Genomic DNA, 55,536 nt, shown 5'->3' on the forward strand with positions numbered 1-55,536 from the left:
TTCATTCAAGAAGTCAAACTTAATAAAAAGTTATGTAAGTCACCCTTCTGAAAGAGCCATTATCAGAGCTTGGAGGTCGTCCGGAAGAGGTGCAGAGAAATGCAGTTCTTCCTTTGTTCGTGGGTGGATGAAACCCAACGTGGCGGCATGTAGAGCTTGCCGGGGGAAGTCGAGGGCTTGGTGGCGCACATCTACGGGTAGTTTGCGGGCGGCAGCTGGTACACGGCGCAGATAGACAGGGTCGCCCAGCAAGGGATGCCCATTATGGGAGAGATGAACCCGGATCTGATGGGTCCGCCCGGTTGCTAACCGACATTCCACAAGGGACACACCAGCATGGAAGGTCTCTTTTGTCGTGAAGCGTGTCAGGGCGTGTTTGCCGCCTTGGGTGACTACAGCCATGCGTTTACGGTCCCGTTTGTCGCGACCGATGGCCCCTTCAAATTCGCCTGAGGGGGGAAGAAGCCCCCATGCTAGAGCGAGGTAAGCCCGTTCCATTGTGCGGTTGGCGAAGGCCTCGGATAGGGCCTCATGGGCGAGGGGGGTTTTGGCTACAACCATCACGCCGGATGTATCCTTGTCCAGTCGGTGGACAATGCCGGGGCGTTTCTCGCCGCCAATGCCTTCAAAATCCGGCCCGCAATGGCCGAGAAGGGCGTTGACGAGAGTGCCCGTTTCATTGCCGGGAGCGGGATGCACGACCAATCCGGCTGGTTTATCCAGCACAATAAGGTCTCTGTCCTCAAAGAGGATGTCCAGAGGGATGCTTTCTGCTTGTGGGCGGGCGGGTTCTGGCGGGGGAAGGCGTAGTTCTAGCTGCATCCCCTCACGCAGGGTGAAGGCAGGGTCTCGCCGGGGCGTGCCGTTGCAGGTAAGGTGCCCTGTTTCGATCAGAGCTTTAACACGGGAGCGGGACAGGGTACCGATGGCATCGGCTAGCATACGGTCAGCCCGCTGCCCCGCTTGCTCGTGCGTGATGGTGAAAGAGAAGAGTGCGGGTGCATCCGCTGGGAGAGAATCGGAAATGAATGAGTCGGACATGTCCCCTAATCTAGTCGAGCCGGGGCAAAACAGCGAGTCGAACCCGCCTCGTACCCCTAAAGCTCTGGTGGCGGCTGTCATCATCATGGGGGTGATGATTATTCTGGGGACGGTCTTGCTGGTGGGGATCATCATTCATCGCATGATGAATCACTCAGCGTCACCTTCGGCTCCGTCTGCAGTGCAGACAATGGCGGGGCCATCGTCATTGGCAGGACCAGCTTTGCTGAAATTGCCTCGTCATGTGGGTGAACAGGTTATGGCTGTTACGGCCCGTCCTGATGGTGCGTTAGCTGTTACGTTGCGAGATGGGCAGGGAAATGCCCGTATTCTACTGTGGCAGCCAGAGCAGGCCCGCCTTGTGGCAGAATTGACAGTAGCAAACCCTGCTGAACAGTGATGGCACGAGACCATGAGGACAGGCTGGCGATGGCTCAGCCGTTCTCTGGTAGAGAGGTAGGACATTCCCGTAGGATGGAGGTCATTAGGCCGGGGAAGCGTTCTTCCAACACATCAAGACGGAGTGTGTTGTGGTGCTGGACCCCTTCCACACGGGTGTGCAGGATGCCGGCCTCTCGCAGGACCTGAAAATGATGCGACATGCTGGATTTTGGCCTGCCACGCAGAAGGGTCGTGCAGTTAGCCTCGCCCAGACTGTGCAGATGGCAGATGATGCCTAGACGGACAGGGTCTGCTACGGCCCGTAGCAGGGGGAGGAGAGTGATGTCTTCCGGGGCGGGGTGGTGATACAGCGCAGCCATGAGAGCGTGTATCGGGAGTCGGAGGGCTGTTTGTCAAGGTTTTATAGTTTTATTCATATGGAACAAATTTCATTGTTCCATGTTGATGGAACGAAAAGGAAGTGTTAGCGTTTGAAAAGAACGGGAGGGACACCGTGTGTCTCCGTCTCTGTTATCTGTCTGGTTATGTTTTTCAGGAGAAAACACCATGCCAACACTTTTCGACTCCATTTCCTTCGGGTCCATCAAGGCGGCTAATCGTGTCGTCATGGCACCGCTTACACGGGCACGGGCAGGCAAAGATGCCGTACCGACATCCATCATGGCAGAGTATTATGCTCAACGAGCAAGTGCTGGCCTGATTATCTCCGAGGCGGTGGGTATTTCCCGTCAGGGTCTTGGCTGGGCCTATGCCACGGGTATCTGGAATGAGGAGCAGGTGAAGGGCTGGAAGGCCGTTACCGATGCCGTGCATGAAAAGGGCGGCAAGATTGTCTGCCAGCTCTGGCACATGGGGCGGATGGTTCATTCCTCCGTTACAGGCGAGCAGCCAGTGGCACCGTCTCCCTCAACGGCACCGGGGCATATTCATACTTATGAGGGCAAGGCCCCTTATGAGGAAGCCCGTGCGCTGCGTCTGGATGAGATTCCGGGGATTGTGGAAAGCTATGCCCATGCGGCCCGCAATGCGATGAAGGCCGGTTTTGATGGTGTGCAGATTCATTCTGCCAATGGCTATCTGCTGGATGAGTTCCTGCGGGACAGCACTAATCACCGGACGGACGCTTACGGCGGGTCTGTTGAGAATCGTCTGCGCCTGCTGCGTGAGGTGACGGAAGCTGTCATCAAGGAAGTTGGGGCCGAACATGTCGGCGTCCGTCTTTCTCCGAATGGGGAAGTGCAGGGCACGATTGATAGCAACCCAGAAGCTGTCTTCATCCCGGCGGCAAAGATGCTGAATGATCTGGGCGTGGCGTGGTTGGAACTCCGTGAGTCCAACCCGTCCAGCACCTTCACATTTGCTGGGGCTACGGAACAGCCGAAATTGTCACCGGAAATCCGTAAGGTCTTTACCCGTCCGTTGGTGCTGAATCAGGAATATACACGGGATGAGGCCCTGAAGGCCGTGGCGGAGGGTAAAGCTGATGCTATCAGCTTTGGTCGTGCCTACATTGCGAACCCGGACCTCGTGCGCCGTCTGAAGGATGATTTGCCGCTTCAGGATGATGACATGGCGACATGGTACGGCCCGATTGGAGCCAAGGGCTATACGGATTATCCGTTCGCCAAGTGATGGGCTGATAATATCGCCTGAAAGCGGGGTGGCGACTGGTATTTCCGGTCCCACCCCGTTTTTGTAGGAGGGTATTAGTCTAGCGGGCGGGTCAGCTCGTACAGGGCTACGGCGGAAGCGTTGGAGACGTTCAGGCTCTCCATCGGGCCGGACATGTAGATTGAGGCGATCTCATCGCAGGTTTCCCGTGTCAGGCGGCGCAGACCGGCTCCCTCGGCTCCCAGAACCAGAGCGATACGGCGGTCGCCGAGCTGGTTACGGTCTAGCCTGGTGCCGCCTGCATCCAGCCCTACAACCCAGAATCCGGCCTTTTGTAGTCCTTGCAAAGCACGGGAGATGTTGGTTTCCCGGATGATGGGCACGACATCTAGCCCGCCAGAGGCGGCTTTGGCCATGGTACCGGTTTCATCGGGCGTATGGCGGTCCTGCACTAGGAGGGCAGCGGCCCCGAAAGCAGCGGCCGAGCGCAAGATGGCCCCAATGTTGCGGGGGTCCGTAACCTGATCCAGCACCAGAATGGGGCCGGGGCGGTCGATGACATCCACAATGGCGGGATTTTCCAGCGGTTCGACATTTAGGCAGACGCCCTGATGCACGGCGTCCTTCCCACAGAGGGCATCCAGCTCTTCCCGGCTGACGATGCGGGGCTGATGCGCTGTGTCGGGCAGGGAGTCTGCGGCTTCCTTCGTAGCAAGAAGGCTATAGATGATTCGTGCTGGGTTTAGGAGGGCAGCCTCCACGGCATGCTGGCCGTAGATCCAGTAGCCTTTACCAGTAGCGGGGGCTCCGTGTTTGGTCGTGCTGCGGCGGGAGCGGTTGCGGGAGAGATTTTGCGCCTCGGGCAGTGCCACACGGCGGGAGGATGATTTTCTAGCCATAATCCTTTGTATAATCTTTCTTGATCGCATTGACATAGTAAGAAATGCGTATTATCACACGCACATCCTGAGTTCGGAGGGGTGCCCGAGTGGCTAAAGGGGGCGGACTGTAAATCCGCTGGCGTACGCCTACGTTGGTTCGAATCCAACCCCCTCCACCAGGATGTTTTTCCCTGAAAAGTTGGTTGTATTGGTGGGGACACTCCGTGTCGTTGAGCGCTCTGTTGCTTCTTAAATTGTATGGCCTTTCTTTCCGTTTCTAAATAGAACTTGTATTTGCAATAGAATATTTTATTTCTAATTGCGTGCTACGGAGCATATTATACATGTTATGGCCTTTTGAGTTGCATAGAGCTTATCATCGTCGAAACGATATACATGCTCGTTTTGGAGGGCAGCAACAGGGAGGCATTTCAACTCCAGCGAATGTTCCGGGTATTTTTATTTTTACTGGCCAGGGTGGTAGTGACGTCGGATACCAAGATGATTTTTTACCCGATGGAACATTTCATTATACGGGTCAGGGACAGGTCGGCGATATGCTCATGTCGCGTGGCAATTTAGCTATTCGTGATCATGTGCAGAATGGGAAAGATATTCTTCTATTCCACCAGACAAAAAAAGGTGGGTTGGTTCGTTTTGAGGGGATATTTGTATGTGGTGGGTGGGAGTTTAAGGATCAGATAGATATAACGGGGCAAAAGCGAAAAGCGATTGTTTTTGTCTTAGTACCACAAAAAGACTTCCTAGTAGAGATGGAAGATCAAGCGGTAGAGGTCGTTTCTAAGATTTCTTTAACTGATTTGAGAGAACGTGCCTTACAAGCAGCTAGCACGCCGCAGGTGAGTAGTGCACGGGCAGCCTTAGAGGATGTTCGGGTACGAAGTAAGGTTGTCAGAGAGTATGTTTTAGCGCGTTCGGGCGGACGTTGTGAAAGCTGTGAAAAGGAAGCTCCATTCTTTACGGCACTGGGGCAGCCATATCTCGAAGCACATCATATTCATAAGTTAAGTGATGGTGGTCCCGATCATCCTGCATCTGTGGCAGCTCTTTGTCCTAATTGCCATAGGCGGGCCCATTGGGGGGCTGATAGTACAGAGCTGAATAATTTTTTATTAGATAAGATTAGTAAGTTTGAGGTATAAAATTAAATAATTACGATTTATGTGATAAATTAAGTGTTTTTTATTATAAAAATATTTAAAAAGTATTGTTTATCTATCAAATGGTCCATTTTATACTGAGAGTAAGCATGTTAGTATTTTTTTATGATAACGATCAGTTCTGACGATCATGTCTGGAGCTGGTCAGAAGGGGCATATGGTTATGGCGCCATCAGATAATCAGTCTTCTCACTATCGGAAACCAGAAGACATGATCCGCCTAGAAGGTGCGCAGGAGCATAACCTGAAGGATGTTTCGCTGGAGGTACCACGGGGTTGTCTGGTGGTGTTTACCGGTGTTTCCGGCTCGGGCAAGTCATCTCTGGCATTTGGGACGCTCTATGCCGAGGCGCAGCGGCGGTATCTGGAGACGGTCGCTCCTTACGCACGGAGGTTGTTCCACCAGCTGCCCCCACCGAAGATACGTAGCATCGAAGGGCTACCGCCCGTTATTGCCCTTCAACAGCAGGCAGGCACGAGCAGTCGTTCGTCCGTGGGCAGTGTGACGACTCTCTCCAATATGTTGCGGATGCTTTATTCCCGGGCGGGGACGTATCCAGCTGGTGCGCCCATGCTGGAGAGTGACGACTTTTCCGCCAATACGCCGCAGGGAGCCTGTCCACGCTGTCAGGGTACGGGGTGGCTCTATGATGTCGTGGAAGAAAAGATGGTGCCCGACCCGACACTGACTTTGCGGGAAAAAGCTGTGGCCGCATGGCCCGGTGCGTGGCAGGGGCAGAACCTGCGGGACATTCTCATGATGCGTGGGGTCGATCTGGATACACCTTGGCAGGACCTGCCCAAGGAAACACGGGATTGGATTCTATACACGGATGACACCCCGACAGAACCGATCTACCGGGGCCTGAACTATGTTGAGAGTCAGGCGGCCATCAAGAGGGGAGAACCGGCGACCTATCAGGGTACCTTCGCCAGCGCACGCCGCCACGTGATGCAGAGTTTTCACGGCTCCAAGAGTGCGAAGATGCGTGCCCGTGCGGCGGCCTTCATGCAGGCGACGCGCTGCCCGGTCTGTCACGGTGCCCGTTTAAAGCCTGAGGCTCTGGCCGTGACGTTCGCAGGGCAGGATATTGCCGCTTTGTTCCATCTGCCTCTGGAACAGCTTCATGCCGTGCTGAAAGACCAGCTGGCAAGGGAGCGGCGGGGCGATGCTCAGGGGCGTGTGATTGAGGAGATCGGTACATCTTTACTCCGGCGGCTGGAGATTTTGCTGGAGCTAGGGCTGGGTTATCTGCAGACGGACCGGACTGTAGATAGTCTTTCTCCCGGCGAATATCAGCGTTTACGGTTGGGGACGCAGGTTCATTCTGCCCTGTTTGGCGTGGCCTATGTGCTGGATGAACCCGCTGCCGGACTGCATCCAGCGGATATTGAGGCCTTGCTGAATGTGCTGGCCCGTCTGCCCCGGGCTGGAAACTCCCTGTTGGTCGTAGAGCATGATCCTGTCGTTATGCGGCGAGCGGATTGGTTGGTGGATATCGGCCCCGGGGCGGGCAGTCATGGTGGGCAGGTTCTTTACAGTGGGCCACCGGATGGCCTCCGGCAGGTGGAAGCCTCCCGTACACGGCCTTATCTCTTTGCCCCGCCGCCTTTGGAGCGTGAGTCTGGTCGGCAGGTGGAGCGGTGGCTTCAGCTTGAGGGCATCACATGGCGGAACATGAAGGACCTGTCTCTGAAGCTGCCGCTTGGTGTTCTGGTGAGCGTGACGGGTGTTTCTGGTTCTGGCAAGTCCAGTCTGATCAGTCAGGCTCTGGTGAGTCTTTTGGGGCGTGCGCTGGGCCAGAAGGTCGAGGAAGCGGACGAACCGCAGGATGGTGATGATACCACGCTGCTGGCGGATGAGGGTGTGGAGGCCCAGCCGGAGGGGTGTGTCGTTGCGGGGCTGGAGCATGTCCGGCGTCTGGCCATTATTACGCAGAAGCCTATCGGGCGGACGTCACGTTCTAATCTGGCCACTTACACGGGCATTTTTGACCAGATACGCAAACTTTTTGCGGCTACGGACGCGGCACGCAAGGCGAAGCTGGATGAAAGCTGCTTTAGCTTTAATGTGACCAAGGGGCGGTGCCCGCATTGCGAGGGGTTGGGAACGGTCTCGGTTGGTTTGCTCTTCATGCCCGGTGTGGAGGCTCCTTGCCCGGTCTGCCATGGGGCACGCTATAAGGACGAGGTGCTCGCCATCACGTTGCGGGAGAAAAACATCGCTGATGTGCTGGCTATGACAGTGGAAGAGGCTTGCACCTTCTTTGCTGGCGATGGTGCATTGGTTCGTGGTTTGGAAACGTTGGAGCAGTCCGGCCTTGGCTATCTCCGCCTTGGCCAGCCCGCACCGGAACTTTCCGGCGGCGAGGCGCAGCGGCTCAAACTGGCAACAGAGCTACAGAAGCGCCGGCCCGCCCCCATGCTCTATATTCTGGATGAACCTACGACCGGCCTACACCCCTCCGATACGGATAGGTTGCTGGGGCAGCTTCAGTCGCTGGTGGAGCAGGGGCATAGCGTGGTGGTGACCGAACATAACATGCGTGTAGCGGCGGCGAGTGACTGGGTGATCGACATCGGCCCCGGCAGTGGGGAAAAGGGCGGGAAGATTATTGCTTCCGGCCCGCCGGAAGAGGTAGCCCGGAATCCCGCTAGCAGAACAGGCCTGTATTTAGAGGCGGTTTTGGCAGGGAAATGACATGGGCCCGCCCCACCCGAGGTTGGGGTGGGGCGGATTGGATGATCAATCTACTGTCAATGTACTCATGTCGATGACGAAACGGTAATATGTGTCACCTTTTTCGAGATGTTCAAACGCTTTGTTGACGTCCTGAATGGGGATCATCTTCGTTTCTGGTAGGATGTTTTTGCTAGCGCAAAAATTCAGAACCTCTTGTGTTTCACGGATGCTCCCGATGAAGGAGCCAGCCACACGGCGGCGGCCGTAAATAAGCGGCACGCTGGAACTTTCCGGCATGGGGCCGATCTGCCCGATCATGACGATTGTGCCATCTACATCTAGCAGAGGCAGATAGGGGGTGACATCGTGTTTCACCGGGGTGGTGTTGAGAATGAGGTCCAGACTATGGGCCGCTTTTTTCATTTCTGTTTCATCGGTGGAAACCAGTACTCTTTTGGCGCCTAGCGCAAGGGCTTCTTGCTCTTTTGCGTGGCTGCGGGAGAGGACGGTGACTTCGGCCCCTAGGGCAACAGCCAGTTTTACGGCCATCTGTCCCAATCCGCCAAAACCGATCACGGCTACTCGTTTGCCCGGCCCAACCTGCCATGTACGAAGTGGCGACCATGTCGTGACACCCGCACAAACCAGTGGTGCGGCTCTGGAAATATCCAGCCCTTTGGGTACCTTCAGCACAAATTCTTCACGGGCGACTAGATGTTTGGAGTAGCCGCCCATGTTGGGGGTTTTCTCCACGGCATCCATGCCGCCATATGTGCCGCCGCACATTCCTTCACGGCAATATTGTTCTTCCCCTTTTCGGCATTGGTCGCATGTTTGGCAGCTATCAACCATGCAGCCAACCGCAACAATGTCGCCGACTTTGTGATGGGTAACATCCGGCCCAACACTAATGACACGCCCTATGATCTCGTGCCCCGGGACGGCGGGGTAAATTGTTTGTCCCCAGTCATTGCGTGCCCAATGCAGGTCGGAATGACAAACACCACAATAGAGGATCTCCATCACCACATCGTTGGGACGTGGAGAGCGGCGGTCGAAATGGAAGGGGGTGAGAGCTTCTTCAGCAGAGTTACAGGCAAAACCAATGGTACGCATGGAACGATCCCTTCTCAGGAAAAGCAGCTATGAGACGGATCGACTGTGAGTCTGCGATGTGTCTATTTTGTGTTCAATCATGCAGGGGGATGTTTGGTGCGTATTTTAGAACCAAACATCTTCATGCTGCTTTTTGTAGGTTTCCACACCTATGCGCCGGATATGGTTGAGGTCCGACTGTGGGGGACGGCCAAAGATTTTTTTGTAATCACGGCTGAATTGGGAGGGGCTATCATAGCCTACCTGAAACCCCGCACTGGCGGCCTTCATGCCCTCATGCACCATCAGGCGGCGTGCTTCTTGTAAGCGAATTTTGGTCCGGTATTGGACGGGCGTCATGCCTGTTAGTTCGCCGAAGCGTTTATAGAAGTTGGATTGTCCCATTCCGGCTATCTTGACCAGTGTGCTGATTTCGAACCGTTTTTGAAAATGCAGACGCAGATGGCTGATAGCCCGGTTAATGCGGGAAAGGTCACTTGTTCCACGTGCCACCGACTGGAGGATATGGCCTTGCTGGCCATGCAGAAAAAGATAGAGCAGCTCCTTTTTGTAGAGCTGGGCCAGAAATGTCTGGTCGCCGTCTTTAGCGAGTAACTCGACCAGTCGTAGCAGGGCATTTAGCAGGCTATCGGTTATCTGGCTTACCCCCATAGCAGAGACAGGGGAGATGTTTTCTTCTGGCAGGGCTAGTGTCCGGGTTTGTTGAGGCACGGTAGCCCGACTCTCCCAAAGGAGTTGTTCCATTTCTGTCGGAGAGAAGCTGACACATAGGGCTAGATAAGGAGTGTCTACCGAGGCATGAGTGATCTGGCCAGAGACGGGAAGGTCCAGTGTGGAGATCAGATACTGGCCTTCACCGTAAGATAGGGGGTGGTCATGGAGGTGGAGAATTTTCTCTCCCTGTACGACAATATAGATGCGGGGTTCATAAACGACCAGAACAGGGTCCGTCACTGTTTCAGTGCGGTAGAGGGTCAGGAAGTCGAACGCTGTATGCGTGACCTTTTCCGGGCAATGACGGAGGACTGCCGCTTGAAGGGCAGAAAGCTGGGTGCAGGACATGGCTTTGCCTCCGGTGTCTGATCTTCCTGACCTGACAGTTTATGGGGTGATGATAACCTGTTCGATGTGGCGGCGGTAAGCGGCCTTTATAGCCTCCACATTCGGATTTTTCATTACGTCGGTTGCTAGAAAGGTGGGTAGCTTTTGCATGCCGAGAAAGGCATGTGCCCGATAAAAGGGAAACAGCACGGCGTCGATTCCACCGCCCCCGAAGAACTGGTCTTTATCCTCAAAGGCCTCGAGAGGGGCATTCCATGTGGTGGAGACCATGAAGCGTTTACCCTGTAGCAGACCACCGTCCCCATAATGTTTTGAGGGATCGTGCCGGCTGCGGCCATCGTTGCTGTAAAATACGCCATGAGCCTGTGTGAAGACGTTATCCATATATTTCTTTAGAGGCCACGGTGTGCCCATCCACCAGCCAGGGAATTGGTAGATGACGGTCTCTGCTTTCTGAAAGGCCTTAATTTCGTCCTCAACATCATAGCCCTCATCAATGACAGTCTGACTGACAGATAAGCCATGATCGTGCAGGCAGGTCGCAGCAAGGTTCTGGAGGGTTTGGTTCAGCTTTCCTGCGGAGTGGGCAAAAGCTTTTGCACCGTTGATGAGATGGATGTGGGCCATGTGTGGTCCCCTTCCGTGACTGGGTTGTGGAGATGTCCAGTTCATTAACAGGGAGGGTTGACGTCAAGGGAAAAGTGAGAGCAGGACTTTTTAAAAAGGACATAAAAAGGCCTTGATGTGATAGGGTTTGTGGCAATTTTTCTCTTTGTTTAAAGGAATATTCTAATTGCATTTAAAATATGGAAGGATATTTTAATGTCACGTTAGCATTATGCCTTGATAGTAGGAGACGTAGAACGATGAAAAAAAGGAAAACTGCCATGAGATTGATTTGCGTTGGTGATAGTCCGAAGAACATGGACGGACGGCCCTGCTCCACTCTGTCTGAAGCTGTTTCCGAAGGAGGAATCTTTCTGCGTATTTCCGGACGGGAGGGTGTGCTGAGTGCCCTGCGTAATGATCAGTCCGATGTGGCTGTCATTCAGCAGACTAACCCAGACCCGTTGCTAATCCGCACGATTCGTAATAACCGCTTCAGCCTGCCAATTTTGGTCATTGCACGAAACCTTACAGCCCATAATGTGGCCGAGGCCCTCGCCGCTGGTGCAGATGACTGCGTGCCTATTACAGTCGGGCCGGTGGAACTTCTTGCACGTCTAAAGGCCATTGTCCGGCGTGTTATGGATCATGGCGTGACCAGTCAGATCATCACGGTGGGTCGTTTGACGGTGAAGGAAGATACCCGTGAGGTGCTGGTGGATGATGAGCTTCTGCCGCTGACGCAGGGTGAATATGACATTATGTCCCTTATGGTACGCCGTCGGGGTAGCCTGCTGAACAAGGCGGCCATCCTATCTACCCTGTATGCTGGACGGGAAAAGCCTATCAGCAAGACCATTGATGTGATGGTTTGCCGTATTCGCCAGAAACTGCGCGCAAGAGGGATTCAGAAGCCTTTCATCACGAGTTGGGGCATGGGCTATCGGCTGAATGAAGAAGCCTTCCTGCCACTTGGTGCCCGTGCAGAGGATGAGGTTGCACCTGTCCAGCAGGCCATCCGAGAAGCCAGCATACCCGTTTCTGCCGGTCTGGGTGTAACAGCTATGGCTGGTGAGATGGAGGGACGCCGTCTTGTAGAAAATGTGGCCAGACAACCGGTCCATCAGGATTAAGAACGGAGCGGAATGGCATGAGTGAAGAGGCAGACCCTTCGGCAGTTGGAGGCGATGAAACAGGCATCACGACTGACGGAAAGAAAGGCTTTTCCAAGAAGAAAATGGCCATTCTGGCCGCCGTGCCCCTGCTGTTGATTGGCGGGGGCGTGGGAGCTTGGCAAGCCCATCTTCCGCCGTTTGGTGGTGGCGGGAAGTCTGCGACCAAGGCTGCGGCAGCAGAGGGAAAGGAGGCGGCTTCACACCGCCTTCTTCTGTCTGTTCCTTCCGCAACGGCAAATCTGGATAACGGTGCCGGACGGACGGTTTATGTCAAGATGACAGCCAGCGTAGAGGTGGAAGGCGCCGACACTTTGGCAGCTCTTCAGGGGCGTATTCCTGAGGTGCAGGATATTTTTCAGACATATCTGCATGAAAGTCGCCCGCAGGACCTGCACGGCAGTGGCTTTTATCGCCTGAGGGAAGCGTTGCTGAGACGCCTACGTGTGGCCTTTGCCCCGCTGAATGTCACAAACATTTATATTACGGAACTTCTAACCCAGTAAGGTGGATCTGGACTCAATGGCGGATGAAGAGGAGCAGGCACAGGCTGATCAGTCTGGCTTGACAGAAGGGCAGGGAGTGGAGCAGCCCAGCCCGGACACAGAAGACCATGCCGCATGGAATAATACCCCGGAAGAGGAAGATGTCTCCTCCTCCGGGGTCGCTGCGCATGAGGGGGATGATGGTGAAGAGGACGGCCATGCGTTGGACCAGTCCGCTATTGATGCCATGCTCGGTAATGCATTTTCCGGCTCTGCCATGCGAGAAGAAAGCGGGATGGAGCGCATCATTAAGGCTGGTTTTGTAGCCTATGAGCGCATGCCCATGCTGGAGAATGTGTTTGACCGGCTCGTGCGGTTTCTTTCTTCGACATTGCGTGGCTTTACCAATGATAATGTCGATATTACCATGGAGAACATGCGGTCCCTGCGTTTTGGGGATTACATGGGTGAAGTGCCGTCTTCCTCTTTGTTCTCGGTTTTCCGGGCGGAGCAGTGGCGAAACTACGGGCTGGTCGTTGTTGATTCGTCCTTGTCTTATTCCATTGTGGACATATTGATGGGCGGAGAACGGGGGGCTGGCCCGAAGATTATTGAGAATCGCCCCCATACAGCTCTTGAAAGAGCCCTTATTGAAAAGCTGATCGTCATTACATTGGCGGATTTGTCCGAGGCCTTTGCCCCGGTCGGCAAGGTTGATCTGACTTTTGAAAGGTTGGAGATTAGCTCCAGTCTGGCGGTGATTGCTCGCCCCTCCAATGCAGCTATTGCGGCTCGGTTCCATATTGATATGGGCGACAGGAGCGGGGATATGGATATCGTCATCCCTTATGCCACGCTGGAGCCTGTAAGAGAGAAACTTTCCCAGCAGTTTATGGGGGAAAATTTCGGTAATGACTCCATATGGGAAAATCATCTCATTTCCGAAATCATGGAAACAAGCGTGACCGTTTCGACTGTGTTCGAGACGGCGTTTTTCCCGCTCTCCCAGATTCTGGCGTTGAAGAAAGGGAGTGTCCTCCACCTGCCAAACAAGGGAGAAACCCCACATTCTGTCAGGATGGAATGTGATGGAACACCAATTTTTGAAGGCACGCTGGGCCGGTTGCACCGGATGCAGGCTGTCCGGATAGATCAGCGTCTCATCCCGCTGGAAGAAGATCTGACGCCGGAGCTGCTGGCGTCTCTTGGTTCCATTTCGGTGGAGCAGCAGTCAGCAGAACAGAGGGGACATCATGCTTCTGAACAATAGTCAGCTCATCATCGAGATTCTTTTGATGGTTGTCCTGATAGCCGGGATTATCAGCTCACGCCTTATCGTCCGGCGGCTGGGTGTTATTCGGGACTCCTACACAGCGTTGAATGAGATGGTTGCTACGCTTGATGCCTCGACAGAGCAGATGAATCATATGTTCGAGCGTGTCCGGCATGAGGTGACACAGGGAGACAGGCGTTTGTCTGTCTTGCTGGAGCGTGCCCGCAATGTAGAAGAAGATCTTATCGACCAGCAGAAAATGACGAAAGAGACTGCCGAGTCTCTGTCTGGTGTTCTGGCACATTCGGAAAAGCAGGAATCTGATCTAAATGGTGTGGTGGAAGCAGCCAAGGCTATGCTGCACCAGCTAGAAGAGCAGTTGGAAAAACAGCAGAAAGCTCTTGAGCAAACCAAAGTGGTTGAATCTGCTCAACTAGAGGAAGAGTCTGCCCCTCATTTCTCTGATCAGATTGTTGTGCCTGTCCCGGGGCGGCTGCGCAGCCCAAGGCCTTATTTACGGAAAAATGAATCTGATGGCTAAAGAGCGGTATTTTTCTTTGCCCCGTTATTTTGAAATGTCCTTTGTAAGAAACATGTAAGGTTTCTGTGTTTCTATTCATCTGTCAACGACGAGATCGTTGTTTTGTAATACAGATGTGCAAGGAGAAAAGACTGTGAGTCTTTCTATCAATACCAACCAGTCCTCAATGGTTGCTCTGGAAACACTGAACACCACGCAGAGCGATCTGGCTAAGACAGAAAATGCCGTCTCCACCGGTAAGAAAGTTGCTAACGCTTCTGATAACCCGGCTGCTTTCGGTATTTCCTCCCAGATCGGGGGTGATATTGCTGGTCAGAGCGCTGTTAATGATGGTCTGAGCTATGCTTCCCAGATTGTCAGCTCCACAAACTCTGCTGCTAACAGCATCATCAACATTCTGCAGAACGTCCAGAATGCTGTTACCACTGTTGGTAACAACATGGGCAACGAGTCCTCCTTGGGCCAGCTCGACAAGGAGCTGACAGGCTACATGAAGAGCATTGATACCATTGCTCGCAACGCTACGACAAAGGGGATCAACCTGCTGTTCGGTGGTACAGCTGCTAGCACCAGCACAAGCCTGGGTATCACCGCCAACAGCCTGACCTTTGTTACAGGTCTCCAGGGTGATACACAGACACTGACAGGCTATGGCAGCCTGATTGCTTCTACGACTGGTGGGTCCGGCGCTACGCTGACAGATGTTCTGGGTCTGACAACCAATGGTCAGGCTGAAGGTGACCCGACCTCCAATAACTTCCTGACAACAACATCCACTGGTGTTGCACTTGCCTACGCTGGTAAGGATCCGACCGAGGCTGTTGCTGCTATGGTCGGGCGTGTTCAGAAGGCCATTGTTGCCATGACGAACGTTACGTCTGATCTGGGTTCTAACCAGCAGACCATCGACACTATGAGCTCCTATGGCCAGAAGTCTTCTGACTCCCTGACGGCTGCCTCTGGTGCCCTGACAGATGCTGATATGTCTGCTGAGTCCGCTAAGCTGACCTCCCTGCAGACCAAGCAGTCCCTTGGCATTAAGTCTCTCTCCATTGCCAATGGTCAGTCTCAGAACATTCTTTCCCTGTTCCAGTAAGGGGAAGGTGGCCGGCCCTTTCGGGGGCCGTGTCTCTCTGGACAAAGCTGCGGAAGACGCCACCGTGTTTTCACGGTGGCGTTTTTTATGGCAGCTGGAGTGTTTCTTCAGGGTTCAAATAAGCTTTTGTAGCCTGCCATGAGGGGCCATAGATAAAGCGGGCTGCCCGGTTGGAGACATCATTCATGGCGGTGCGGAGGGTTTGCTTGTAATTTTGGAGATACTGGGTGAGTGCTGGGCATCCGGCTACCGCTAGCAGCTGATAATGATATTTGTGCCACGGTTTGGATACATACAGGAAATGCTGCACCTGAATGTTCTTTCTACTTTCATCGACATCGTCCCGCACATCCGGCTGGAAGGGCATGGCCATCTCGGAGATGAACGTCATGGCGAAGTTCCAGCGGGTTGAGAAAAAATGCACGGACTCGTGGAACACTACATTGAGGATGCTTTCGGCATGTCCTGTCCAGTGTTCTTTGATGAACTGGAAGCAGCGGTTACTGTCCCACTGGGTTATGTTTTTCATGTTGAAGAGCATGAGGCCAGCATTGAAATAGCGGCGTGTATCAGTTAGTCCGGTCTCGCGTGTTTGCTGATGTAGCTCGGCTGGTGAGTCATCGGGGAGAATCGTGTTGCGGAAAAAACAGCGCACGGCCCCAATTTTTTTATCTTTTGGCATTTCGTGGATGAGCGAAAGAATGTCGCCAGTCACGATGAGATCGGCATCTAGAAAGAAGACGAATTCATAGTCTGTCATTATCCTCGGTATGAGCAGCGCATAGTACATTTCTTCTGTGGAGAGCTGGTAATCTACAAAATGCTGCTGGACATTTGTAAATGATATTGTCCCGCCAGCATCGTTTACCAAAGATGTCATGACCTTGATGGTGAAGGGGTCTAGCTCTTTGTGGAATATGATGAACGGTATGCGGCTTTTGTCAGACACCGAGTCGAGCACAGACCGTATCGTGGCAATGGCGGGGATGACATAGGCCTTGTCCAGAGACATGACAATGGGGACGGTCTTCATGATGGGGTAACCTGAGAAAGCGCAATGAGATCGGGCAGGGCGTAAGACGGGGTGTTATGTGATCTTTTCAAGCGTTGTCCACATGGGGTCGAATAGGAGATGCGCCAGCTTGTTCTGAGTATCATGTATGACGGAGAGAGCTGTCTTCTTATATTCTTGGACAAGGTCATTGGTCTGTTTTAGAGCGGCATCCATGTCATCCGGGTTGAGAAAGCTAGAAAATTGGCCAAGCTTGATGGTGTGGCGGCTTTCGGCAATGGCTTGGCGGCAGGAGGGGGTAAAGGCCTTATCTGGTTCCGAGAAGAGGGGCATCTGGAAGTTCCACTCCTGTGGGAAGAGATGCAGGGAGTTATGGAAGAGGTAATTCAAAATAGCTTCATCTTTAGTATGCCATGTCTCGTCTAGTAGCTGGATACAGGCCTGACTTTCTTCTGTTGAGATGGCCTGCCTGTTGAAAAGAAGCACGTTGCGACTAAAGTAACGGTCTGTGTTCTCTATCTGGAGAACAGTCCGGGCCGTGTCGGTAAGTTTATGAAAGCGATTAAGGGCTGTATGGGCATGGTACATACAGCGGACAGCCCCGATTTTTTTCTCGGTGGGGAATTGCTCCAGCAGCGATAGGACATCCCCCCGCACCAGCGAGCCTGCCCCGATGCTCAATATGAAATTGCGTGAGGTAAAATATTGGGGGATGAGGAGGGGGTAGAGCAAGTACTCGCAGATGATGTCCTTATAGGTAAAACCAGCAAGGATGCGAGGCATGTTGATGAGGGAAAAATCCACCTCGAAAGAGGATAGAAACATCTTCACCAGATTGGTGATCTGTTCATTGATGCCATCATGAAAGATGGCAAAAGCCAACGCTCGATTATTCCGGGTTGTTTCCAGTATTGATTTTATGGAGACTAGAGCGGGGATTAGATTGTCTTCCCTCACGCCTATGGCAATAGTCATCTGAGGCATTGGAGGGTCCCTATCTGTGGCAACATGACCCTCCTTTTATTCGAACTATCCCTTCGGCAACAAGTCCGCGATAGCGTTCAGATTTTATTCTGAAGTATTTTTCAGGGTAGATCGAATCCCAGACTCTTCAGGGCCTGTTCGGCCATGTTACTGTCTTGTTCGTGTGTCCCGCCTGAAACACCAAGGCCACCAATGACCTGACCATCTGCGATGATAGGGTATCCACCTCCTACAGCGACCAGCCGTGCCCGGCCGGTTATGGGAGCCATGTGAGGGTCTTGAACCAGTTGATTCCAGACATGTGTTGGCTGCCCGAATGAGCAGGCTGTCCAGGCTTTATCTTGGGAGATATCGACTGTCAGAAAGGCAGCAAGATCACTTCTTCCAAAGGCTTGAAGATGTCCGCCTGCATCCGTTACGGCAACGGAAAGATGAAGGCCTTGGGCCTTGCCTGTGTTCAAGACGTTTTGGATGAGGGCATTGGCAGCAGCCAGTGTGATCGTTGCCTGGTTTTTATAAGGGGAACTGGTCATGAGTATTATTCCCTTGATGTGTGTTGGGAAAATGCCGTTTGCCCCATACCGGGCCGGTACGGGGCAGGAGATGGTCCCTTATGAAGGGGACGTCATCGTTTTGGTGACGGCTGTGATGATCTGTTCCACTCCGGGGATGTAGGCTTTTTCCAGAACCGGGGAGAAGGGAACGGGTGTATGGGGTGCACTGACCATCTGCGGGGCGGTTTTCAGGGACGGGAAGCACTGTTCCGTTACCTGTGCGATGATGTCTGTTGCCATGTTGCAGCGGGGATGTGCTTCGTCAGCGGCAACGAGTCTCCCGGTTTTGCGGACCGAGTTTAGAACAGTGGTCAGGTCCAGCGGGGAGAGTGTGCGCAGGTCGATTACTTCCGCACTGACGCCCTGTTGTTCCAGTTGGCTAGCGGCTTCCAAAGCCCGCGGCACCATTGGCCCGTAGGTGACGATGGATACGTCTTCCCCTGCTTTTGCGACCCGAGCCTGCCCGAATGGGATGGTGTATGGTTCCGCAGGAACGGTGCCGGAGACATCGTAAAAGAACTTAGGCTCGCAGAAAATGACGGGGTCCTTGTCCCGAATGGCTTCGATCATCAGGCCCTTGGCATCATGGGGGGTGCTAGGGCAGATGACTTTCAGTCCCGGAATATGGGTGAACATGGAGGTCAGCATCTGGGAGTGTTGGGCTGCCCCATTAATTCCGGCCCCGACCATGGTGCGGATGACGAGTGGTATTTCAGCCGTACCGCCAAACATGTAGCGTATTTTGGCAGCTTGGTTGAGAAGCTGGTCTAAGCAAACGCCCATGAAGTCGATAAAGGGTACCTCCGCTACCACGGGTACACCGGCAAGGGCGGCCCCAACGGCGGCACCGACATAGGCCATTTCTGTCGGGGGTGCATCAATCACCCGGTCCCCATATTTCGTATAAAGTCCTTTGGTGACACCCAATACACCGCCCCATGTATCGGCCACGCCACCGGCCTCAACGCCACCAGCAGTATCCTGACCAAAGATAAGGAGTTTCGGGTCTCTGGCCATTTCCTGATCCAGAGCCTCATTGATGGCTGATTTTAGGGTGATATGTCTTGTCATGATTGGTGGTCCTTCAAATGATTTTTGTTAGTAGGAGACGTACACGCCGTTATGGAGTTCACCGAGGGCCGGATAGGGAGCCTTGAGGGCTTCTTGCACGGCTCTGTCGATCAGCTCCGCCACTTCATGGTCCACCTGTTCCAGCTCTTTCGGGCTGATGCCTATTTTTGAGGCTGATTCTGCGAACAGCTTCAGGCAATCATGGTTCTTCCGGGCGTTTTCCACTTCTCCAGTCGGGCGGTAGACTTGGCTGTCTCCCTCGAAATGGCCATAGAAACGGGTCGTCCGACATTCCAGCAGGACAGGGCCATGTCCGGCACGCATTTTCTGGATAAGCTCACCTGCGGTCTTGTACACGGCAAAGAAATCCAGCCCGTCTACCGTTGCGGATGCCATGCCGAAGCCTTTGGCTCGATCTTCGTAATTGCTGACAGATGTTGTCCTGTGCTGCGGCGTAGATTGAGCGTAGCCGTTATGTTCTACAACAAACATCAGGGGAAGTTTCCAGACGCTGGCGAGGTTCATGCTCTCCAGCACGGCTCCTTCGTTCACGCCACCATCACCGCCGAAGACGATGGCAACATGCCCCTTGCCGGCCAGCTTGTCCGCTAGGGCAGCACCGCAGGCCAAGGGTGCGCCTGCTCCTAGAATACCATTGGCACCCAGCATACCTTTGTTCAGGTCTGCGATATGCATGGAGCCGCCTTTGCCATGGCAGATGCCGCCTTGCCGCCCGTAAATTTCCTTCATCATCGCCACGACATCCACACCTTTGGCAATGGAGTGACCATGCCCGCGATGTGTACTGGCGATCTGGTCCTGATCTGTCAGGTGGCTACAGATTCCTACGGCTGTAGCTTCCTGCCCGGCATAAAGATGGGCAAAGCCCGGTACGGTACCTGTTTTGTAATCGTCATGCAGGCGGTCCTCAAAGGCACGGATCGTCTTTATCCGGCGGTAGGCAGAGAGCACCGTGTCATGTGGGATGGATGTACTATGATTATGTTGCTCTTTTTTACTGTCGCTCATAACTGTCTCCATAATAATCTTATTACGGATGAATATCCGTGCTTCATGGATGGTCTCTGGAGCGGATCAGCAGTTTTGTGAGGTTTGCCTCGGCTCCAGACAGTTTTGTTTTAAGAGTTGTTCGGAGATGAGCGGTAGAAAGATTCTATCTAAAACTTGCCTTATTTTCCATAAATGCAAACGGGCCACTCACCTGCCCAAGCGGTGAATGGCCCGTTTTTTCATACCCGTGGGGGATGGAGTTTAGAGATAGTCGGCTAGTGACATATTTTTGGTATCGGCGATGAGAGAGAAAGATGCTTTCAGCTGGAGGCTGAGATCGGAAGACCGAGAGGCCACTTCGGCAAGATTGACGTTGAGACCATTGGAAAGTTGTTCCTTCACCATTAGCTGAAGGCTGGAATAGATGCCCTGCTGTTTGGTCAGGGTGTTCTGTGTAACACCAACGCTGGTATTCATGTCGATGAGCTGATTGGTTGTCTTGCCCAATGAATCATGTAGTTGGCGGACTAGGCTGGTAAAGCCGGGTGTGGTCGAGGCCATCCCTTTCATGGAGGTCATGATCATCATGTCCCGCATGAGGTCCCGTATGGGGGAGCCGGTGGAGGTGCTGCTGGCTTGCCCCCCTTCCGTGGCGACTGGCCCGGTCTGGACGCTGGAGCCATCCGGCCCAATGATGGCAGAGGATTGGAGGCGACTAGCCTGATCGGCAGGCTGGGAAAGAGCCTGAGAAAAAACGCTCATTCCAGTGCTGTTATCTGCACTGGCGGTTGTAGCCTGACTGAAGACCTCATTGCTGTTGCTCTCATTGAGCCCAGAAACGAGGTGGGAAATTGTCTGCGCTAGCGAGCTGTTGCTGAGTGTTGAAGGCGATGTAACAGGGGCCGTGGATGTGTTCTGACCGGCAAAGATGAAGCCGTTTCCGTCAGACGTGTTGAGGATAGTTCCAAGGCTGCTTAGGCCCATCCGTGCACTGTCGGCTGCGGTGGATGTGGCGGTGCTGGTGCTGCCTTCCGAGGAGAGCATCCCCAGCAGCTGGGTATTGAGAGATTGTGCAAGGTCGGTAACCTGTTTGAAAGCCGTGGAGCTGAGGGATAGGCGGCTCTGGACGGATGAGAGATTGTCTTGATAGCCATTTAGTTCGGCTAGTTTCGGGCTGAGGGACAGGATGGTCTGTTGGTCGCTACCCAGTCCAGAAATGCTGGAGGATGTAGTCCCCTGTGAGGTCTGCCACGCAATGTCTGTCTGCTCGGATTCAATTTGCCTGATGCCCGCATTGAGAATCAGGTTTGCTCCGGCGGCACCATACTGGCTGACATTCATGCTCATGGGGCTGCACTCCTGTGTAGGTTGTGGGGTGGGAGGGAAAAACTACCCGGCTTTTGGGGCCGGGTAGGCTGTTAGTGGACGGCATCCAGCAATGTGCTGAACATGGACTGCACCATGGAGACGACCTTGGCATTGGCCGAGTAGGAGTTTTTTAGGGCCACAATGGCAGCCATCTGGCTGTTGACGTCTACACCGGAAACTGAGGAAACCTTGGTGGAAAGAGAGGTCTGTATGGATGTGGCTGTGGAGAGGGTGCTGCTGGTCTGGCTAATCACCCCTGCCTGACTGGTAGTGAGGGATGTGGCGAGCTGGACGAGGCTTTGCGTTCCATCATAGCCCGTGGCCTGTGTGCTATCCGGCCCGAGGGCGGAGGATGGCGCAGCCAGTGCCCCGGATGTGGCTTCTAGGCTTCCACTCATGGCTTTGCTGAGGACGGCATTGGCAAGTGTGCTGCTGTGACCGTCCGGTCCATCTGCTGTCAGCAGGGATGGGGTCTTCTGATAAGTGTCAGAGACGGAGAGTTGGGAGGAAAGCCCGACCAGTCCTGCTGGTGCCGTTTTCGTTGGATCACTGGAGAGAGGCTGCGTGCTGCCATTGGTGAAGAGGGACACCCCCGCAGTGTTGAAGCGGTTGATGAGTGTGTAGGAGAAGGCATCAAGCTGCGCCTGCATTTGTGGGTAGGTTGAGTCCCGCAGGGTAAGGTTTGCGCCTAATGTTCCATCTGTCAGATGTGAGGTGATGTCTTTCCCGGCCAGCATGATGCCCGACACACCCTGATCGCTGCCATCTGTAGCATGGTACATGCTGGGGGTTAGGTTAGCTGTGGCTTTTGTGGAAAGGGGCCATGTTGTACTGGGGGCTAGGAACTGCCCATCAGAAAGGCCGAGCTGGTCCGGTCGTGTGGGTAAGCGTGTGCCGTCCTGCGTAGTGACCTGCATGTCCCCATTTGGTTTCTCGGTGAAGTTAACCCCCAGCTTATTGGAGAGGCTCTGCATGGCCTCTAGGCGTTTGTTGGCGAGGTCTGCCGTATCAGCGTGAGAGCTGCGGGCTAGCATGATTTGTTGGGAAAGCTGCCCGATTGTGGTCAGGTCAGTATTGATGCCAGAGACTGTACTAGTCACGGCATCCTGTGCGCTTTGACGCTGGGCTTGGTAGACCGAGGACAGGGTATGGATGTTGCTGACAAGAGTCTGCGCAGCGGAAATTACACCCTGCTGTGATGCGCTGTTCTGCGGTGTGTTGGAGAGACTAACGAACGCCGTGCTGACATTCTGGAGATTGTTGGTCAGCGTGCCGATGGTGTTGGCCCCATCAGACCCCGTTGTTGTTCCTTGCACGGCAGAAACGGCAGCAAGGGAGTTGCTGGTGGCTGTTAGCCCGGAGACATGGGCATTCTGCTGATACAACGCATCCTGAAGGGGTTTGGAGATGTTCAGCCGATTGGCTGTTGAGGTTGTGCCAACCCCCACACCGGAGACGACAGTAGAGGATGTGTTGGCGGTCTCCGACACATAACCCGGTGTGGATGCATTAGTGACATTGTTGGATGCTGTGGAAAGCTCGTTCTCAATCGTTTTGAGACCGGATGTGGCAATATTGAGGGACAGGCCAAGATCCATGGTTTCAGTCTTTCTCCCGGAGTGAGGGACTGGCCCTATGGCCAGATACGTCTGGATGATGGTCCAGTGACGTCATCCACATCTCACCCTAAGGCTCTGAGTTTAAGGGAAGTTAAATACAAAGCCTGTATTTGTTAAATAGGCCTTGATATGGCTAAAATTAGCTACGCTGTTACCTCTGTTGCAATTTTGTCGATGGCGTTCAGCCTGCGGGTGAATTCCGTCTGAAGTAGCTGGAAGTTGAGGTCATATTCCCGTTGGGTTTTGATCATTGCTGTGGTCTCCTCCACGGCATTCACGTTGCTGGATTCCAGCATACCTTGGCGAATCTCTTGAGCAGGCACAGCTTGCAGGTCATTTTCATTGGCTGGGCGGAGGAGATGATTCCCTTCAGCATGAAGCGTATTGGGGTTATCAACTGTCGCAAGTCCGAGGCGGGTTATGTCGCCTTTTTCTGTTGAGATGATGCCATCCGCCCCAATGCCAAGGGGAAGAACTTGGTCATCAGGTGTCAGGGTGATGGGCTGGCGTTGGTCATCCAGCAAGGCATTACCGAGGGAATCAACAAGGGTTCCATCATCACTACGGTGGAACTGCCCGTTGCGTGTCAGCCGGATTCCCTGCTGGGTGCGGACCATGAAATAGCCAGCCCCGTTGATGGCGAGGTCCAGTGGATTGCCTGTCTGGCGTAGTTCGCCCTGTAGCATATCCATATAGGTGGATCTGTCCTGATTGTAGGTCAGGGTCTTTTCACCATTAATGAGCTGATCACCATGCTGGCGGGACAGATAGTCAGAAAAGAGAACCCGTTGTTCTTTAAAGCCATCCGTACTGCTGTTGGCCAGATTGTTGGTCGTAACCTCCAGCCCCCGTGTCAGCGCATCAATGCGCGAAAGGGCGAGATAACCGGTCACATCCATGGAGACTGTTCCTAAAGGCTATATCATGACAAGAATAGAGATATCATGCCATCTGAACATGTTTTATGGAAGAGTATATCATTACTTGAACATTAATATATGGCTTAATTAATGATTTATTCTTACAATTAACCTTGATAATGGTTTTTATGTCGGTTTATGGGGAAGGTACGGTTAATGTGTTTTCTGTGCCTGCCATTGTCAGGGTGGCCTTGCGTTGCTGGAAACGTGGGTGATGGCAGAGTTGTGAGGATGTTCATTTATGCTGAGATCACTTGATGTTGCATCAACGGGTATGCAGGCCCAGTCCACCAATGTGGAAACCATATCTCACAACATCGCCAATATGACGACAACAGGTTACAAACGACGCCGGGCCGAGTTTCAGGACTTGATTTATCAGGACCTGCGCCGGGTCGGGACGATGAGTTCCGATACTGGGTATCGGGTGCCTGCTGGGGCGCAGGTAGGTCTGGGTGTGCGCACGGCGGCGATCTACCGCATTAATGAGCAGGGCACATTGTCGCAAACTGGCAATGCGCTGGACCTTGCCGTAGAGGGGCGGGGGTATTTTCGTATTCTTCTGCCTAATGGGGAATATGCCTATACCCGTGACGGCACATTCTCCCTTTCTCAAGATGGCACGATCGTGACGGCGGACGGTTACCCGCTGACTCCGAATATTTCCATTCCTAATAATGCCGAGAACATCACCATCGACCAGACCGGACAGGTGCAATACACGCTTTCCGGGCAGCCAAACTCTCAGGTCGCTGGACAGATTCAGTTAACGACTTTCCAGAATGAGAATGGTCTAGCTGCTATGGGGCAGAACTTGTTTACGGAAACGACCTCCTCGGGCGACCCCATTATCGGCAACCCGGAGACAACAGGTTTTGGGACTATCCGTCAGGGTTTTGTTGAGGAATCGGCTGTTAATGCGGTGACAGAAATTACCGATCTCATCACGGCACAGCGTGCTTATGAGATGAACAGTAAAAGCATCACGGCTTCTGATGAGATGCTCCAGACACTGACCAACCTGCGCTAAGGGTTGGAGCAGCATGGCTTTTCTCGGCACTGGATATTGGAGAGGCGGACGGCGCTTTCTGCTGGCCTGTTCTCGGTTAGGTGTGGGGCTGGTTCTGGCTGGTGGGGTGGTGTCAGGCCCGCTCATGGCGGCCACTTTGCGACCTTCCGGTGTGGTGCATGGCTCTTCTGTCTATTTGTCCGATGTTTTCGAGGGGCTGGGTGTCGGGCAGGACCGACTGCTTGGCCCCGCCCCTGCACCGGGTAAGAGCATCACTATCGGGGGCAGCCAACTCATCGCATTGGCAGATCAGTACGGTGTGGACTGGGACGACCAGTCATCATCCACCAGCCTGACATTGACGAGAGCAGGGCATGTGCTGGGGAAGGAAGATTATGCTGCCCTCGTCCGCAAGGCGATCTTGCAAGATGAGGGCGGTGGCAGTGTCGTAGTGGATGTGACCAGCTTTACACCGCTCGTTGCTGGTGAGTCTGAATCAGACCCAGCCACACTTATGAATCTGAATTGGGACCATAAGACGGGGCTTTTCTCCGCAACCGTGCAGCCCTCTCATTCCGTGGGAGACATGGGGGCTGGCAGTTTCCCGTTGCGGGGTAGTATCCGCCCGGTACAGCCGGTGATGGTGTATGACCATGCGTTGCCATCTGGCCATATCATCCAGCCAGACGATATGCATATGGACCCCGCTTTTACAGGAACTGTGCCTCCCTTAGCTCGTTCTTTGCCAGAGCCGGAGAAGATGATCGGTATGGCACTCGTCCGCACGGTTGGGGCAGGACAGCCCGTGCAGGGGACGGACTTGCGGCGGGCCGTTTTGGTGCATCGGGGGGACCCGGTCCTGCTCAGCTATAATAGTACCGGTATTCGCCTGACCGCTACGGGTAGAGCCTTGGAGGATGGCGGGAGTGGTCAGTTTATCCATGCCCTGAATCTGGGAAGCCGGATGGTCCTCATCGGCAAGGTTATGGCCTCTGGCGAGGTGCGAGTTGATGCATCTTCCACAGCCATTCCTCCAGATTCGGAAGAAGTGAAACGTCTTGGCATCAATAACTTGATGCTGGGTGATGGGAGCCGGCCATGATCCATTCCTTTCGCAAGGGTTTTAGGATGGCGGGCCTTGCTACTACCCTGCTTGGGTTGACGGGCTGTATGGGCGCAGAGACGCTTAGTGAGTTGGGGCATCTCCCCCGGATGACACGGACAGCCGATCCCACTTTGGCGCCAGATTATCGGCCCGTAACTATGCCGACCCCGCCGCTTCAGGCCCCGCCGACTGAAGCCGGAAGCCTCTGGCGGCCGGGAAGCCGTGCCTTTTTTAAGGATCAACGGGCGGCACAGGCGGGAGACCTTCTGACTGTGAAAATACAGGTGGCTGATACGGCCAACGTGACCAACAATACAACGGCATCCGGCAGTGGTGCCGAAGCCTTCGGGATTCCGAGTTTCTTCGGCCTGAAGGGTGGGCTTATGTCTCATTTGACGAGTACCGATGCTCTCCAGACAAACAGCTCTAGCTCCAATAATGGGGCGGGGACGATCCGGCGTATTGATACGGTCACGCTGACATTAGGAGGTGTCATCACGCAGGTTCTGCCTAATGGTAATTTTGTGGTCGTGGCCCGGCAGGAAGTCCGGGTAAATGGTGAGCTGAGGCAGATCATGGTCAGTGGCGTGGTGCGACCGCAGGATATTTCGGAAGATAATATCGTAACGCATGACCGTATTGCCGAGGCTCGTATTTCTTACGGCGGGCGGGGGCAGCTTTCGCAGTATCAGCAGCCCCGGTACGGGCAGAAAGTGTTGGATAGCGTTCTTCCTTTCTGATGACATACTCATAAAAAGACCTTGATGCGGTCATGATTTCAAGGTTTATTAATTGACTGGCCTTAAGATGTGTTCTTAGTCTTTTCATTGAAAGGCTTTATGTAGCCTATCTATCATGGCCATATTGATGGCGTAAAAATAAAGGGGTAGTGAATGTCGGATTCAAAACAGCCGGAAGGCTTCATTCCCAGCGGTCTGGTTGTAGATAATCTTTGCGGGACCTTGGAAGGGAGCCTGACTATCGCCGGTGAAGTGGAGCATGTCGAGCTTCAGGCTGGCCAGCTCTGCGTCACAGAAACGGGCGTTATGAAGGATGGTCAGGTAGAAGCGACATCCATCATCATTGATGGCAGCGTATCCGGTGTGACGTTCACAACGCCGCGTCTTTCTGCTGGGGCTGGTGCTCGTATTTCGGATTGCGTGATTGAGATGGGGAGCCCGACAGGCTGTGCCATCCATGAGGATGCCCATTTTGAGGGCGATGTGCGTATTTCTGTTTCTCGCAAGGGAGGAGCCAGAAAGGCTGACGCCAGCAAGGTAGAGCCGCAGGCTAGCATACCGGCTGGAGATGATGAGCCAGACCCGCATTGGCCTTCCCAGACGCCTGATATCAGCGAGGCGGATCAAGACGCTGATATTCCATTGGGGGGCTGATGCTCAGCAGGCGTTTCCATCACTATAAGGGCTGGCCCTTTTTCTGCATGATGCTGGCGTTGCTCGGCGGGATACCAACGGTGCGACCTGCCATAGCAGCGGGAGGTGATGCCTTGCCTGCCGATGGGGTGGAGCAGCAGATGCAAGAGCAGCAGCGCATTTTGGGTTCAGCCCGCAAAGCACTGGAAATTCGTTTCCATCTGCTGAATCAGTCCATGGCTGATTTGTCTGACCATGTGGATAACCATAAGCTGGTCCCGCAGGAGGCAGCAGCCCGGCTGGTAGGCATCTACGAGGCAATGCGCCCGCGTGAAGCAGCGGCGGTTTTCAATGTGATGGACCCGCATGTGCTTATTGCCATTGCAGCATCCATGAACATCCGCAAGCTCTCTGGCATCATGGCCCATATGACACCGGACAGGGTGAATCTGGTGTCGCAGTATTTGGGAGGTGTTCGGCATTTTCATCATGCCGTTCTTTCTGTTCCCGTTGCCTTTGGTGATGGAGGAGTGAACCTGCCAGTCGGACAGGATGCTGTGTCATCGGATGGTACGGTAGATCATATACAGTATGAGACCATGTCCCAGCATGGGCCTCTGTTGCCCTCACGGCAGTGATGGGACTGTCATGAAAGAGAAACGAATGATGAGGCGGCTTTGTTTCGTTCATGGTCTGTGGCAGCGTATGTTGGTCATGCTGCCTGTTGTTGCTGGCCTGACAGCCTGTGCGCCGGACTATCTCGCCAGTAAACTGACAGGGCGGGACTGTCAGGCCGGTTATTTGGCCGAGGGAGAAGATTGGTGCAACCCACCGGAACGTGTCCTACCCCCTCAGCCTTACTGCACACAGAGTTGGAATGGTGTTGATTGCTGGGCACGGCCAGAACTGACACCCAACATGGCTCATGAGGTTTACGAAGGGCCACGAGGATTGACGACACAGCAGAATGCAAACCGTCTCATGATACCGGAAGGTAAGGCACCGCCTTCCAATCCGTATTACGCCCCTTAAAGGTTTGTTTGCAAAAGTTGCTACAATTAACCTTGCTATCTACTTTACACGCCATCATAGCAAGGTTAATTGATGGTGTGGTTAAGATGTCCTCTTCCGAGTAGGGCAGATTATGGTGAATACCGGAAACAGCATGTCTGGCGTCCGGGGTGAAAGCAGCAGGTAGATACCCGTCATATGCAGTTTGATAAGCTCCGTTTGCCGAAGATCATGGAAGGGCTGAAGAATCTGGGCCGTATGCGGCTTGCAGCCCTTGGGATTGTCGGCGTGCTTCTTCTGCTGTCTTTGGGGGTGATTGCTTTCCATAATCGATCAGAGCCTATGGCTCTGCTTTATGGTGACCTGGAGCTGAATGAAGCTGCCGAGATGGTGGATGATCTGGCCAAGGCTCATATTCCGACAACAACAGGGCCGGATGGTCGTAGTCTGTATGTTCCGGGTAATGATGTAGCACAGGCTCGTCTTCTGCTGGCAAAGGCTGGCCTACCCGGTGGTGGTGCCGTAGGGTATGAACTCTTTGATAAGAGTGGCACACTGACCAGTACCCAGTTTGAACAGGGCATTAATGAAACTAGAGCGTTGGAAGGGGAGCTGGAGCGGTCCATTCGTTTAATTCATGGCGTGCGGAATGTGCGGGTTCATCTTGTTCTGCCGCATCGTGATCTTTTCTCTACAGAAACGAATCCTTCTCAGGCGAGCGTCATTCTAGATGTCGGTCGGTCTGGTGCCGTGTCGGAAGATGCAATTGCAGCAATCCAAAATCTAGTGTCGGCCGCTGTGCCGGGGTTACGGACGCACGGCATTTCCATTGTAGATACACGGGGTGACGTTCTGGCTCGTCCGGGTGATCCGGACAGTCTCGCCGGACAGGAATCTTCGCTTGAGAAGCAGCGTCATTCCGAGGAACAGCGTCTTGCGCAGGCGGTAGAAGATATCCTAACGCCCACGTTGGGTATGGGGCATGTTCGGGCCCGTGCCGCCGTAACCATGAATACGGACATCATTCATGAGACGGATGAATCTTACGACCCTAACCAGCAGGTTCTACGTTCTCAGAGTATGAGTACGGACAAGAGCGCCAATACCGAAGCTAACCAGAACACCAGTGTAGGTAATAACCTTCCGAACGCTAATGCAGGCAATAACCGTACTGGCTCCAGCGAGGAGCGGACGGATGAGACCAACAATTATGAGATTGGCAAACGGACCCGTGTCATTAATCAAACTCGGCCCCGTGTGTCCCGTATCAGTCTTGCTGTTATGGTCGATGGAACGGTTACTACCGACAAGGCGGGCAAGCCATCGTGGAAGCCGTTGGATGAGGCAGAGGTCAAGCGGCTGACCCAGCTTGTGCAGACGGCTATCGGGTACGATAAGGCCCGTGGGGATGAGGTTAATGTGGTGTCTATGCCGTTCCGTGTGGATGGCGGGGCCGATCTGCCTCAGCAAGATACGCCATTCTTCACCCGGGAGATGATGATCTATTTGGCGGAATGGATTGTCCCCATTCTGCTTCTTCTGGGGGCCGCCGCTATGCTGCTCGGGCCCATCCTGCGCCGTGCCCGTAAGGGAGTTGAAACAGATGGTACCGCCGCCGGTGGCTCTGCGGCCGGAGCTGCTGGAGGTTCTGCCGAGGGTGAGGCAGGACGTAGCGACCGCATTAGCGTGGAAGGGGTGGAAGGCGAGATGCGCCGTGAGGCTCTGGCCCGTGTGGTGCAGCGTGTTGAAGAGAATCCTGAAGACGCCATCGCTGTTGTTCGCAACTGGCTGGCTGAGCCGGAGCCCCCCAAACAGGCGGCAGAAAGCTGAGGAGACGCAACCATGGCAGAACAGGCACTCTCTGCGGAGACAGGTAATGAAGTTTCATCATCCAGCGTGGCACCACCTAGCCTGACGGCAGGGATGAGCGGTAGCCGGAAGGCTGCGATCTTGATGTTGGCCATTGGGCAGGAACAGTCTGCCCGTATTTTCCGTTCCCTTCAGGAAGATGAGGTGCGGGATATTTCGCGGGCTATGTCGTCTCTGGGGCTGGTTAAGGCCTCAGTTGTGGAAGCTGTCTGTAGCGAATTTTCGCAGAAATTCGCAAGTTCGGATGGTTTTGTTGGTAGTTACGAAACGACAGAAGATTATCTGAAGCGTGCCCTCCCGGCTGAAATGGTCGAGAAGATCATGGAGGACATTAGAGGGCCTTCTGGGCGAAGTGTCTGGGCCAAGATGGGCAATATGCCCGAAACAGCTCTTGCCAATTATCTGCGTAACGAACAGCCGCAGACGGTCGCTGTTATTCTGAGCTATATTTCACCGGCCCATGTGGCCCGTGTTCTTTCACTCTTCCCGGAAGATTTCGCTACGGATGTTATCATGCGCATCTTGCATATGAGTCCGGTTAGCAAGGATGTGTTGGAGAGTTTGGAAACAACCCTGCGCAAGGAGCTTATTACTGCCTTTGGTCGGTCCACAAAGCGGGACAGCTACGCTTTTGTAGCGGAGGTATATAATAATTTCGATCGGAAGACCGAAGCCCTTCTGACAGAACAGCTTGGTCGCCGGAGCGAGGAAGATATGGAGAAGGTGAACAAGCTGAAATTCACCTTCGATGACATCAAGCGTCTGACACCGGATGATATGATGCGTGTTATGGCGGCCATCAATCGTGATGGTGAGGCCAAAAGCAGGCTGCCTCTGGCCCTCAAGGGTACGAATGAGAGTATTCGGCAACTCTTCTTCGGCTGTGTTTCCAAACGTGCTGCTGGCCTTCTGGAAGATGAGATCCGAGGGCTGGGGGCTGTCCGTATGAGGGATGCTGAAGCAGCCCAGATGGAGCTTATCACCCTTATCAAGACAATGGCCAACGATGGAGAAATTGATATTTCGCCATCCTCGTCTGATGATGAGATCATCGAGTGACGCCAATGGGACAGCAGCAGCAAACAGGCTTGGAGGCTACGTCTTTTGCCGGGAGCCGGGCCTTCAGTGATAGTTTGGAGGATTTTTCCGCTCACGAGCCTGCCATGCAGGCAGGTGTGGAGCAGAGGGATGATGCGGCTGACCAGGAGGATGAAGCCCCCACTGAGGAACCGGTTGTCACGCTCCATCCCGATGAGTTGGAACAATTAAAACGGGATGCTTGGCAGCAGGGACATGATGCGGGCGAGCAGGCGGCTGGTCAGCAGCTTTCTGGCCAGATGGCGGAGGCCGTGCGGCAGGTTCTGGCCTTCATGGAGGAGGAAGAAAACCGCCGTCATGACATTGCGACACAAATGGCTGATCTGTTTGTGCAGGGCGTATGCCAGACGGTGGAAGAGCTGGTCGCTGGTGATTTGTCCCGCACAAAACTGAGCCGCCATCTGGCGGAGGATGCCGCCGCACTTGTCCAGCGGTGTGAGGGGCCGGTTAGTCTGACCTGCTCGGTAGCGGATGAAGCCGCCTTACGGGCTGCATTGGCCGGGTTGAAGGGTGTGTCCCTGCATGTGGAAGCGGACCGCCAGATGGGACATCTCACGGTTGCGGCAGAAGAGACACAGATTGTTCTGGACCAGCAAAAATGGGCGGAGGGGGTTCGTCAGCGTGTGGATGATGCCATGCAGGCCCTGACCCGCCCACACGCTGCGGAGGCTCGCCCCATCGTCAACCCGTCCCCGGATGAAAAACAGACAGCAGAGCATGAAGGAGAGTAACGATGGCAGAGGATAACAACACAGCGGAAACGGCGCAGGAGGCGCAGCAGACGCACGCACCAGAGGTCGATCTGGCTGATTTTGCCTCGGATGGACAAGAAGAGAGCAGACCCCTGCATGACACTCAACAAGAAAAAGAGCGGGAACGGGAGGCGATCCTTGATGTTCCAGTCAAGATTACGGCTGTTGTGGGTGATGTGAAAATGCCGGTTCGGGACCTTGTACGTCTTGGTCGTGGTGCTGTGGTGCCGTTGAACCGGAAACTTGGTTCTTCGATTGATATTTACGCTAATGACAGGCTAATCGCCCGTGGTGAAATCACCATCATTGAGGATGATAATATCGCCGTGACAATGACGGAGATCATGTCTTCATCCGCTAGCACATGATGGTAGCCCCTGTTGGAGAGACGCACGGTTCTGATGCCATGATGCACGCTGTCATGGGATTTCACATGAACCCGCTTCTAGCTCTTCTGCTTGTTGTAGGGCTGATTTTTATCACGCCTTGGTGCGTGCGGCGGCTGAAGCACCGTATGCCTGCCCTGTTGAATGATGGCGGCATGAAGGAGCGTGCCCTGAAGGTACAAGAAGCTATCCCCCTAGGGGCGAAACGGACCTTGTTCTCCGTAGTGGTCCGGGATGCGGAGGGGCGGCGGGCGACAGCCATTATTCTGACGGGCGGCCCGTCTGATTTGTGCGTTGGCTGGTTGGGGGCTGGTGCGGCGTCTACGGCAGAATCATGCCCTATGGAAAAAGCAGGACAGAGGCAGGAGACGACATGATGGCGGACTGTGCGATGGAAGGCCGTCCTGCCTCTGAGAGCAGGGAAAAAATCGTAGCGACTTGGCGGCGTCTACGGCGGGCTGTGCTGTTGGGGGTGGTAGGGGTGTTTAGTCTTGTAGGGGCTATCACACTGCTGTGTTTTTTAGCTCATCCGGCTACAGCTCAGTCCGTTACGTTGGATATGGGAAAAGGTGGCGGAATTGGTGAGGCCGGGACGACAAGCCGCCTTATCCAGCTTACGGCCCTTGTGGCGTTTCTGTCTCTGGCACCCAGCCTGCTGGTGATGATGACAGCCTTTACCCGTATCATCATTACGCTTTCCCTTCTGCGGAGTGCCATCGGTGCGCAGGGAACGCCGCCCAATATGGTGCTGGTGGCTTTGGCCCTGATCCTGACTTTGTTTGTCATGCAACCTACTTTGGAACGCTCATGGCAGCAGGGCATTGAACCTCTGATGGATGGCCGGGTAGAAGAGATGGCCGGACTTCAGGCAGCGGCGGAGCCGTTCCGTGATTTCATGATCCATAACGCCCGTCCGAATGATGTAGCTATTTTTTATCATCTTGCTGGTCTCAAGCCCCAGCCTGCACCAGCCAACGGGGTTGCACCACCTCCGCCGTGGCGGGTCATTGTTCCGGCCTTCATGGTTGGAGAGCTAAGCCGTGGGTTCGAGATGGGCTTTCTGCTTTATCTGCCTTTTCTGGTAATCGACCTTGTCACCTCTAGCGTGTTGATGAGCTTGGGCATGATGATGTTGCCCCCTCCGACTATTTCCCTACCTTTCAAGCTGATTTTCTTTGTGCTTGTGGATGGGTTTCAGATGGTATCGGGTGGGTTGGTGCGCAGCTTTGGCGGGGGATAGTCCCCGCCTTGCTCACCCCGGCAGTACTAGAAGCCGCCGGGCAAGAATGGCAGGTGTTAGTTGGGTAAAGCCTTCATTGATGCTGCCGGAATAGCTGCCATAGGTTAGGGAGAGGCCGCAGGCTGCCGCTGTGATGATGCTGCCAATGCGGCCGGATTGCTCCATACGGCTGGCAATCATCGATTTTGCACCATATTGCTGGAAGGCAGCGGCAATGTCCGTACTTTCTTCCGGGTCCATCCCCGCCGGGATGACGAGGGAGAGGTTGGCTTCCGTACGGGCTACGACATCTCTCATTTCTGTCATGGCCTTAGGGGAGTAGACGCAGAGCCCCGGCAAATCCACCAGAATGATGCGGTTATAGCTGTCGATAAAGCGGGGATTTATACCGCCATAGGCCTTCATGAGGTCGATGTCGCAGCCACGCAAGATGGAGGCGAGTTTGATGTAACTACCCGGTGTGCTGTCGCATGCAAGGACGAGGGGCCGCCTTATTCTGCCACCGGACTGTCGGGCTTGTCGGGCATAGCGGGCGGCTAGTTTGGCTAGAGTTAGGGACTTGCCGGAACCTGAAGCCCCTCCTAGTGCCATCGGCACCCCCAGTTTTAGGGGGAAGGGGGAAAAGTCGATCATACGTTCTAGCCCTGCGGCCAGACTGCTACCCGCCATGGCGTTGATCAGCTCCTGCGGTATGGAGTGCCACGCCAGAATGTCCGGGATGCTGAGGGCGTTGGCCGGAAGGGCTACGTCTCCATTAGTTCCTTGTGCGTCATTTAGCCGGGCCGGGCCAGCGGAACCGGGGGGAAGCTGGTGGGAGGTCTGATAGGGGGTAAAGCTGCTCATAGGTCAGGTCCGGTGTTGAAGGAGTTGTAATCTGTCGGGAGAATTCAGTTCACTGTAGCGACGGTACGGATACGGGTGCGGGGATAGATTTCTGCCTGCGCCATGACAGCGACCGAGGGACGGATACGGTCTACGATCATCCGCACAGAATCCCGTGTGGCAGAGGTCGTGACGATAACGGGCATTTCCCCCAATGAGGCTGTTTGGTCGAAGGCACGACGCAGTGCCGTGACGAAACGGTCCAGCATGGCCGGGGGCATGGCCAATGTGCGGTCATCACCCTGTCCGACCGTGTTGTTGAGGATGTTGCTTTCCCAGTCGGGGGAGAGGGTAATCATGGAGATACAGCCGGAGGCACCCACATAACTATTGCAGATCTGTCGGGCGAGACGGATGCGGACATGGGCTGTCAGTGCCTTGATACCTTTGGCGGCGAGGGCGTGTCCTTCCTGTATGCTTTCCAGAATAGTGGGCAGGTCTCGGATGGAGATGCGTTCCTGCAATAGGGATTGGAGGACACGCTGCACCGTGCTTAGGGAAACTTGCGAGGGGATGAGGTCATTAACGAGCTTTTGCTCTTCGGAGGGCAGGTCATCCAGTAGGGATTGTGTAGCGGCATAGGTTAGTAGGTCACCCAGATTCTGGCTGATGGATTCCGTCAGATGAGTGATGATGACGGTGACCGGCTCCACCACAGTATACCCCCAGTCTGTTGCCTGTTTCTTCAGGTCAGGATCAATCCATACGGCGGGTAGATTGAAGGAGGGCTCAGTCGTCTTCTCACCGGGTAGGGTGTTCTGGTCGTTTTTGTGAGATGGGCAGATCGCCAGAAGATGATTGGGGCGAACCTCCCCGGAAGCAATGTCAATCTCCTTGAGTTTGATGACATACCGGTCTGTCGCCAGCTGGATATTATCCTGAATCCGTACCGAAGGGGTAATGAAGCCCATATCCGCTGCCATTTTGCGGCGGAGTGCTTTGATCTGTTTGGTGATCTGGGCATTGTCACCGCTGGCAAGCGGTAGCAGCCCGTAGCCGATTTCCAGCCGGAGGAGGTCAATTTTCAGAAGGTCAGAAATGGGCTGTGTCGTGGGGGCAGGCGGCTGGGTGAGGTCCTGCTCGCTTTCGTCCTTTTGTGGTGTTTTATAACGGATCCACGCCCCGACCCCGGCCACAGCGGCAATCATAAGGAAGGGCAGGGCAGGCAAGCCGGGCATAACGGCAAACAGAGCCGATAGGGTGGCCGCAATGGCGAGCGGCTTGGCATTACCCCCTAGCTGACGGAAAAGCGTGACGTCTGCCGAGCCATCCGTCCCGCCTTTTGTGACGACAATACCAGCTGCCAGCGAGACCAGAAGAGCGGGAATCTGGGAGACTAGACCGTCCCCGATGGTTAGGGTCGTGAAAGTCTTTGCTGCTTCACTGATGGGCATGTCATGCCGCAGCACACCAATGGTCAGCCCGCCAAGAATGTTGATAGCCGTGATAAGGATTCCCGCAATGGCGTCATTGCGGACAAATTTTGCCGCACCATCCATAGCACCATAGAAGGCACTTTCCTCTTCCAGCTCTTTACGTTTGGAACGAGCCATCCGTTCATTGATGGCCCCAGAGGCGAGGTCGGCATCAATGGCCATTTGCTTGCCGGGCATGGCATCCAGAAAGAAGCGGGCCGAGACTTCGGCAATACGGCCCGATCCCTTGGTGATGACCATGAAATTCACCACCAGTAGGATGCAGAAGACGATTCCACCGATCACCACATCATTCCCCATGAGGAAGCCCCCGAAGGAGGCCACGACATGCCCGGCTGCAAAGGCTCCTTCATTCCCGTGGCTGAGGATGAGCCTTGTTGTCGCAACCTCCAACGAGAGGCGGAACATGGTCGTCAGTAGGAGCAATGTCGGGAAGGAAGTGAAGTCTAACGGACGCTCCAGAAACAGCGCCACCATGAGGATCAGCACCGAGGAGGTAATGGAAAGGGAGAGTCCGACATCTAGAATCAGAGTGGGGAGTGGTACGATGAGAATGGAGATCAGCAAGATCACGCCCAGAGCCAGCAGAATGTCTGTTCCGGGCAGGCGGGTGACAATCCCAGAAGCAGCACCATTCGGCCTGAAGAGTGCTGTGGGATTTCGTATCAAGCTACCTAGCCATCCCCCTAGGCCGCTTGCTTCTCCTGCACCAGTAGCCGCCTTAGGAGCAGGAGGGCCAGACTGCTGCGGGGAGGAAGAGGAAGCGGACATTGTCATCCTGACTGATGCTGTGTTGTCAGGGCCTTCCAGTTGCGGGAAAGGCCTGTAACAGGGTTTATTAAGGCATGTTATCTATGGATTTTTAATTTAACCATTAAAACCTTGCCCATCAAGGCTTATAAGGACATGTTATTTTCATGAAGTATGGCCTTTAAGGTCATTTATGAATGAAATTATGAAGAAGGGCAGCAGGATGGTGCAAGTGGAACGGGAGGAGCAAGTAGTCGGGACGGAGGATGAACGGATTGCGCTAACACCACAGGAGCTGACAGCTTACTGCCAGAAGCTGGTTGCTTGTGGTGAGTTAGAACACGCTGTGGGGTTAGCCATACAGGCGGCGCAGGGTACTCAGGATGTGTCCCTTATACTGGCTGCGGGACTTTTCCTGAATCGGTTTTGCTCTCGATATGAGGTAGTGATTGCCGTATTCCGCAAGGCTCTGCTCCTGTTGCCGGGAACAGAACCAACGATGGCTTCCGTGCGGGGCGAGGTGAAGGTTTTTTTGGCGGATGCGCTCATGGCGGCGGGACAGAGAGAGGAAGCTATGGCCCTCTTTATGGAGGTTGCCCAGACCCTGCCGGAACATCGGTCACTTGTAGGGGCGCATCTCTCCATGGCACTTCTGGAAGCTGGCATGGCCGATCAGGCCGAGCAAATATTGGCCGTATGGTTGCGGGATGAACCGCCTTCCATCTCGCTCTATAACAATATGGGCTGCGCGCTGGAACGGTTAAACCGTTCCCGGGAGGCACTAACCTACTACCGCCGGGGTATGGAATTATCTTCCCGGCATGAGACCGTATCCTTTGGCTATGCCATCGCCCTTCTAAAGGCTGGGGAATACGAGGAAGGCTTTGCCCGTTATGTAAAGCGTGTGCCCCGTGTGCCCAGTCTTGAATGTTGGTTTTATCAGGACCTGCCACGGTTGACGAAGGATGTCCCGCTCAAGGGAAAGAATATCCTATTTTATCAGGAGCAGGGGCTGGGCGATACGATCCAGTTCATCCGCTTTTTGCCACAGATCGCCCGTCAGGCAGGGCGGGTTACGCTGGCTGTTCCACCGGTGTTAGTAAGGCTGCTGCGGGAGAGCTACCCTATGGTAGAGGTCTGTTTGATCACGGAGATGGTGAATCATCCAGAATTGGCAGGCGAGTATGATTTTTCTTCCCCGATACCGGACCTTCCGTATTTTTGTGGTCTAAGAAGCCCTGCCGATGTGCCGGCCTTTAGTCCGTATTTGGAAGTTCTAGAACGGCGGCGGGATCATTTTGCCCATCTCGTGGAGCAGGCTGTGGCGCAGAATGGCCGCACAGATGGTCCGTCCCCTACCGGGCGTCGCTTGCGTGTGGGTTTGGTATGGGCCGGGGATGCTCGAAGCAGTGCGGAAGATGTAGCGGCAGATCGGCGGAGATCCACCAGTTTTGCCGAAATGATGGAGGCGTTGGGTCCCGTGCAGGCTGATGTGTTTAGCCTGCAATATGGCTCCCGGCGTAAGGAGTTGGAACAAGTAGGCGGGCCGGTCGTGCATGATTTGATGGGGAGCGTGCAGGATATGGCCGATACGGCAGCCCTGATGGAAAGTCTGGACCTTGTCATTTCCGTAGATACGGCACCGCTGCATTTGGCCGGAGCACTGGGGCGGGAGGTGTGGCTTGTCAGCCGGTGGGATGCTTGTTGGCGGTGGGGGGATCAGGGAGAGCGAACCCCGTGGTACCCCACTATGCGCATCTTCCGAGCGCAGGAGCTGTCTTTGGCCCCTGTTTTGCGAGACGTAGGTCAGTGCCTGCGACAGCGGATTATGGAGGTTTGAGGCATGTCATCCCATAAAGTGGCTGTTCTACTGCGAACGAAAAATCGTCCGCTCTTTTTACGCCGGGCTTTGGAGTGCTTGAAACGGCAGAGTTTTCAGGATTTCCGTATTCATATCATCAATGATGGTGGGGATATGAACACCTTGCGTGATTGTGTGGCGGAGCAGAGTGCTACATGGGGGGAACGTCTCTCCTGTGTGGACCTGCCCCGGTCAGTCGGACGTAGTAAGGCGTTGGCCCTTGCGCTTGCTGTCTCCGATGAGCCTTACATTCTTATTCATGACGATGATGACACGTTGGAGCCTGCTTTTCTGGCAGAGACAGTTGCTTATCTCGAGAGAGACAAAGCAGGTTTTTTTGCGGGTGTTACAACCAGCAATTACGATGTGTACGAACATGTTGAAGATGGCCGTATCATCACAGACAGAAAAACCGATCAATATGGCCTCAAGAGCGGCGATGTGGTGGATTATAGCCTGTATCTGTCTCATGCTTATGTTGTCATGCCTATTACGTTTCTTTTCCGGCGGTCTGCTTTGGCTGTGGCAGGGGATGTGGAAACTCGGCTTGATTATGTTGAGGATCATGACCTGTTCATACGCATCATGCTTGCCGGAGAAATCGGCATTATTGGGGACTTCCTCTGCTCCTATCATCATCGTTTAGCAGTTGGTGGAGCCAATGATACGAGCTGGCATGAAGTGCCGTATGATTATTCCATAACCTATAAAAACAGCGTGATACGCAAAGCCATACAGGGTGGGGACCACCTGCGGCAGTTGCAGGCTACTTTCATCCAGAGCAACCATTTAGAGCGGCATTATATGATGCAGCTTCAGCAGCAGATGGCTCAGTTGCAGGAAGGTTTTGTGAGTCTCTCTAATATGATGATGGAGCTGCTGCCACATTTCAAACGCTGAGGTGGCTCTTAAAAAGAGTCTGTTTTCTCCCTCAGTGAGTGGGGAAATGTGAACAGGTCTTTAATAGGCCGGAACATAAGGCATGGGGCTGACAGTATGGACAGGCATGGCCCGATAGGTGGCGAGGCTGCGTCCATTCTGTGAGCTTTTCATCCTTTGATGTGGTGGTGGTGGCATGGCCGGTCGGAAATACCCCCGAAAGGGACGGAAAGAGCGGTGCCCTTGTGGGGTATTCTGACCCGGTGTGGTTGCGGCGGTAGGTTGGTTCGTGGGCGGCAAAGGCTGTGTCGTTTCCTGACGGCGCAGTGCGGCTAGAAAACTAGCTGGCCCGTTAGTGGCGTGGGTGATGCCCCCTCCAGAAGGGCTTGTTCCTGATGAAAGGGAGGAGGCTGATTGAATAACGAAAGGTCGGTAAGGCACTGTTGTGCGTGCAGGGGGAGGCTGGCTGATGCTGGAACGGTTGCCCGTTACTGGCATGGCTGTGGCCGGGTACGGCGGGGTAGGTAGTGGTATGTGTGGCTGGGGCGTGTCCAATGGTGTGGCCCATTGTTGGAGAACTTGTTGCAGATAGGGAGTTCCAAGCGTGCCTGTCTGCGAATGATAGGCGGCGGCGGCTCGTGGCCAGCTACCTGTCTGATCTTTCAGTTTTTGTAGGAATAGTCCCGCATAACGGGCGTTGCTGTAGGGATCGAAAGCCATGTCCAGAGAGGGGAAGGCTGCTGGATGGTGGAGAAGATTGACCTGAAGGCAGCCGACATCAATGGATTGTATCCCTTGTTGTTGAAAGCTCTTTACAGCCTCTACGGCCTCCTGTCGGGAGGCATAATAATGGCCTGTGCCAGCGGCATTTACGCTCCAGGGCCATGGGAGCAGGTTGCCATTTCTATCCGGTCGCCCCGTTTCCACCCGGCTGATGGCGGAGAGAAAACCATCTGGCAGGCGTAGGGCACGTTCTACTTGCTCCGTGGCGTTGCGGCAGAGATGCGATTGGGCAGGGTCCAAAGGGGGAAAGATATCCTGTGCCGTGGCGGGTGGACTGATGATTGCTCCCAACAGAAGGCCTGAAACATACTGTATGGCAAAGCGAGACAAGGGGCCGAGGCAAAGGCTGTGGTACCTGGAGAAGGCTATCATGTGTTTCACAAGGCTTTCCATCAGAAAATATTCAGGCTAACAAGGCTTAATCATAAATAATTCACCTTGTATATTCCATATATAAGGTTAGATTGGAGCGTAGGAGACTATGCTTGATGTTTTTAAAGAGCTGTTGCGCTTGGCTGTCCCGAGGTCTGAATGGGGCTCGGCCTGCCTGTCGCTATATGATGTTGGTGACTTTCGGGTGCGTGCTGTCTGGCATGTTTTTGGGTGGCTCGGCCCATGCCTCTGCGGTCCGCATCAAGGATATTGTGGATTATGAAGGCATTCGGGATAACCAGCTGGTGGGATACGGGTTGGTTGTCGGCCTGAATGGCACCGGAGACCGGTTGACCAACACGCTTTTTACCCGTGAGACATTGGTCGGGATGCTCAATCGTCTTGGCGTTAATATACGCGACAAGGCCATCCAGCTACAGACGCATAACACCGCTGCCGTCATGGTTACGGCCAGCTTGCCGCCTTTTTCGCATGGTGGCAGTCGCATTGACGTGACGGTTTCTGCTGTGGGTGATGCGCAGAGTCTGACCGGTGGTACGTTGATTGTCACACCCCTTCAGGCAGCTGATGGAGAGGTCTATGCCGTGGCGCAAGGCTCTCTTGTGACGAATGCTTTTACAGCCCGAGGGCCGGGGGCGGTCGCTACTCGGAATGTGCCGACCAGCGGCCACATCGCCAACGGTGCCGTGGTGGAACGGGAGGTGCCTGTTCTATTGGGTGCTGGTGGGATCATTCATCTCTCTCTTAAGAACTCGAATTATACAACAGCTGTCCGTATTGCCACGGTCATCAACCGGCATATGGGCCGGGGAACCGCCCGTGTGGATGATCCCAGAACAGTGGCGGTTAATCTGGCAGGGCGCAATGTGTCCGAAGCTCTGTATGAGATCGGGGACCTGACCGTCACACCGGATACGATGGCTAAGGTGATTGTAGATGAAGCCGCCGGTACCATTGTCATCGGGGATAATGTCCGCATCACCACGGTGGCCATTGCGCAGGGTAATTTGACCGTGCAGGTGACGAACAGCCCCGAAGTGTCCCAGCCTAATGCCTTTGGTGCAGGGCAGACAGCGGTTGTTCCCAGAACGCAGATCAACGTTACGACAGACCGTGAACATAAGATGGGTATTCTGTCGGATGGTCCATCTCTGGCCAACCTCGTGACAGGTCTTAACGCTTTAGGGGTCGGTCCTAGAGACATGATTAGTATTCTTCAGGCTATCAAGGCGGATGGGGCGTTACAGGCCGAGCTAGAAGTGCGCTGACCACAAGAGCAGGGCAGTTCCGGTCTGGTCCTCTGTCTTTATATGGAAGGAAAAGCTGAATCATGAGTGTTTCGTCAGTCTCGCATGTAGCGTCCATGCCTATGGCGACTCATGCTGCGGGAAAGCCGGCGGCCCGGAGCCAGCCCCTTTCACAGCAGGATGAAAGCAAGACGCGCAAAACCGCACAGGATTTTGAGGCCATGGCTCTGGGGGAAATGCTCCAGCCCATGTTTGATACGGTCGATAATTCCGCAGCACCCTTCGGGGGTGGCAATGCCGAGAAACAGTTCCGTTCCATGCAGGTGCTGGAGTTGGGGAAAGAGGTTGCCCGTAGCGGTGGTGTGGGGATTGCTCATCAGGTTTATGGCCGGATGAAAGACATGCAGGAGAAAGCAGCCCAGAGCGGGGGCAGAGTAAAAGGGAATAGACCATGACGTTACGGAAGCTTGGTAAAACCGTGCGTCGGTTTGCCGGACATTTCTCCAAAGGGGGCAAGGATGGTCAGGGGCTGGATGGTTCCTTCCTGCCTCACCTTATGGGGGCTTTTACCAGAGCCGCTGATATCATGGTGCAGGAGAATCATTTCTTGCAGAATAATGATGTCTCGGCCGCGGCGGCACTTCTGCCGGAAAAAACATCTACTATGGAGGAGCTGGCCGCTCTGGTTGCTCAGGCACGCAAGAATGGCGTGCGGGCGGAAAATCTGTCTTCCAGCTTCCAGCAGGTGCAGCGGCGTTTCGTTGAGGTTTCTACCCAGAATAGTGAACTGTTGCAGGAAGCACTTGTGACGCAGGAAGCTGTAATGAAGCTGCTTATTGAGAGTGCGGTAGAAGCCAATCGGCATGGTTATAGCCGGACAGGAGAAGCAGGGTCGGATACATCCTGCGGGTCGCTTTCGCTGAATGACCGAGCTTGAACAACGGGCCTTTGGCCCGTTGCGTTTCTTTTACCAGTAACCACCGATCATGTGGCGGGGCTGGTTATTGTCCGGGTCGGCTGCCGGGCTCCAGACAGTCCAGTCCCATGGGGTCGTGTCCCGGTAATTTTCAGCAGTCATGGCGGGTAGAGGTGGGTCCTGCGGTGGATGATGAGCGTGTTTGCGGTGCATGATGGCCTGCATATGCGCCTGTAACGTGGTGTAAGCGGCCTCATCCCCCATATAGACACAGCCACAAGCCAGTGGGTCGGCATAGAGATAGATGCGTTGTCCCTCCGGGCTCATGCGGTAGGTCAGGCTTCCAGGTGGTAGACTGTTCATGAGGGCAAAACGGGCTGTCGTATTAGCGGTATGAGCCACGAAACCGGCGTGGCTGAGCAGGCTGCCTTTCTCCAGATACGGGGCGGCTGGTCGTATGCATCCAGTCAGTGTCAGGCTTAGCAGAGCCGTGCAAGCAAGCGTTGAGAGAGCAGGCGGACAGGTAATTTTTATGGGCATGGTGCTTAGTCCCGGTTCAGGCTTTGGGCTGTTAGGTTGTCCGTCAGGACAAGAGGCGGGACGCAACAATAGGCCTTCATGTCCTCATAATGGCGATTCATGAGGTGATCAATGCTGGTACTCAGCAGGGTTCGGTTGCCAAGTGAGGGATAATTGATGGGCAGTGTCGTCATGGGCAGGCAGCGTTTCATGAGAGAGTGCGCCCCACGGGGGGACACGGCATAACCACATATGCCAAAGGCCTGTTTTAGGCGGAAAGGCAGTGTCTCGACCGTCTGGTGGCGGAACTCCTCGATGCCACGGCGAACATCATTCTGATTAAAATGGGCGAAACAGTCTGTCTGCCCCGGTAGGACTTCATAATGCAGGGGCGCATCGGAGTTTTGGCCCCATAGGATGACCTCCCAGTCTTCTGGTAGCTGGCTGATGATCTGTTGGCTTTTTTGTTCAAAGTTCTGGCAGAGGAACGCATCATCTTCAAAGATGGTGGCGGGTTCTCCACTCTTGGCGATGGTACCCCATAAGGCAACATGAGTGAGACCCGATCCGACAGCCCCTGCTGTAAAACGGCACTCCTCGGTTAGGAGGTCAGCTTGGATGACGCCCTGCCTGTCCACTGTTTTTCCATCAATGCCGGGAGCGTGGATGATGTCGGGGCCATGCTGGTTGACCCGCCGAAACCTCTCCAGCCGGTCGGGTGTCCGGGTAAGGCTGATGACGTAATGTTTCATGGCTATCCTTCTTATCGTACCGCTCTTATCACATGCTTTATAGTGGATATATGGCATGATTGCAGGGCACATCATATGATACTATGGTTAAAGTAAGTCCTTTTTAGCCTTATATTAATTATTAATGCTTTAATGTTGGGCGGAATGCTGGCAGAGGTCATGTCAGCGACATGCTTCTATGGAGGGAGGTGGCTTATGGGACTTAGTGGCATTTCACCTGTGGCGCAGTTTCTGATGGCCCAAAAGAATGAGGTCAAAGCAGCAGCTGACAGCGTGAAGGGCGATAATACGGCTAAACGTATGGTGGCGGATTTTCAGGATAAGGCACCGTCCATCACCACGGCAGACCAGCTAATGCGGAATTATTCCGCTAATCAGGTAGTGTTGAAGGCGTATAACCTGAGCTCTCTCGGGTCGCAGCAGGCGATAGAAAAAGCCTTGTTGACGCAGGACCCCACCTCATCCTCCTCCCTCGCACGAACATCGCAGAACGCTAGCTGGTTGGCTTTTGCTGATGCATTTTCCAGCATGGGGGCGGGGCATGGCACGGCTTCTGCAACGCCTTTTACATCCGACATGATTGCCACGACCGTAAGCTCTTATGAGCAACGTCAGTATGAAACGAGCGATGCCCAGCAGAAGGATGGCGTGGGTGATGCGCTCTATTTCACCCGAAAGATGCAGTCCGGTACGGTGAAAACAGTGAATGACCTTATGGCGGATCCTACCTTGTTGCGTGTGGCGGAGGTTGTCAGCGGGTATGACCCCGATCAGTTTGGGGCGCTGGACTTTGACCAACAGAAACGGATCATTAGTAACAAAGTGGATATGAACAGCTTTTCCAAACCTGATGCTGTTCAGCGTTATGCAGAACGTTATCTGACACAGATACAGATGCATCCTAGCTATAATAGTGATGATAAGCCCGCCAGTATGATTGATCTTTTTGGAGGGGATGATGGTGGGGACGGTATTCTCGCTCTGTTTGGTGGCAGTGGCGACGGGACATCGTCCTCTGGGCTTTTCTGATGCTTGATCCGCTCTTTCTGCCAGATATCGAGGCTCAATGCCGGGATGTACAGGAACGGCATGTGATGTTGTCTGTCCAACTGTCTCGGCAGAGGGACATTATAACCGCTCTGACAAGTGTCATCCATCCCGCAATAGCGGATGCCCCGATAGGGGAATTGTTGGGGCGTGTTGTGGATGTGTCGGGGCTATGCGTTACCGTAACTGGTATGACCCTGTTTACAGCCGTGGGAGACCAGATACGGATCAGAACGCTGGATGGCCGGGATATTCTAGCGGAGATTATTGCGTTCCGTCATGGGCAGGCTTTGGCCATGACGTACGAGTCCATTGAGGGAATTGGTGCTGGCTGCCCTGTTTTCCATGTTCTGCATGAGCATGGGCAGCAGGGTACGTCGAGCAGTTTGGCGGTTAATGAGTCGTGGGTCGGCCGTGTGGTGGATCCGATGGGGCAGCCTTTGGATGGTAAAGGGCCTCTTCTGCCATCGGCCATCCGGCAGCAGCGACATGCCCCACCGCCAGAAGCAGCAAGCCGGGTCCGTCTCGGGCCACGGATTGATCTAGGTATCAAAGCGTTGAATCTGTTCACGACATGCCGTCAGGGGCAACGCCTTGGGCTTTTTGCGGGGTCCGGTGTAGGGAAATCCACACTTATGGGGATGTTGGCCAGAGAAACGGCCTGTGATGTCACGGTCATTTCCCTTGTAGGGGAGCGGGGCCGGGAAGTCCGGGAGTTCATGGAGGATGATCTAGGGCCGGAAGGGCTGGCAAAGTCTGTTCTGGTTGTCGCCACATCGGACAGTTCTGCGCTGATGCGCCGAGAAGCCGCCTATAGTGCCATGGCGGTGGCTGAATATTTTCGGGATCAAGGTAAATCCGTTTTGTTGCTGATGGATAGCGTCACGCGCTTTTGTCAGGCCTTACGGGAGATTGGTCTTTCTGCAGGCGAGGTGCCAGCTACTCGTGGTTACCCGCCTAGCGTGTTCGCTACGTTGCCCCGCCTGTTGGAGCGAGCCGGTCCGGGCACTCTGGATGAGGAAGGCCGGGCAGGTCAGATGACGGCTTTCTTCTCCGTTCTTGTGGAGGGTGATGACCAGAACGAACCGGTAACCGATACAGTCCGGGGGATTCTGGATGGTCATGTTGTGCTGGAGCGTTCTATTGCCGAATCTGGTCGATATCCTGCCATCAATATTCTGCGGTCTCTTTCCCGTTCTGTCCCAGGCTGTAATAGCGAGGATGAAAATGACCTGACAGTTCGGGCACGGCGGCTTCTTTCCCAATGGGAGGAGGTGCGGGACCTTGTGCGGCTGGGGGCTTATAAGGCCGGTAATGACCCTGAAGCGGATCTCGCCGTGCAGCTTGGCCCGCAGCTGGAGGAATTTCTCACCCAGAAGAAGACGGAGTGTGTGTCACTTGAAGACGCCTTTGCTGGTCTGCGACAGATTTTGTCACAGGGTGAGGGGTCGAATGGGTATGCGGCCTAGGGAGGAGAGATCATGAAACCAGCACGCTTTAAGGCACTAACATCACTTGGCACGCTCCAGAAGCGGAACAGTAATCTGGCTCGGATAGAGCTGGCTCGTTGTCTGGCAGAGGAAAAACGGATTGAAAACAGCATCATAGAACTAAAGAGTCAGATGCAGGAGAACCGGATTCTTGTCAGTAAAGCCCGAGAAGAAGAAGCGCAGGACCTGACATTATGGAACGGATACCGTTACTGGTTGCCCATAGCACAAGAAGAGTTGGAACGGCTGGAGCTTGCGCTGGAAGACGCCCGACAGGTGAGCGCGGTAGCCCGGAACCGGGTGATGGGACTAGTGCGGGAGCAGGAAGTAACAGACGGTTTGTTACGTCATGAGAGGCTGGAACAGGCTCAGAGAATACAGCAGCAGGAGCAAATGAGCCTTGATGAGCGGGCGCAGCATCAAAAATCTCTGGAAAGGCTAGAAGTGTAAATAAAAGGTTTAGAATAGATGACATAGAACCTTCTCTACGGTTTTGTTATTGTTAAATATCCTTTGTTTTGACGCTAATTTAATTTTATTCCTTATAAAAGCCTTGAGACTCAATAATTTGCTGCTGTATCCTCATGTCTAGATAAGTTTTGTCATGTCCTTTTTCTAAGGGCAGGCTTCATGGAGGAAATAGCAACGATGCAGACAGGGACGACACCTTCAGGGAAGATTATGCTGGCAACACCCTGTTTCGGTGGGATGGTGACGACTGGTTACATGCTGTCCGTTATCGGCTATGCCTCCAGCGGTCAGAGTATTCCCATGACGGTCATGCATGTTGGTGATGATGCTCTGGTAACACGGGCACGCAATACGCTTCTTTCCAATTTCTATTTTCGGTCGGACTGCTCGCATCTTCTTTTTGTGGATGCTGATATCAGCTTCCCCGCTAATGCACCGACACGTCTTTTTGAATCTGGGAAAGACGTGATCGCCGGGCTGTATCCACTGCGGGACCGTTTCTGGGACGATGAGACAAAACATAACATTCTAGCTGGTGAACGCCAGCAGACAGCATCGCTGCGTTATGTTGGCGAGACGGCCGCTATGCATGAGACCTACGAGCATGGCCCCTTGTTGAAGACAGCCTATGCCGGAACAGGTTTTATGATGATCAGCCGTCATGCGATCAGCCGTATGATTAAGGCTTATCCGGAGCTGGAATATAAGCGTATTGATGCGCCGGCAGGTGAAGATGGCCGCCGCTTTGCTCTGTTTGAGGGCAGTGTGGATGCTGAGAGCGGTACATACCTCAGCGAGGATTACACCTTCTGCAAACGTTGGCGGGAAATCGGTGGTGAAGTCTGGTTGGATACATCCATCGAACTGACTCACACCGGCACGGCATCGTTCTCCGGCATGCCGTCCGTGCGTGTGGGTATTGCCCATAACCGGGGCCGTTGATGATGGCTGGGGCTGTTGGCTGCCTGATGCTGATGGGTGAAGCAGGAGGAAGGTGCTGTCATCATGGCTAACAGGAAGAATAGCCGCCCCATTATCATTAAGCGGGAAGAAGTGGTGGAGGCTGGTCATCACGGTGGTGCTTGGAAGGTGGCCTATGCTGACTTCATGACCGCCATGATGGCGTTCTTTCTGCTCATGTGGCTGTTGAATATCACCACAGATGAGCAGAAGCGTGGAATTGCCTTGTTCTTTAACCCAATGGCGGACAGAACCGGTAAAGCAACGTCAGATCAGGCTTTGCTAGAAACATCCCCCCTTTCGGCACCGTCTGCCCTGCGTACGGTCCATAATTCTGACCATGAACCACCACCGAAGCCGGATTCTTCTGAAAATCATCCAGAGGATCAGGGGCAGAAGGGTGGTAAAGCTAATGAGGGAATTCTGACCAATAGCGGTGTCAGTATCCTGCCTTCTAGTATGGCAGATCGTCCGGATGAAATAGGTGTCGGCCGCCCAGAGATCATCCCGCTAGGTGGGCCTAAGAGCGGCGCAGCAGAGAATATCGGGCAGGTTGGTCAGGGTAATGAAGCGGTGGATGGCAGTGCTGGCACTTCGTCTACACAGTCTTCCAGTGCGTTGCATGGCTACGGTGCTACAGGCACTGGGGGGCGTCTGCATCAGGCGGTGCAGGAAGACGCCCATCTTCGGCAGACGATGGAAGGGCTGAAGGCCAGCATCGCTCATGAGGCCGGGTTGAGTAGCCTGAAGGATAATCTCGGCTTCCGAATGGGGAGTGATGAAATCCGCATCGAGGTGCAGGATACCGCCCATAAGCCCATGTTCGATAATGGTGAGACCATGCCTAACAAGGAAGGCATGGCCTTGCTGGAGCAGATCGGGGCGTGGCTTGGTGGGCTGCCAGAAGATATCTCCATCGTTGGGGAAACGGACGGTGTTCCGTACCATCTGCGGAGGGTCAATCCGCATGGTCTGTCCAACTGGACGTTGTCGGAGATGAGAGCAGACCGTGTGCGGGAATTGCTAGTGCGGGCTGGATATCCGGATAGGCGGATTAGGAGCGTGGAAGGGCGCGCAGATCGTAGTCTGGCCGACCCTGCCCACCCTGAAGCACCAGAGAACCGGCGGATTGTCCTACTTATCCATCGTCTCCATGCGTTGCCTGCATCTTTTCAGGGGAACACAGCTGCGCCCTCACAGGGAAGTGCACAATGACAATACAGGATGGGAAGAAGAAAAGCGGTCCCAAAGCCGTTTTGAGAGAGGAACGATAGGATGCTGTATATCGGTGGACTGATTTTTGCACTGCTTTGCGTGTTTGGTTCCTTTGCGGCCTCAGGCGGTGCGCTGGCCCCTTTGCTGGCATCTATGCCGTTTGAGCTGTTGACCATTCTCGGGGCCGCTGTGGGCGTGTTTGTGATGAGTAACAGCATGGCCGCATTAAAGTCGGTCTTCGGGTATCTGATGCTGGTTGTGAAAGGGCCTCGCCACAGCCAGCAGAGTTACATGGACCTCCTGGCATTGATGTACCGCCTCCTACGGCAAGCCAATATGAAGGGCATTGCCTCTTTGGAAAATGACTTTGAGGAGCCGCAGGAAAGCAGCATCTTTGCGACTTCACCGCGGATCAAGCAGGATGAAAAAACCCGTGACATGATCTGCGATTATTTGCGGCTCATCAGCATGAATTTGGATGAAAGCCACCAGCTGGATGAGATTATGGGGCGGGAGCTGAAGAAAAACCTGCATGAGGATTTGCACATCGCTGAATCATTCTCCGGTATTTCCGATGCGCTGCCTGCTCTAGGTATTGTGGCGGCGGTTCTAGGGGTGGTGAAGACCATGGCTGCCATCAGTAAGCCGCCTGCCGTTCTGGGTGAAATGATCGCCGGGGCCCTTGTGGGGACCTTCCTTGGGGTGTTGCTGGCTTATGGTGTCGTGGGGCCTCTGGCTTCACGGATGGGGGCCATCGTGAAGATGGATAATCGTTATTACGAGACGATCCGAACCGTGTTGGTGGCGTATCTTCAGGGGCAACCTCCGCAGGTCTGCATCGAGATCGGCCGGAAGGAGATTCCCGAGGAATTTATGCCCGATTTTGCTGCAGTCGACAGCATGTTGAGTGAACTGACCTAACAGACATGATGCTGCCCGAATGAATGTGAGAACGCCATGGTAATGCCCCGTCCTTCACTCTCAACTCTCCCTTTGCCCACCGCTAGCACGGGCCGTTCTTCAACGACCATGCCTGCTGGTAGAGGGAGTGTGCGTTCTTCATCCGGGAAGAACTTTGCCGGCGTTCTGGCGGATCAGGCCCCGTCCGATCATAGTGAAGCAAATATATCCTCACCAGCCGAAAGCGGGCGGGATACAGTGCCGGAGAAAAAAGGGACTGATGAGCCGGCAAAGAGCACAGGGCGGCCAGATGATGCGTTACATTCTGCTGTAGAAGCACAGGATAAGGCGGCTGGTTTATCCTCCGTCGGAGTGAGCCGGGCAGAGGAAGAAAAAACGGAGGATGAAAAGGCGGGTGCTGATCCTCATGCTGCCGAGCAGCAGGAACAGGGCAGCCCTCAAGGTCATGATGAAGTGACCACTGCATCCCTGAACATGCAGGCTCTGTCTCTAGCGGCTCTCATGGCATCACCGCAGCCGGTTCAGGTTTCATCGTCTGGTGCGCTGCAGTCTGCTCAGACAGGCGGAACGGGGATGGCGATGGCGTTTTCTAATGCGGGGTCGATAGAGGCCCTGAGCCATAATGATCAGTCTTCTCGTGCAGGTCTGGGCATGGCCCTGACGGGGAATGCTTTAGCGGGAAACTTGACGCAGGCAACCGCTAGTGCCACGGCTATGTCGGCATCGTCCACTACAAGCCATTTGTCCCAAGCTTTGTTGTCTATGGGCACGGTGGGAAGTGCTGCAACAGCTCCAACATCCGCAATGACGTCGTTTATCGCTGGCGCAATGGAGGGGGCCTCCTCTCATAGTCAGCAGCAGCCCATAGGTTATGGCAATGTGTCATCTGGTCATGCCACCGGTGAGAGGCAGACCGAAACGACTCTGATGGCGTCGCAACAGGCCGCTCAGGCTTCTGCTACAGCGATGTCGGCTACACAGGCCATGAAGGACCGGACATTCCCTACCGTGCAGACGATGAGTTTTCAGCCCAGCACGGCAGGCATTCTGCCTGTTTCGGCATCTATGGTGAATGGTGCATCTGCCACATCTCGTCAGGATGATACCCGTAACGGGTCTACAGGGCAGCCAGATAGCCTTTTTAGCCTCATGGTGAAGGCGTCTCCCAAAGAGTCTGAACTCTCTTTCGCAGGAGGTGGGGAGCAAGGGAGTGCTGGTAGTGAGCAGGGTATGGCCGGGCATGGCGGTACTGTGAGCACGGACGTTTCTGCTGGAGATAGCGGGCAGGAAATGCCGGGTAATCTCTCATCATTTGCTGGCCTTGTAACAACGTCTGAAGGTCGCCTCATACAGCCGGAAGCACATAGCGGGACGGCTGGTGTCGTAACGTCTGAGGCGCGGCAGATGACTTCGGAAACGGGCCTGTTCGCCCTTCAGGGGAGTTCCGCTGCAGGGGTGCTGACTGGGCGTGCGGTGGCAGGACAGGCCGGAACACTGACCATGACGGTCACGACAGCGGATTCAACCTCAGTTCATGTTCAGCTGGACCGTTCGGCGGCGGGTATGTCTGCCCTGTCCCTGCAGGGGCAGGATGATGGCACGACTGAGGCACTTCAGAAGACACATCATGTTCTGGCCAGACAGTTGGATGAAGCCGGTCTGCATGCTGGTCTTATGAAGATTGATGTCCTTCCTGCCGATGCAGGCCACATGGCCGGGGGGCAGGACCGGAACACATCGCAGCATCAGGGGCAGGGGGGCTATCAGGCATCGGGGCAGCATACCGGTCAGTCTTCCTTCCAGCAGGAGGGAGGCTTCTTTGCTGGTGGGGAGAGTGGCAGGCAGCAGGATCAGCGTTCCCAGCAGGGGCGTGATCTCTCTGCCCCGTTACAGCAGGAGCCGTTTTTCCGGGCGGAGGGGGACGATGTCGCCGCCCCGGCTACAACTCGGTCCGTCCGCACGGGCTATCTCAATATTTCAGTCTGACGCACGATCTCGGAGGGAGAGTCTCATGGTCAATTCACTGTCTTCTAGCAATCTTCTGGCCTTGCAGCAGGCAACGGATAGTGCCGCTCGTAGCGGGGCATCTGCTCTCTCCAGTGCGGGGCAAAGTAGCTCGGCTGCGGGGAGTACAGAAGGTGCTTTTGCCTCCATGGCAAAGAATGAAAACAACTTTCTGACTTTGCTTACGGCCCAGCTAAAGCATCAGGACCCCAGTAGCCCGATGAATACGGAAAACATGGCGGCACAGCTGGCTCAGTTCTCCAGTGTGGAACAGCAGGTGCAGACTAATAGTAACCTCAATACGCTTATTTCTCTGAATGAAACTGCCCAGCTAACGCAGGATAAAGGGCTGGTGGGGCGTCAGGTCAGTGTGTCTGGCTCTACATTGCCATTGCAGTCTGGGTCTGCGGGTCTGTCCTTCCAGACTGGGGCTGGGCAGATGGTTGGTATCTCCGTGGCGAACAGTGCTGGGCAGGTGGTCTATCACGATGTGGTACGGGCGAATAACGGTCAGACCTCTTGGAGCTGGGATGGCAAGGATGACAACGGCACATCTCTTAGTGATGGCGCTTACAGTGTTGCCGTGAAGAGCGTGGATGGCCGTGGCAATACGGCGGATGTTCCCTTTACGGTTCGGGGTACGGTTACGGGCATGAAGAAGGGCAGTGCCGGGATGAATGTGATGATGGGTGATGCGGAGATTCCGCTGTCCAACGTGCAGTCCACCAGCTGACAATTATCTGACACGACATGGTGGTTCACAACAGGCAGTCGTGACGTAATGGCTGCCTGTACGATGGATAGGGAGGTTGCGAGGGGGAAATATGTATCAGAATAATGCCATGAACGCTTACCGCATGGCGGCTAGTTCGTCCCTGTCGGACAGGGAGGCGGATGCCGAATGTTTCCGGCGGTTGATTGCCACATTGGAAAGTGCGGCGCATGAGACGGATGTCATCCAGCGGAATCAGGCTCTTGCCAAAAACCAGCGTCTCTGGTCGCTGATCCAGCGGGCTAATGCTGTGGAGGCTGGCATGGTTGAGACAGAAGATAGACTGCTGTTTGCTCGGATGGCTGATCAGGCGCAGAGGTACGGCATAAGGGCAATACTGGACCCCACCCTCAGCCTTGCGCCATTGATAGATACAGCCCGTAACGTGCTAGAAGGGCTGGAAATGGCCATTAGCGAAGGCTGACTGCCGTTCACCGATGAGCCTCAATGCGGGTCGGTGAAGAAGACGGGGAGTGGTTTGCCCAAGGCGAGGTGCTGGTCCATGATGGTGCAAGCCTCCAATGCCTCGCCGATGGTGACATCCATGTCCAGATAACGATAAGTGCCTAGTCGGCCGAGGAAAGAGATGTTTCTGGTGGCCATGGCTGTGCGGACATAGCGGTCTAGCATGGTTGTTTCCCGGGCCAAGCGGATGGGATAATAGGGTGTGTCCTTCGGCCCGGCTAGGCGGCTATATTCACGGAAACAGACTGTTTTGCTGAAGAGGGACGCTTCCCAAGGGGCGAAGTGCTTATGCTCGCTGATGCGGGTATAGGGGGTGGTGGCATCACAGTAGTTGATAACGGCTGTTCCCTGATAATCTCCTTCCGCATCAATGCGTTCAAAATCCAGCGTGCGATAGCCGAGGCGGCCATGACAGAATCGGAAGTAGCGATCCAGCGGGCCGGTATAGATTATGTGGTCTGAATTATTCTGATTCCGGAATGTCTCGAAGGCCGTGTTTAGTCTCACGGTGATGTGGGGATGGGTAAGGATGGATTCTATAAGGGCGGTGTAGCCTTCTATTGGGATGCCCTGATAAGGATGGCTGAAATAGTTGTCATCGTAGTTGAACCGCACGGGTAGCCGTTTCAGGATGGCCGCAGGTAGGTCGGTTGGTGGAAGACCCCATTGTTTGGTTGTGTATCCCTTAAAGAAGGCCTCATAGAGGGCAGGGCCGATCATATGGAGGGCCTGCTCCTCAAAATTGCGGGGGGACGTAATGTCTTGTACGGCCTGTTGGTGAATGAATTCCCGTGCTTCTGCGGGGTGCATGGTCCGGCCGAAAAACTGATTGATGGTCAGTAAGGTGATGGGCAGGGTATAGACCCGGCCCTGACTGATGGCCTTTACCCGGTTGATGTAGGGCGCAAATTTCCCGAAACGCTGCACATACTGCCAGACGTTTTCCTGCGCTGTGTGGAATATGTGAGGCCCATAGTGATGGAGCATGATGCCCGTCTGCGGGTCCCGTGCTGTGTGGCAGTTACCCCCGCAATGCGCGCGTTCATCAATGACGGTGATGCGATGGCCTCGTTCAGCCAGATGGCGGGCCGTAACGGCTCCGCTGAAGCCGGCTCCGACAATACAGAAATGCATGGCAGGATGAGCTCAGGGGCCAGTGCAGTTCTGATCGACACAGCTCCGGCTTGGTGGTGCTGGAGGGTAGGTCATACCAGGATAGGGGGCTTGTGTCTGGATATAGGTGTTCCACGGAACGAAAGCGGGTTCATCCCAGCCATTCTGACTGGAAAAGCGTGGGTCCTGATAGTTTCCCCAGAGTGGGGCTGCCCATGGGGCTGGCTTGTCATTTTGGCGGTATCGGTCCTGCTGCCATGTACTTGTGAAGGATGGCGGCGGCGGTGGTGGCGGTGGAAGATGGGTGAACTCTCTCATGGGTGGTGGCGGCGGTGGCGGTGGGCTGAGCAGATATTCACTGCCACCATAAAAGCCATGTGCCTTGGCTGATAGAGACATGCCACAGGTTATAGCAAGAAGACTAATGGTGATGGCCGAGCGTTTGAAACAGTTCATGTTATATTTCCTGCATCGCGTGAACAGGTTGGCAGTTAGGTTATGATCTTGCCATGTTATGATATGTAGAAAGTATTAAATGCTAGAAAACCGAGATGTTGTTTTTGTTATAGCCTTTAATAGCCATAAAAGTTTCCCACTGGCGGTGGGTATTTAAGATATATTTAAGGATGTTATGCTATATGGGGGCCATCAGAACGCTTTATGTGGAAAGCTTTCTGATTGCTTTCTACGCACTTTACGACATGATTGGCTTGTATACCGGGTTCGTGAGGACGTGATATGAGGGCAGATGTCTACCATGACAAAATTTTAGAGAAGGATTGCCTAATGCATCGTATAGCTGGTTCTTTCTGTCCTACGGAAACGGAAGGACGCATGAAGGATTTCCTTTCCGATATACGTGCGCTCGCTGAAGGTAGCATGGTAGATTCTGCTTATAGGCAAGGCAGAATGATGAGGCGTTGCGGCCCCCCCACGCTTTGCCCTACAGGGTGTGGACAGGACAGAAGTCTTTACGAACTCGCCCTAAATATCGGTTTAGGTATGGCTGGTATGGTGGCATTCAGCGGGGATAGCATGTTGGAATGACCTTGCTTTTGCCTTTATAAGGGTAGTCAGGCGACTATGCTGTTGGATAGTTATGACAATCCCGTCTTTTTAGGATGTTAG

The 55,536-nt window shown here is 54.3% G+C and carries 57 protein-coding genes and 1 tRNA gene; 37 read left to right on the forward strand and 21 right to left on the reverse strand.

Going from position 1 to position 55,536, the window contains the following annotated elements; translation table 11 throughout:
• Positions 1 to 39: 39 nt before the first annotated feature.
• Positions 40 to 1,041 carry an RluA family pseudouridine synthase gene (locus tag AL01_RS03645; RefSeq protein WP_077396063.1) on the reverse strand — a complete coding sequence of 334 codons (1,002 nt, stop codon included), beginning with the start codon at positions 1,039 to 1,041 and terminating at the stop codon, positions 40 to 42.
• Between AL01_RS03645 and AL01_RS03650 the strand changes: the two genes are divergently transcribed.
• Positions 1,025 to 1,441, forward strand: coding sequence for a DUF6476 family protein (locus AL01_RS03650; RefSeq protein WP_241502685.1), 417 nt, complete (start codon positions 1,025 to 1,027; stop codon positions 1,439 to 1,441). The two genes, AL01_RS03645 and AL01_RS03650, sit on opposite strands and share 17 nt — an antisense overlap.
• A 34-nt stretch (positions 1,442 to 1,475) precedes the next feature.
• Here the strand turns inward: AL01_RS03650 and AL01_RS03655 are convergent, their stop codons facing one another.
• Positions 1,476 to 1,802, reverse strand: a complete 327-nt coding sequence (locus AL01_RS03655; protein WP_077396065.1) for an ArsR/SmtB family transcription factor — start codon at positions 1,800 to 1,802, stop codon at positions 1,476 to 1,478.
• Between the two features lie 187 nt (positions 1,803 to 1,989).
• Here AL01_RS03655 and AL01_RS03660 point away from each other — a divergent pair, with 187 nt between their 5' ends.
• Positions 1,990 to 3,075 (forward strand): alkene reductase, encoded by a 1,086-nt coding sequence (locus tag AL01_RS03660; RefSeq protein WP_077396067.1) that lies wholly within the window; start codon positions 1,990 to 1,992, stop codon positions 3,073 to 3,075.
• A 74-nt stretch (positions 3,076 to 3,149) separates the two neighbouring features.
• Here the strand turns inward: AL01_RS03660 and rlmB are convergent, their stop codons facing one another.
• The gene (rlmB, locus tag AL01_RS03665; protein ID WP_077396069.1) at positions 3,150 to 3,953 is read right to left on the reverse strand and encodes a 23S rRNA (guanosine(2251)-2'-O)-methyltransferase RlmB; all 804 of its coding nucleotides are present in this window, start codon (positions 3,951 to 3,953) and stop codon (positions 3,150 to 3,152) included.
• A gap of 75 nt (positions 3,954 to 4,028) precedes the next feature.
• Here rlmB and AL01_RS03670 point away from each other — a divergent pair.
• From AL01_RS03670 to AL01_RS03680, 3 genes are all read left to right on the forward strand, one after another.
• Positions 4,029 to 4,114 (forward strand) — tRNA-Tyr (locus AL01_RS03670).
• Positions 4,115 to 4,279: 165 nt separating this feature from the next.
• The gene (locus AL01_RS03675; protein ID WP_077396071.1) at positions 4,280 to 5,098 is read left to right on the forward strand and encodes an HNH endonuclease; all 819 of its coding nucleotides are present in this window, start codon (positions 4,280 to 4,282) and stop codon (positions 5,096 to 5,098) included.
• Positions 5,099 to 5,273: 175 nt separating this feature from the next.
• Positions 5,274 to 7,817 carry an excinuclease ABC subunit A gene (locus AL01_RS03680; protein ID WP_456303500.1) on the forward strand — a complete coding sequence of 848 codons (2,544 nt, stop codon included), beginning with the start codon at positions 5,274 to 5,276 and terminating at the stop codon, positions 7,815 to 7,817.
• A gap of 45 nt (positions 7,818 to 7,862) precedes the next feature.
• On the opposite strand, the gene AL01_RS03685 is transcribed toward AL01_RS03680, so the two are convergent.
• The 3 genes from AL01_RS03685 to AL01_RS03695 all read right to left on the reverse strand — a co-directional run bounded on the left by AL01_RS03685 (position 7,863) and on the right by AL01_RS03695 (position 10,604).
• The gene (locus AL01_RS03685) at positions 7,863 to 8,915 is read right to left on the reverse strand and encodes an NAD(P)-dependent alcohol dehydrogenase (protein ID WP_077396072.1); all 1,053 of its coding nucleotides are present in this window, start codon (positions 8,913 to 8,915) and stop codon (positions 7,863 to 7,865) included.
• Positions 8,916 to 9,020: 105 nt separating this feature from the next.
• Positions 9,021 to 9,977: an AraC family transcriptional regulator gene (locus tag AL01_RS03690; protein WP_077396074.1), complete on the reverse strand. Its 957-nt coding sequence runs from the start codon at positions 9,975 to 9,977 to the stop codon at positions 9,021 to 9,023.
• A gap of 39 nt (positions 9,978 to 10,016) precedes the next feature.
• On the reverse strand, positions 10,017 to 10,604 hold the full coding sequence (locus AL01_RS03695; RefSeq protein WP_077396075.1) for an NAD(P)H-dependent oxidoreductase: 588 nt from the start codon (positions 10,602 to 10,604) through the stop codon (positions 10,017 to 10,019).
• A 260-nt stretch (positions 10,605 to 10,864) separates the two neighbouring features.
• Between AL01_RS03695 and AL01_RS03700 the strand changes: the two genes are divergently transcribed.
• From AL01_RS03700 to AL01_RS03720, 5 genes are all read left to right on the forward strand, one after another.
• Positions 10,865 to 11,716 (forward strand): response regulator transcription factor, encoded by an 852-nt coding sequence (locus tag AL01_RS03700; protein ID WP_158075928.1) that lies wholly within the window; start codon positions 10,865 to 10,867, stop codon positions 11,714 to 11,716.
• Between the two features lie 17 nt (positions 11,717 to 11,733).
• A complete protein-coding gene (locus AL01_RS03705) occupies positions 11,734 to 12,261 on the forward strand; it encodes a flagellar basal body-associated FliL family protein (protein WP_077396078.1) in 528 nt (175 codons plus the stop codon).
• Positions 12,262 to 12,277: 16 nt separating this feature from the next.
• Entirely contained in the window at positions 12,278 to 13,510 is a 1,233-nt protein-coding gene (gene fliM / locus AL01_RS03710; RefSeq protein ID WP_077396080.1) for a flagellar motor switch protein FliM, read from the forward strand.
• Positions 13,494 to 14,054 carry a hypothetical protein gene (locus AL01_RS03715; protein ID WP_077396081.1) on the forward strand — a complete coding sequence of 187 codons (561 nt, stop codon included), beginning with the start codon at positions 13,494 to 13,496 and terminating at the stop codon, positions 14,052 to 14,054. The genes fliM and AL01_RS03715 overlap by 17 nt, the downstream gene beginning before the upstream one ends.
• Before the next feature lie 133 nt (positions 14,055 to 14,187).
• Complete coding sequence (locus AL01_RS03720) at positions 14,188 to 15,150, forward strand: flagellin (RefSeq protein WP_077396082.1); 963 nt, start codon at positions 14,188 to 14,190, stop codon at positions 15,148 to 15,150.
• 85 nt (positions 15,151 to 15,235) lie between these two features.
• On the opposite strand, the gene AL01_RS03725 is transcribed toward AL01_RS03720, so the two are convergent.
• The 8 genes from AL01_RS03725 to flgF all read right to left on the reverse strand — a co-directional run bounded on the left by AL01_RS03725 (position 15,236) and on the right by flgF (position 23,668).
• Positions 15,236 to 16,183: a glycosyltransferase family 8 protein gene (locus tag AL01_RS03725; protein WP_077396083.1), complete on the reverse strand. Its 948-nt coding sequence runs from the start codon at positions 16,181 to 16,183 to the stop codon at positions 15,236 to 15,238.
• Positions 16,184 to 16,237: 54 nt separating this feature from the next.
• Positions 16,238 to 17,146: a glycosyltransferase gene (locus AL01_RS03730; protein WP_077396085.1), complete on the reverse strand. Its 909-nt coding sequence runs from the start codon at positions 17,144 to 17,146 to the stop codon at positions 16,238 to 16,240.
• 101 nt (positions 17,147 to 17,247) lie between these two features.
• Positions 17,248 to 17,679: a GlcG/HbpS family heme-binding protein gene (locus AL01_RS03735; protein WP_077396086.1), complete on the reverse strand. Its 432-nt coding sequence runs from the start codon at positions 17,677 to 17,679 to the stop codon at positions 17,248 to 17,250.
• 78 nt (positions 17,680 to 17,757) lie between these two features.
• The gene (locus AL01_RS03740; RefSeq protein WP_077396087.1) at positions 17,758 to 18,771 is read right to left on the reverse strand and encodes an alpha-ketoacid dehydrogenase subunit beta; all 1,014 of its coding nucleotides are present in this window, start codon (positions 18,769 to 18,771) and stop codon (positions 17,758 to 17,760) included.
• A gap of 27 nt (positions 18,772 to 18,798) precedes the next feature.
• Positions 18,799 to 19,800, reverse strand: a complete 1,002-nt coding sequence (locus AL01_RS03745; RefSeq protein WP_143280671.1) for a thiamine pyrophosphate-dependent dehydrogenase E1 component subunit alpha — start codon at positions 19,798 to 19,800, stop codon at positions 18,799 to 18,801.
• Positions 19,801 to 20,043: 243 nt separating this feature from the next.
• On the reverse strand, positions 20,044 to 21,129 hold the full coding sequence (locus AL01_RS03750) for a hypothetical protein (RefSeq protein ID WP_077396091.1): 1,086 nt from the start codon (positions 21,127 to 21,129) through the stop codon (positions 20,044 to 20,046).
• A 71-nt stretch (positions 21,130 to 21,200) separates the two neighbouring features.
• Complete coding sequence (gene flgK / locus AL01_RS03755) at positions 21,201 to 22,748, reverse strand: flagellar hook-associated protein FlgK (RefSeq protein ID WP_077396093.1); 1,548 nt, start codon at positions 22,746 to 22,748, stop codon at positions 21,201 to 21,203.
• Between the two features lie 164 nt (positions 22,749 to 22,912).
• Complete coding sequence (gene flgF, locus AL01_RS03760) at positions 22,913 to 23,668, reverse strand: flagellar basal-body rod protein FlgF (RefSeq protein ID WP_077396095.1); 756 nt, start codon at positions 23,666 to 23,668, stop codon at positions 22,913 to 22,915.
• Between the two features lie 262 nt (positions 23,669 to 23,930).
• Here flgF and flgG point away from each other — a divergent pair, with 262 nt between their 5' ends.
• From flgG to fliP, 12 genes are all read left to right on the forward strand, one after another.
• Positions 23,931 to 24,719: a flagellar basal-body rod protein FlgG gene (gene flgG / locus AL01_RS03765; protein WP_043558144.1), complete on the forward strand. Its 789-nt coding sequence runs from the start codon at positions 23,931 to 23,933 to the stop codon at positions 24,717 to 24,719.
• Positions 24,720 to 24,732: 13 nt separating this feature from the next.
• Positions 24,733 to 25,800 carry a flagellar basal body P-ring formation chaperone FlgA gene (flgA, locus tag AL01_RS03770; RefSeq protein ID WP_077396096.1) on the forward strand — a complete coding sequence of 356 codons (1,068 nt, stop codon included), beginning with the start codon at positions 24,733 to 24,735 and terminating at the stop codon, positions 25,798 to 25,800.
• Positions 25,797 to 26,543, forward strand: coding sequence for a flagellar basal body L-ring protein FlgH (flgH, locus tag AL01_RS03775; protein ID WP_077396097.1), 747 nt, complete (start codon positions 25,797 to 25,799; stop codon positions 26,541 to 26,543). Before flgA ends, flgH begins: the two co-directional genes overlap by 4 nt.
• Before the next feature lie 153 nt (positions 26,544 to 26,696).
• Positions 26,697 to 27,197: a bactofilin family protein gene (locus AL01_RS03780; protein WP_077396099.1), complete on the forward strand. Its 501-nt coding sequence runs from the start codon at positions 26,697 to 26,699 to the stop codon at positions 27,195 to 27,197.
• On the forward strand, positions 27,197 to 27,814 hold the full coding sequence (locus AL01_RS03785; protein ID WP_077396101.1) for a MotE family protein: 618 nt from the start codon (positions 27,197 to 27,199) through the stop codon (positions 27,812 to 27,814). The genes AL01_RS03780 and AL01_RS03785 overlap by 1 nt, the downstream gene beginning before the upstream one ends.
• Before the next feature lie 10 nt (positions 27,815 to 27,824).
• A complete protein-coding gene (locus AL01_RS03790) occupies positions 27,825 to 28,208 on the forward strand; it encodes a hypothetical protein (protein WP_241502686.1) in 384 nt (127 codons plus the stop codon).
• A gap of 177 nt (positions 28,209 to 28,385) precedes the next feature.
• On the forward strand, positions 28,386 to 30,017 hold the full coding sequence (gene fliF, locus AL01_RS03795; protein ID WP_077396103.1) for a flagellar basal-body MS-ring/collar protein FliF: 1,632 nt from the start codon (positions 28,386 to 28,388) through the stop codon (positions 30,015 to 30,017).
• Between the two features lie 12 nt (positions 30,018 to 30,029).
• Complete coding sequence (locus tag AL01_RS03800; RefSeq protein WP_193791533.1) at positions 30,030 to 31,115, forward strand: flagellar motor switch protein FliG; 1,086 nt, start codon at positions 30,030 to 30,032, stop codon at positions 31,113 to 31,115.
• Entirely contained in the window at positions 31,112 to 31,885 is a 774-nt protein-coding gene (locus AL01_RS03805; protein WP_143280672.1) for a FliH/SctL family protein, read from the forward strand. The genes AL01_RS03800 and AL01_RS03805 overlap by 4 nt, the downstream gene beginning before the upstream one ends.
• A 2-nt stretch (positions 31,886 to 31,887) precedes the next feature.
• On the forward strand, positions 31,888 to 32,274 hold the full coding sequence (fliN, locus tag AL01_RS03810; protein ID WP_077396106.1) for a flagellar motor switch protein FliN: 387 nt from the start codon (positions 31,888 to 31,890) through the stop codon (positions 32,272 to 32,274).
• A complete protein-coding gene (locus tag AL01_RS03815) occupies positions 32,271 to 32,669 on the forward strand; it encodes a hypothetical protein (RefSeq protein ID WP_077396108.1) in 399 nt (132 codons plus the stop codon). The genes fliN and AL01_RS03815 overlap by 4 nt, the downstream gene beginning before the upstream one ends.
• Positions 32,666 to 33,532, forward strand: a complete 867-nt coding sequence (fliP, locus tag AL01_RS03820) for a flagellar type III secretion system pore protein FliP (protein WP_241502687.1) — start codon at positions 32,666 to 32,668, stop codon at positions 33,530 to 33,532. Before AL01_RS03815 ends, fliP begins: the two co-directional genes overlap by 4 nt.
• A gap of 12 nt (positions 33,533 to 33,544) precedes the next feature.
• Here the strand turns inward: fliP and AL01_RS03825 are convergent, their stop codons facing one another.
• Together AL01_RS03825 and flhA are read right to left on the reverse strand one after the other, a co-directional pair.
• Positions 33,545 to 34,375, reverse strand: a complete 831-nt coding sequence (locus AL01_RS03825; RefSeq protein WP_077396109.1) for a hypothetical protein — start codon at positions 34,373 to 34,375, stop codon at positions 33,545 to 33,547.
• 44 nt (positions 34,376 to 34,419) lie between these two features.
• Positions 34,420 to 36,621: a flagellar biosynthesis protein FlhA gene (flhA, locus tag AL01_RS03830; RefSeq protein WP_077396111.1), complete on the reverse strand. Its 2,202-nt coding sequence runs from the start codon at positions 36,619 to 36,621 to the stop codon at positions 34,420 to 34,422.
• Positions 36,622 to 36,793: 172 nt separating this feature from the next.
• Here flhA and AL01_RS03835 point away from each other — a divergent pair, with 172 nt between their 5' ends.
• Both AL01_RS03835 and AL01_RS03840 read left to right on the forward strand, forming a co-directional pair.
• On the forward strand, positions 36,794 to 38,440 hold the full coding sequence (locus AL01_RS03835; RefSeq protein ID WP_077396113.1) for a tetratricopeptide repeat protein: 1,647 nt from the start codon (positions 36,794 to 36,796) through the stop codon (positions 38,438 to 38,440).
• Positions 38,441 to 38,443: 3 nt separating this feature from the next.
• On the forward strand, positions 38,444 to 39,361 hold the full coding sequence (locus AL01_RS03840) for a glycosyltransferase family 2 protein (RefSeq protein WP_077396115.1): 918 nt from the start codon (positions 38,444 to 38,446) through the stop codon (positions 39,359 to 39,361).
• Positions 39,362 to 39,421: 60 nt separating this feature from the next.
• On the opposite strand, the gene AL01_RS03845 is transcribed toward AL01_RS03840, so the two are convergent.
• Positions 39,422 to 40,414, reverse strand: a complete 993-nt coding sequence (locus tag AL01_RS03845; protein ID WP_143280674.1) for a transglycosylase SLT domain-containing protein — start codon at positions 40,412 to 40,414, stop codon at positions 39,422 to 39,424.
• 266 nt (positions 40,415 to 40,680) lie between these two features.
• On the opposite strand from AL01_RS03845, the gene AL01_RS03850 reads away from it, so the two are divergent.
• The 3 genes from AL01_RS03850 to AL01_RS03860 all read left to right on the forward strand — a co-directional run bounded on the left by AL01_RS03850 (position 40,681) and on the right by AL01_RS03860 (position 42,700).
• Positions 40,681 to 41,784 carry a flagellar basal body P-ring protein FlgI gene (locus AL01_RS03850; protein ID WP_077396329.1) on the forward strand — a complete coding sequence of 368 codons (1,104 nt, stop codon included), beginning with the start codon at positions 40,681 to 40,683 and terminating at the stop codon, positions 41,782 to 41,784.
• A gap of 62 nt (positions 41,785 to 41,846) precedes the next feature.
• Complete coding sequence (locus AL01_RS03855; protein WP_077396118.1) at positions 41,847 to 42,218, forward strand: rod-binding protein; 372 nt, start codon at positions 41,847 to 41,849, stop codon at positions 42,216 to 42,218.
• Positions 42,215 to 42,700: a hypothetical protein gene (locus AL01_RS03860; RefSeq protein WP_077396120.1), complete on the forward strand. Its 486-nt coding sequence runs from the start codon at positions 42,215 to 42,217 to the stop codon at positions 42,698 to 42,700. The genes AL01_RS03855 and AL01_RS03860 overlap by 4 nt, the downstream gene beginning before the upstream one ends.
• A 30-nt stretch (positions 42,701 to 42,730) precedes the next feature.
• Here AL01_RS03860 and AL01_RS03865 read toward each other — a convergent pair whose 3' ends face one another.
• Positions 42,731 to 43,219, reverse strand: a complete 489-nt coding sequence (locus AL01_RS03865; protein WP_077396122.1) for a hypothetical protein — start codon at positions 43,217 to 43,219, stop codon at positions 42,731 to 42,733.
• Between the two features lie 5 nt (positions 43,220 to 43,224).
• A complete protein-coding gene (locus AL01_RS03870; RefSeq protein ID WP_077396123.1) occupies positions 43,225 to 43,950 on the reverse strand; it encodes a glycosyltransferase family 25 protein in 726 nt (241 codons plus the stop codon).
• Between the two features lie 195 nt (positions 43,951 to 44,145).
• Here AL01_RS03870 and AL01_RS03875 point away from each other — a divergent pair, with 195 nt between their 5' ends.
• The 9 genes from AL01_RS03875 (at position 44,146) to AL01_RS03915 (ending at position 53,254) form a co-directional block, all read left to right on the forward strand.
• The gene (locus tag AL01_RS03875; RefSeq protein ID WP_241502688.1) at positions 44,146 to 44,979 is read left to right on the forward strand and encodes a DUF1217 domain-containing protein; all 834 of its coding nucleotides are present in this window, start codon (positions 44,146 to 44,148) and stop codon (positions 44,977 to 44,979) included.
• Between the two features lie 65 nt (positions 44,980 to 45,044).
• Complete coding sequence (gene fliI, locus AL01_RS03880) at positions 45,045 to 46,466, forward strand: flagellar protein export ATPase FliI (RefSeq protein ID WP_143280690.1); 1,422 nt, start codon at positions 45,045 to 45,047, stop codon at positions 46,464 to 46,466.
• A 12-nt stretch (positions 46,467 to 46,478) separates the two neighbouring features.
• The gene (locus AL01_RS03885; RefSeq protein WP_077396125.1) at positions 46,479 to 46,937 is read left to right on the forward strand and encodes a hypothetical protein; all 459 of its coding nucleotides are present in this window, start codon (positions 46,479 to 46,481) and stop codon (positions 46,935 to 46,937) included.
• Between the two features lie 180 nt (positions 46,938 to 47,117).
• The gene (locus AL01_RS03890) at positions 47,118 to 47,900 is read left to right on the forward strand and encodes a hypothetical protein (protein WP_241502690.1); all 783 of its coding nucleotides are present in this window, start codon (positions 47,118 to 47,120) and stop codon (positions 47,898 to 47,900) included.
• Between the two features lie 63 nt (positions 47,901 to 47,963).
• On the forward strand, positions 47,964 to 49,133 hold the full coding sequence (locus AL01_RS09475; RefSeq protein WP_077396333.1) for a flagellar motor protein MotB: 1,170 nt from the start codon (positions 47,964 to 47,966) through the stop codon (positions 49,131 to 49,133).
• A 60-nt stretch (positions 49,134 to 49,193) separates the two neighbouring features.
• Positions 49,194 to 50,054 (forward strand): flagellar motor stator protein MotA, encoded by an 861-nt coding sequence (gene motA, locus AL01_RS03900; protein ID WP_077396127.1) that lies wholly within the window; start codon positions 49,194 to 49,196, stop codon positions 50,052 to 50,054.
• A 36-nt stretch (positions 50,055 to 50,090) separates the two neighbouring features.
• Positions 50,091 to 52,040 (forward strand): hypothetical protein, encoded by a 1,950-nt coding sequence (locus AL01_RS03905; protein ID WP_143280675.1) that lies wholly within the window; start codon positions 50,091 to 50,093, stop codon positions 52,038 to 52,040.
• Between the two features lie 25 nt (positions 52,041 to 52,065).
• Complete coding sequence (locus AL01_RS03910; protein ID WP_077396130.1) at positions 52,066 to 52,791, forward strand: flagellar hook assembly protein FlgD; 726 nt, start codon at positions 52,066 to 52,068, stop codon at positions 52,789 to 52,791.
• 91 nt (positions 52,792 to 52,882) lie between these two features.
• A complete protein-coding gene (locus tag AL01_RS03915) occupies positions 52,883 to 53,254 on the forward strand; it encodes a flagellar biosynthesis regulator FlaF (protein ID WP_077396131.1) in 372 nt (123 codons plus the stop codon).
• A 20-nt stretch (positions 53,255 to 53,274) separates the two neighbouring features.
• Here AL01_RS03915 and glf read toward each other — a convergent pair whose 3' ends face one another.
• A complete protein-coding gene (glf, locus tag AL01_RS03920; protein WP_077396133.1) occupies positions 53,275 to 54,429 on the reverse strand; it encodes a UDP-galactopyranose mutase in 1,155 nt (384 codons plus the stop codon).
• A 12-nt stretch (positions 54,430 to 54,441) separates the two neighbouring features.
• Positions 54,442 to 54,864, reverse strand: a complete 423-nt coding sequence (locus AL01_RS09375) for a hypothetical protein (RefSeq protein ID WP_077396135.1) — start codon at positions 54,862 to 54,864, stop codon at positions 54,442 to 54,444.
• Between the two features lie 378 nt (positions 54,865 to 55,242).
• Between AL01_RS09375 and AL01_RS03930 the strand changes: the two genes are divergently transcribed.
• Positions 55,243 to 55,455 carry a hypothetical protein gene (locus AL01_RS03930; RefSeq protein ID WP_143280676.1) on the forward strand — a complete coding sequence of 71 codons (213 nt, stop codon included), beginning with the start codon at positions 55,243 to 55,245 and terminating at the stop codon, positions 55,453 to 55,455.
• Positions 55,456 to 55,536 lie beyond the last annotated feature (81 nt).

It is taken from the genome of Bombella intestini, assembly GCF_002003665.1.
GTDB classification, from domain to species: Bacteria; Pseudomonadota; Alphaproteobacteria; order Acetobacterales; family Acetobacteraceae; genus Bombella; species Bombella intestini.

Bases quoted from the DNA above. Each gene is read 5' to 3' on its own strand.
- AL01_RS03855 (WP_077396118.1), top strand. From the start codon at position 41,847: ATGAGTGTTTCGTCAGTCTCGCATGTAGCGTCCATGCCTATGGCGACT.
- AL01_RS03735 (WP_077396086.1), bottom strand. From the start codon at position 17,679: ATGACCAGTTCCCCTTATAAAAACCAGGCAACGATCACACTGGCTGCT.
- AL01_RS03675 (WP_077396071.1), top strand. From the start codon at position 4,280: ATGTTATGGCCTTTTGAGTTGCATAGAGCTTATCATCGTCGAAACGAT.
- flgF (WP_077396095.1), bottom strand. From the start codon at position 23,668: ATGGATGTGACCGGTTATCTCGCCCTTTCGCGCATTGATGCGCTGACA.
- fliI (WP_143280690.1), top strand. From the start codon at position 45,045: ATGTTGTCTGTCCAACTGTCTCGGCAGAGGGACATTATAACCGCTCTG.
- motA (WP_077396127.1), top strand. From the start codon at position 49,194: ATGCTGTATATCGGTGGACTGATTTTTGCACTGCTTTGCGTGTTTGGT.
- AL01_RS03930 (WP_143280676.1), top strand. From the start codon at position 55,243: ATGAAGGATTTCCTTTCCGATATACGTGCGCTCGCTGAAGGTAGCATG.
- AL01_RS09375 (WP_077396135.1), bottom strand. From the start codon at position 54,864: ATGAACTGTTTCAAACGCTCGGCCATCACCATTAGTCTTCTTGCTATA.
- AL01_RS03685 (WP_077396072.1), bottom strand. From the start codon at position 8,915: ATGCGTACCATTGGTTTTGCCTGTAACTCTGCTGAAGAAGCTCTCACC.
- AL01_RS03740 (WP_077396087.1), bottom strand. From the start codon at position 18,771: ATGACAAGACATATCACCCTAAAATCAGCCATCAATGAGGCTCTGGAT.
- AL01_RS03815 (WP_077396108.1), top strand. From the start codon at position 32,271: ATGATGGTAGCCCCTGTTGGAGAGACGCACGGTTCTGATGCCATGATG.
- AL01_RS03705 (WP_077396078.1), top strand. From the start codon at position 11,734: ATGAGTGAAGAGGCAGACCCTTCGGCAGTTGGAGGCGATGAAACAGGC.
- AL01_RS03690 (WP_077396074.1), bottom strand. From the start codon at position 9,977: ATGTCCTGCACCCAGCTTTCTGCCCTTCAAGCGGCAGTCCTCCGTCAT.
- rlmB (WP_077396069.1), bottom strand. From the start codon at position 3,953: ATGGCTAGAAAATCATCCTCCCGCCGTGTGGCACTGCCCGAGGCGCAA.
- AL01_RS03875 (WP_241502688.1), top strand. From the start codon at position 44,146: ATGGGACTTAGTGGCATTTCACCTGTGGCGCAGTTTCTGATGGCCCAA.
- AL01_RS03785 (WP_077396101.1), top strand. From the start codon at position 27,197: ATGCTCAGCAGGCGTTTCCATCACTATAAGGGCTGGCCCTTTTTCTGC.
- AL01_RS03650 (WP_241502685.1), top strand. From the start codon at position 1,025: ATGAATGAGTCGGACATGTCCCCTAATCTAGTCGAGCCGGGGCAAAAC.
- AL01_RS03825 (WP_077396109.1), bottom strand. From the start codon at position 34,375: ATGAGCAGCTTTACCCCCTATCAGACCTCCCACCAGCTTCCCCCCGGT.
- AL01_RS03915 (WP_077396131.1), top strand. From the start codon at position 52,883: ATGTATCAGAATAATGCCATGAACGCTTACCGCATGGCGGCTAGTTCG.
- AL01_RS03910 (WP_077396130.1), top strand. From the start codon at position 52,066: ATGGTCAATTCACTGTCTTCTAGCAATCTTCTGGCCTTGCAGCAGGCA.
- AL01_RS03905 (WP_143280675.1), top strand. From the start codon at position 50,091: ATGGTAATGCCCCGTCCTTCACTCTCAACTCTCCCTTTGCCCACCGCT.
- AL01_RS03645 (WP_077396063.1), bottom strand. From the start codon at position 1,041: ATGTCCGACTCATTCATTTCCGATTCTCTCCCAGCGGATGCACCCGCA.
- fliF (WP_077396103.1), top strand. From the start codon at position 28,386: ATGCAGTTTGATAAGCTCCGTTTGCCGAAGATCATGGAAGGGCTGAAG.
- AL01_RS03790 (WP_241502686.1), top strand. From the start codon at position 27,825: ATGAAAGAGAAACGAATGATGAGGCGGCTTTGTTTCGTTCATGGTCTG.
- AL01_RS03715 (WP_077396081.1), top strand. From the start codon at position 13,494: ATGCTTCTGAACAATAGTCAGCTCATCATCGAGATTCTTTTGATGGTT.
- AL01_RS03680 (WP_456303500.1), top strand. From the start codon at position 5,274: ATGGTTATGGCGCCATCAGATAATCAGTCTTCTCACTATCGGAAACCA.
- AL01_RS03695 (WP_077396075.1), bottom strand. From the start codon at position 10,604: ATGGCCCACATCCATCTCATCAACGGTGCAAAAGCTTTTGCCCACTCC.
- AL01_RS03850 (WP_077396329.1), top strand. From the start codon at position 40,681: ATGATGTTGGTGACTTTCGGGTGCGTGCTGTCTGGCATGTTTTTGGGT.
- AL01_RS03870 (WP_077396123.1), bottom strand. From the start codon at position 43,950: ATGAAACATTACGTCATCAGCCTTACCCGGACACCCGACCGGCTGGAG.
- AL01_RS03840 (WP_077396115.1), top strand. From the start codon at position 38,444: ATGTCATCCCATAAAGTGGCTGTTCTACTGCGAACGAAAAATCGTCCG.
- AL01_RS03750 (WP_077396091.1), bottom strand. From the start codon at position 21,129: ATGAGCATGAATGTCAGCCAGTATGGTGCCGCCGGAGCAAACCTGATT.
- AL01_RS03745 (WP_143280671.1), bottom strand. From the start codon at position 19,800: ATGAGCGACAGTAAAAAAGAGCAACATAATCATAGTACATCCATCCCA.
- AL01_RS03860 (WP_077396120.1), top strand. From the start codon at position 42,215: ATGACGTTACGGAAGCTTGGTAAAACCGTGCGTCGGTTTGCCGGACAT.
- flgH (WP_077396097.1), top strand. From the start codon at position 25,797: ATGATCCATTCCTTTCGCAAGGGTTTTAGGATGGCGGGCCTTGCTACT.
- AL01_RS03725 (WP_077396083.1), bottom strand. From the start codon at position 16,183: ATGAAGACCGTCCCCATTGTCATGTCTCTGGACAAGGCCTATGTCATC.
- AL01_RS03730 (WP_077396085.1), bottom strand. From the start codon at position 17,146: ATGCCTCAGATGACTATTGCCATAGGCGTGAGGGAAGACAATCTAATC.
- glf (WP_077396133.1), bottom strand. From the start codon at position 54,429: ATGCATTTCTGTATTGTCGGAGCCGGCTTCAGCGGAGCCGTTACGGCC.
- flgG (WP_043558144.1), top strand. From the start codon at position 23,931: ATGCTGAGATCACTTGATGTTGCATCAACGGGTATGCAGGCCCAGTCC.
- fliM (WP_077396080.1), top strand. From the start codon at position 12,278: ATGGCGGATGAAGAGGAGCAGGCACAGGCTGATCAGTCTGGCTTGACA.
- AL01_RS09475 (WP_077396333.1), top strand. From the start codon at position 47,964: ATGGCTAACAGGAAGAATAGCCGCCCCATTATCATTAAGCGGGAAGAA.
- flhA (WP_077396111.1), bottom strand. From the start codon at position 36,621: ATGTCCGCTTCCTCTTCCTCCCCGCAGCAGTCTGGCCCTCCTGCTCCT.
- AL01_RS03780 (WP_077396099.1), top strand. From the start codon at position 26,697: ATGTCGGATTCAAAACAGCCGGAAGGCTTCATTCCCAGCGGTCTGGTT.
- flgA (WP_077396096.1), top strand. From the start codon at position 24,733: ATGGCTTTTCTCGGCACTGGATATTGGAGAGGCGGACGGCGCTTTCTG.
- fliP (WP_241502687.1), top strand. From the start codon at position 32,666: ATGATGGCGGACTGTGCGATGGAAGGCCGTCCTGCCTCTGAGAGCAGG.
- AL01_RS03890 (WP_241502690.1), top strand. From the start codon at position 47,118: ATGGAGGAAATAGCAACGATGCAGACAGGGACGACACCTTCAGGGAAG.
- AL01_RS03885 (WP_077396125.1), top strand. From the start codon at position 46,479: ATGAAACCAGCACGCTTTAAGGCACTAACATCACTTGGCACGCTCCAG.
- AL01_RS03660 (WP_077396067.1), top strand. From the start codon at position 1,990: ATGCCAACACTTTTCGACTCCATTTCCTTCGGGTCCATCAAGGCGGCT.
- AL01_RS03835 (WP_077396113.1), top strand. From the start codon at position 36,794: ATGAATGAAATTATGAAGAAGGGCAGCAGGATGGTGCAAGTGGAACGG.
- flgK (WP_077396093.1), bottom strand. From the start codon at position 22,748: ATGGATCTTGGCCTGTCCCTCAATATTGCCACATCCGGTCTCAAAACG.
- AL01_RS03800 (WP_193791533.1), top strand. From the start codon at position 30,030: ATGGCAGAACAGGCACTCTCTGCGGAGACAGGTAATGAAGTTTCATCA.
- fliN (WP_077396106.1), top strand. From the start codon at position 31,888: ATGGCAGAGGATAACAACACAGCGGAAACGGCGCAGGAGGCGCAGCAG.
- AL01_RS03700 (WP_158075928.1), top strand. From the start codon at position 10,865: ATGAGATTGATTTGCGTTGGTGATAGTCCGAAGAACATGGACGGACGG.
- AL01_RS03865 (WP_077396122.1), bottom strand. From the start codon at position 43,219: ATGCCCATAAAAATTACCTGTCCGCCTGCTCTCTCAACGCTTGCTTGC.
- AL01_RS03655 (WP_077396065.1), bottom strand. From the start codon at position 1,802: ATGGCTGCGCTGTATCACCACCCCGCCCCGGAAGACATCACTCTCCTC.